The sequence below is a fragment of the Reyranella massiliensis 521 genome (assembly GCF_000312425.1).
GTDB classification, from domain to species: Bacteria; Pseudomonadota; Alphaproteobacteria; order Reyranellales; family Reyranellaceae; genus Reyranella; species Reyranella massiliensis.
In genome coordinates this window covers 967,589-1,023,419 of record NZ_HE997181.1, presented here as the reverse complement: position 1 = coordinate 1,023,419, position 55,831 = coordinate 967,589, and the positions used below count along the sequence as shown (strand labels likewise).

General features: G+C 64.7%; 53 protein-coding genes and 1 pseudogene (2 of these 54 cut by a window edge). 28 read left to right on the top strand and 26 right to left on the bottom strand.

Translation table 11 applies throughout. The features are described 5' to 3' along the window. From BN60_RS05000 to BN60_RS04980, 5 genes are all read right to left on the bottom strand, one after another. Nucleotides 1-423, bottom strand: partial view of an FAD/NAD(P)-dependent oxidoreductase gene (locus BN60_RS05000; protein ID WP_020694902.1) — the beginning only. The gene continues 987 nt to the left of window position 1, outside the view; the window shows 423 of its 1,410 coding nt (coding positions 1-423); the start codon lies at nucleotides 421-423; the stop codon falls past the left edge of the window. Beyond that, entirely contained in the window at nucleotides 420-713 is a 294-nt protein-coding gene (locus BN60_RS04995; RefSeq protein ID WP_020694901.1) for a (2Fe-2S)-binding protein, read from the bottom strand. Before BN60_RS04995 ends, BN60_RS05000 begins: the two co-directional genes overlap by 4 nt. Then, nucleotides 694-1,830 carry an NAD(P)/FAD-dependent oxidoreductase gene (locus BN60_RS04990; protein WP_020694900.1) on the bottom strand — a complete coding sequence of 379 codons (1,137 nt, stop codon included), beginning with the start codon at nucleotides 1,828-1,830 and terminating at the stop codon, nucleotides 694-696. Before BN60_RS04990 ends, BN60_RS04995 begins: the two co-directional genes overlap by 20 nt. Nucleotides 1,831-2,061: 231 nt before the next feature. Next, nucleotides 2,062-2,973, bottom strand: coding sequence for an SAM-dependent methyltransferase (locus BN60_RS31400; RefSeq protein ID WP_020694899.1), 912 nt, complete (start codon nucleotides 2,971-2,973; stop codon nucleotides 2,062-2,064). Next, nucleotides 2,970-3,149, bottom strand: a complete 180-nt coding sequence (locus tag BN60_RS04980; RefSeq protein WP_020694898.1) for a hypothetical protein — start codon at nucleotides 3,147-3,149, stop codon at nucleotides 2,970-2,972. The genes BN60_RS31400 and BN60_RS04980 overlap by 4 nt, the downstream gene beginning before the upstream one ends. A gap of 82 nt (nucleotides 3,150-3,231) precedes the next feature. On the opposite strand from BN60_RS04980, the gene BN60_RS04975 reads away from it, so the two are divergent. The 4 genes from BN60_RS04975 (at nucleotide 3,232) to BN60_RS04960 (ending at nucleotide 7,526) form a co-directional block, all read left to right on the top strand. Beyond that, complete coding sequence (locus tag BN60_RS04975) at nucleotides 3,232-3,819, top strand: hypothetical protein (RefSeq protein ID WP_148283328.1); 588 nt, start codon at nucleotides 3,232-3,234, stop codon at nucleotides 3,817-3,819. A gap of 112 nt (nucleotides 3,820-3,931) precedes the next feature. Continuing rightward, a complete protein-coding gene (locus BN60_RS04970) occupies nucleotides 3,932-6,274 on the top strand; it encodes a xanthine dehydrogenase family protein molybdopterin-binding subunit (RefSeq protein ID WP_020694896.1) in 2,343 nt (780 codons plus the stop codon). Between the two features lie 4 nt (nucleotides 6,275-6,278). After that, on the top strand, nucleotides 6,279-6,536 hold the full coding sequence (locus BN60_RS04965) for a hypothetical protein (RefSeq protein WP_020694895.1): 258 nt from the start codon (nucleotides 6,279-6,281) through the stop codon (nucleotides 6,534-6,536). Between the two features lie 12 nt (nucleotides 6,537-6,548). Continuing rightward, complete coding sequence (locus BN60_RS04960) at nucleotides 6,549-7,526, top strand: MBL fold metallo-hydrolase (RefSeq protein WP_020694894.1); 978 nt, start codon at nucleotides 6,549-6,551, stop codon at nucleotides 7,524-7,526. Here BN60_RS04960 and BN60_RS04955 read toward each other — a convergent pair. The 3 genes from BN60_RS04955 to BN60_RS04945 all read right to left on the bottom strand — a co-directional run bounded on the left by BN60_RS04955 (nucleotide 7,523) and on the right by BN60_RS04945 (nucleotide 14,152). Continuing rightward, the gene (locus tag BN60_RS04955; protein ID WP_148283327.1) at nucleotides 7,523-7,861 is read right to left on the bottom strand and encodes a hypothetical protein; all 339 of its coding nucleotides are present in this window, start codon (nucleotides 7,859-7,861) and stop codon (nucleotides 7,523-7,525) included. The two genes, BN60_RS04960 and BN60_RS04955, sit on opposite strands and share 4 nt — an antisense overlap. Before the next feature lie 190 nt (nucleotides 7,862-8,051). After that, on the bottom strand, nucleotides 8,052-12,266 hold the full coding sequence (locus BN60_RS04950; RefSeq protein ID WP_020694892.1) for a translocation/assembly module TamB domain-containing protein: 4,215 nt from the start codon (nucleotides 12,264-12,266) through the stop codon (nucleotides 8,052-8,054). Next, nucleotides 12,266-14,152 (bottom strand): autotransporter assembly complex protein TamA, encoded by a 1,887-nt coding sequence (locus tag BN60_RS04945; protein WP_083855960.1) that lies wholly within the window; start codon nucleotides 14,150-14,152, stop codon nucleotides 12,266-12,268. The genes BN60_RS04950 and BN60_RS04945 overlap by 1 nt, the downstream gene beginning before the upstream one ends. A 120-nt stretch (nucleotides 14,153-14,272) precedes the next feature. On the opposite strand from BN60_RS04945, the gene BN60_RS04940 reads away from it, so the two are divergent. Beyond that, nucleotides 14,273-15,406: a hypothetical protein gene (locus tag BN60_RS04940; RefSeq protein ID WP_020694890.1), complete on the top strand. Its 1,134-nt coding sequence runs from the start codon at nucleotides 14,273-14,275 to the stop codon at nucleotides 15,404-15,406. Here BN60_RS04940 and BN60_RS28595 read toward each other — a convergent pair. After that, nucleotides 15,403-17,682: a serine/threonine protein kinase gene (locus BN60_RS28595; RefSeq protein ID WP_020694889.1), complete on the bottom strand. Its 2,280-nt coding sequence runs from the start codon at nucleotides 17,680-17,682 to the stop codon at nucleotides 15,403-15,405. The genes BN60_RS04940 and BN60_RS28595 overlap by 4 nt on opposite strands. 129 nt (nucleotides 17,683-17,811) lie before the next feature. Between BN60_RS28595 and BN60_RS04930 the strand changes: the two are divergent. Next, nucleotides 17,812-18,281 (top strand): annotated as a pseudogene (locus BN60_RS04930) (SRPBCC family protein). Nucleotides 18,282-18,408: 127 nt separating this feature from the next. Continuing rightward, on the top strand, nucleotides 18,409-19,281 hold the full coding sequence (locus BN60_RS04925) for an FkbM family methyltransferase (protein WP_020694888.1): 873 nt from the start codon (nucleotides 18,409-18,411) through the stop codon (nucleotides 19,279-19,281). Here the strand turns inward: BN60_RS04925 and BN60_RS04920 are convergent. Both BN60_RS04920 and BN60_RS28590 read right to left on the bottom strand, forming a co-directional pair. After that, a complete protein-coding gene (locus tag BN60_RS04920) occupies nucleotides 19,278-19,781 on the bottom strand; it encodes an arsenate reductase/protein-tyrosine-phosphatase family protein (protein ID WP_083855959.1) in 504 nt (167 codons plus the stop codon). The genes BN60_RS04925 and BN60_RS04920 overlap by 4 nt on opposite strands. After that, entirely contained in the window at nucleotides 19,778-21,898 is a 2,121-nt protein-coding gene (locus tag BN60_RS28590; protein ID WP_215905882.1) for an ATP-binding protein, read from the bottom strand. The genes BN60_RS04920 and BN60_RS28590 overlap by 4 nt, the downstream gene beginning before the upstream one ends. Nucleotides 21,899-22,183: 285 nt before the next feature. Between BN60_RS28590 and BN60_RS04910 the strand changes: the two genes are divergently transcribed. The 3 genes from BN60_RS04910 to BN60_RS04900 all read left to right on the top strand — a co-directional run bounded on the left by BN60_RS04910 (nucleotide 22,184) and on the right by BN60_RS04900 (nucleotide 23,968). Beyond that, nucleotides 22,184-22,930, top strand: a complete 747-nt coding sequence (locus BN60_RS04910; RefSeq protein WP_177324761.1) for a response regulator — start codon at nucleotides 22,184-22,186, stop codon at nucleotides 22,928-22,930. Nucleotides 22,931-23,004: 74 nt separating this feature from the next. Next, a complete protein-coding gene (locus BN60_RS04905) occupies nucleotides 23,005-23,475 on the top strand; it encodes a response regulator (protein ID WP_020694884.1) in 471 nt (156 codons plus the stop codon). A gap of 103 nt (nucleotides 23,476-23,578) precedes the next feature. After that, nucleotides 23,579-23,968 carry a response regulator gene (locus BN60_RS04900; RefSeq protein ID WP_020694883.1) on the top strand — a complete coding sequence of 130 codons (390 nt, stop codon included), beginning with the start codon at nucleotides 23,579-23,581 and terminating at the stop codon, nucleotides 23,966-23,968. Nucleotides 23,969-24,096: 128 nt separating this feature from the next. Here the strand turns inward: BN60_RS04900 and BN60_RS04895 are convergent, their stop codons facing one another. Further along, a complete protein-coding gene (locus tag BN60_RS04895) occupies nucleotides 24,097-24,633 on the bottom strand; it encodes a hypothetical protein (protein ID WP_020694882.1) in 537 nt (178 codons plus the stop codon). A gap of 208 nt (nucleotides 24,634-24,841) precedes the next feature. On the opposite strand from BN60_RS04895, the gene grrA reads away from it, so the two are divergent. From grrA to BN60_RS04880, 3 genes are read left to right on the top strand one after another with little or no spacing between them, the layout of a single operon-like run. Continuing rightward, nucleotides 24,842-25,222: a GrrA/OscA1 family cyclophane-containing rSAM-modified RiPP gene (gene grrA, locus BN60_RS30730; protein WP_020694881.1), complete on the top strand. Its 381-nt coding sequence runs from the start codon at nucleotides 24,842-24,844 to the stop codon at nucleotides 25,220-25,222. Between the two features lie 9 nt (nucleotides 25,223-25,231). Further along, complete coding sequence (gene grrM, locus BN60_RS04885) at nucleotides 25,232-26,443, top strand: cyclophane-forming radical SAM/SPASM peptide maturase GrrM/OscB (protein ID WP_083855957.1); 1,212 nt, start codon at nucleotides 25,232-25,234, stop codon at nucleotides 26,441-26,443. Beyond that, nucleotides 26,440-27,174 carry a hypothetical protein gene (locus BN60_RS04880; RefSeq protein ID WP_020694879.1) on the top strand — a complete coding sequence of 245 codons (735 nt, stop codon included), beginning with the start codon at nucleotides 26,440-26,442 and terminating at the stop codon, nucleotides 27,172-27,174. Before grrM ends, BN60_RS04880 begins: the two co-directional genes overlap by 4 nt. 33 nt (nucleotides 27,175-27,207) lie before the next feature. Here BN60_RS04880 and BN60_RS04875 read toward each other — a convergent pair whose 3' ends face one another. Next, nucleotides 27,208-27,945, bottom strand: a complete 738-nt coding sequence (locus BN60_RS04875; RefSeq protein ID WP_020694878.1) for a bestrophin-like domain — start codon at nucleotides 27,943-27,945, stop codon at nucleotides 27,208-27,210. Between the two features lie 48 nt (nucleotides 27,946-27,993). Here BN60_RS04875 and BN60_RS04870 point away from each other — a divergent pair, with 48 nt between their 5' ends. Then, a complete protein-coding gene (locus BN60_RS04870; protein WP_020694877.1) occupies nucleotides 27,994-29,496 on the top strand; it encodes an amino acid permease in 1,503 nt (500 codons plus the stop codon). Here BN60_RS04870 and BN60_RS28585 read toward each other — a convergent pair. After that, nucleotides 29,482-30,969 carry a M23 family metallopeptidase gene (locus BN60_RS28585; RefSeq protein WP_020694876.1) on the bottom strand — a complete coding sequence of 496 codons (1,488 nt, stop codon included), beginning with the start codon at nucleotides 30,967-30,969 and terminating at the stop codon, nucleotides 29,482-29,484. The genes BN60_RS04870 and BN60_RS28585 overlap by 15 nt on opposite strands. Nucleotides 30,970-31,052: 83 nt before the next feature. Further along, the gene (locus BN60_RS04860; RefSeq protein WP_215905881.1) at nucleotides 31,053-31,487 is read right to left on the bottom strand and encodes a tetratricopeptide repeat protein; all 435 of its coding nucleotides are present in this window, start codon (nucleotides 31,485-31,487) and stop codon (nucleotides 31,053-31,055) included. 140 nt (nucleotides 31,488-31,627) lie between these two features. Here BN60_RS04860 and BN60_RS04855 point away from each other — a divergent pair, with 140 nt between their 5' ends. The 4 genes from BN60_RS04855 to BN60_RS04840 all read left to right on the top strand — a co-directional run bounded on the left by BN60_RS04855 (nucleotide 31,628) and on the right by BN60_RS04840 (nucleotide 33,935). Then, nucleotides 31,628-32,023: a VOC family protein gene (locus BN60_RS04855; protein ID WP_020694874.1), complete on the top strand. Its 396-nt coding sequence runs from the start codon at nucleotides 31,628-31,630 to the stop codon at nucleotides 32,021-32,023. An 80-nt stretch (nucleotides 32,024-32,103) separates the two neighbouring features. Continuing rightward, nucleotides 32,104-32,343, top strand: coding sequence for a hypothetical protein (locus BN60_RS04850; RefSeq protein ID WP_148283325.1), 240 nt, complete (start codon nucleotides 32,104-32,106; stop codon nucleotides 32,341-32,343). A 72-nt stretch (nucleotides 32,344-32,415) separates the two neighbouring features. After that, nucleotides 32,416-33,393 carry an ABC transporter substrate-binding protein gene (locus BN60_RS04845; protein WP_020694872.1) on the top strand — a complete coding sequence of 326 codons (978 nt, stop codon included), beginning with the start codon at nucleotides 32,416-32,418 and terminating at the stop codon, nucleotides 33,391-33,393. A gap of 26 nt (nucleotides 33,394-33,419) precedes the next feature. Then, nucleotides 33,420-33,935, top strand: a complete 516-nt coding sequence (locus BN60_RS04840; protein ID WP_020694871.1) for a hypothetical protein — start codon at nucleotides 33,420-33,422, stop codon at nucleotides 33,933-33,935. A 13-nt stretch (nucleotides 33,936-33,948) separates the two neighbouring features. Here the strand turns inward: BN60_RS04840 and BN60_RS04835 are convergent, their stop codons facing one another. The 4 genes from BN60_RS04835 to BN60_RS04820 are packed head-to-tail and all read right to left on the bottom strand — an operon-like array spanning nucleotide 33,949 to nucleotide 38,797. Next, nucleotides 33,949-35,625, bottom strand: coding sequence for an ABC transporter permease (locus BN60_RS04835; protein WP_020694870.1), 1,677 nt, complete (start codon nucleotides 35,623-35,625; stop codon nucleotides 33,949-33,951). Beyond that, a complete protein-coding gene (locus BN60_RS04830; protein WP_020694869.1) occupies nucleotides 35,622-36,662 on the bottom strand; it encodes an ABC transporter substrate-binding protein in 1,041 nt (346 codons plus the stop codon). The genes BN60_RS04835 and BN60_RS04830 overlap by 4 nt, the downstream gene beginning before the upstream one ends. A gap of 3 nt (nucleotides 36,663-36,665) precedes the next feature. Beyond that, nucleotides 36,666-37,727, bottom strand: a complete 1,062-nt coding sequence (locus tag BN60_RS04825) for an extracellular solute-binding protein (protein WP_020694868.1) — start codon at nucleotides 37,725-37,727, stop codon at nucleotides 36,666-36,668. Beyond that, on the bottom strand, nucleotides 37,724-38,797 hold the full coding sequence (locus BN60_RS04820) for an ABC transporter ATP-binding protein (protein WP_020694867.1): 1,074 nt from the start codon (nucleotides 38,795-38,797) through the stop codon (nucleotides 37,724-37,726). The genes BN60_RS04825 and BN60_RS04820 overlap by 4 nt, the downstream gene beginning before the upstream one ends. An 89-nt stretch (nucleotides 38,798-38,886) precedes the next feature. On the opposite strand from BN60_RS04820, the gene BN60_RS04815 reads away from it, so the two are divergent. After that, nucleotides 38,887-39,675 (top strand): enoyl-CoA hydratase, encoded by a 789-nt coding sequence (locus BN60_RS04815; RefSeq protein WP_020694866.1) that lies wholly within the window; start codon nucleotides 38,887-38,889, stop codon nucleotides 39,673-39,675. Between the two features lie 3 nt (nucleotides 39,676-39,678). Continuing rightward, nucleotides 39,679-40,860 (top strand): CaiB/BaiF CoA transferase family protein, encoded by a 1,182-nt coding sequence (locus BN60_RS04810; protein ID WP_020694865.1) that lies wholly within the window; start codon nucleotides 39,679-39,681, stop codon nucleotides 40,858-40,860. Here BN60_RS04810 and BN60_RS30725 read toward each other — a convergent pair. Then, on the bottom strand, nucleotides 40,857-41,642 hold the full coding sequence (locus tag BN60_RS30725) for an alpha/beta fold hydrolase (RefSeq protein ID WP_020694864.1): 786 nt from the start codon (nucleotides 41,640-41,642) through the stop codon (nucleotides 40,857-40,859). The genes BN60_RS04810 and BN60_RS30725 overlap by 4 nt on opposite strands. Before the next feature lie 39 nt (nucleotides 41,643-41,681). On the opposite strand from BN60_RS30725, the gene BN60_RS30720 reads away from it, so the two are divergent. Next, complete coding sequence (locus BN60_RS30720; RefSeq protein WP_043283639.1) at nucleotides 41,682-42,428, top strand: SDR family NAD(P)-dependent oxidoreductase; 747 nt, start codon at nucleotides 41,682-41,684, stop codon at nucleotides 42,426-42,428. Between the two features lie 38 nt (nucleotides 42,429-42,466). Here BN60_RS30720 and BN60_RS04795 read toward each other — a convergent pair whose 3' ends face one another. Then, nucleotides 42,467-43,450, bottom strand: a complete 984-nt coding sequence (locus BN60_RS04795) for a Bug family tripartite tricarboxylate transporter substrate binding protein (RefSeq protein WP_020694862.1) — start codon at nucleotides 43,448-43,450, stop codon at nucleotides 42,467-42,469. 146 nt (nucleotides 43,451-43,596) lie between these two features. Between BN60_RS04795 and dctP the strand changes: the two genes are divergently transcribed. Beyond that, nucleotides 43,597-44,646 carry a TRAP transporter substrate-binding protein DctP gene (gene dctP, locus BN60_RS04790; protein ID WP_020694860.1) on the top strand — a complete coding sequence of 350 codons (1,050 nt, stop codon included), beginning with the start codon at nucleotides 43,597-43,599 and terminating at the stop codon, nucleotides 44,644-44,646. Between the two features lie 4 nt (nucleotides 44,647-44,650). Here the strand turns inward: dctP and BN60_RS04785 are convergent, their stop codons facing one another. The 5 genes from BN60_RS04785 to uraD form a co-directional block, all read right to left on the bottom strand. Next, complete coding sequence (locus BN60_RS04785; protein WP_020694859.1) at nucleotides 44,651-45,955, bottom strand: TRAP transporter large permease; 1,305 nt, start codon at nucleotides 45,953-45,955, stop codon at nucleotides 44,651-44,653. Further along, nucleotides 45,952-46,575 (bottom strand): TRAP transporter small permease subunit, encoded by a 624-nt coding sequence (locus tag BN60_RS04780; protein WP_043283638.1) that lies wholly within the window; start codon nucleotides 46,573-46,575, stop codon nucleotides 45,952-45,954. Before BN60_RS04780 ends, BN60_RS04785 begins: the two co-directional genes overlap by 4 nt. A 114-nt stretch (nucleotides 46,576-46,689) precedes the next feature. Further along, nucleotides 46,690-47,664, bottom strand: a complete 975-nt coding sequence (locus BN60_RS04775) for a Bug family tripartite tricarboxylate transporter substrate binding protein (RefSeq protein WP_020694857.1) — start codon at nucleotides 47,662-47,664, stop codon at nucleotides 46,690-46,692. A 160-nt stretch (nucleotides 47,665-47,824) separates the two neighbouring features. Further along, entirely contained in the window at nucleotides 47,825-49,261 is a 1,437-nt protein-coding gene (locus tag BN60_RS04770; protein WP_020694856.1) for an NAD-dependent succinate-semialdehyde dehydrogenase, read from the bottom strand. A 17-nt stretch (nucleotides 49,262-49,278) separates the two neighbouring features. Then, on the bottom strand, nucleotides 49,279-50,160 hold the full coding sequence (gene uraD, locus BN60_RS04765; RefSeq protein ID WP_020694855.1) for a 2-oxo-4-hydroxy-4-carboxy-5-ureidoimidazoline decarboxylase: 882 nt from the start codon (nucleotides 50,158-50,160) through the stop codon (nucleotides 49,279-49,281). A gap of 71 nt (nucleotides 50,161-50,231) precedes the next feature. Between uraD and BN60_RS04760 the strand changes: the two genes are divergently transcribed. The 6 genes from BN60_RS04760 to BN60_RS04735 all read left to right on the top strand — a co-directional run. Continuing rightward, entirely contained in the window at nucleotides 50,232-51,485 is a 1,254-nt protein-coding gene (locus tag BN60_RS04760) for an ABC transporter substrate-binding protein (protein ID WP_020694854.1), read from the top strand. 4 nt (nucleotides 51,486-51,489) lie between these two features. Beyond that, a complete protein-coding gene (locus BN60_RS04755; RefSeq protein WP_020694853.1) occupies nucleotides 51,490-52,371 on the top strand; it encodes a branched-chain amino acid ABC transporter permease in 882 nt (293 codons plus the stop codon). Then, a complete protein-coding gene (locus BN60_RS04750; protein ID WP_020694852.1) occupies nucleotides 52,368-53,366 on the top strand; it encodes a branched-chain amino acid ABC transporter permease in 999 nt (332 codons plus the stop codon). Before BN60_RS04755 ends, BN60_RS04750 begins: the two co-directional genes overlap by 4 nt. Then, nucleotides 53,363-54,091: an ABC transporter ATP-binding protein gene (locus tag BN60_RS04745; protein ID WP_020694851.1), complete on the top strand. Its 729-nt coding sequence runs from the start codon at nucleotides 53,363-53,365 to the stop codon at nucleotides 54,089-54,091. Before BN60_RS04750 ends, BN60_RS04745 begins: the two co-directional genes overlap by 4 nt. 8 nt (nucleotides 54,092-54,099) lie before the next feature. Next, on the top strand, nucleotides 54,100-54,804 hold the full coding sequence (locus BN60_RS04740; RefSeq protein WP_043284815.1) for an ATP-binding cassette domain-containing protein: 705 nt from the start codon (nucleotides 54,100-54,102) through the stop codon (nucleotides 54,802-54,804). A 159-nt stretch (nucleotides 54,805-54,963) separates the two neighbouring features. Then, nucleotides 54,964-55,831 carry the 5' portion of a transglutaminase-like domain-containing protein gene (locus tag BN60_RS04735; RefSeq protein ID WP_020694849.1) on the top strand. 224 nt of this gene lie beyond the right edge of the window, so the window shows 868 of its 1,092 coding nt (coding positions 1-868); the start codon lies at nucleotides 54,964-54,966; the stop codon falls past the right edge of the window.

Genomic DNA, 55,831 nt, shown 5'->3' with positions numbered 1-55,831 from the left:
ACCCGCCGTCATGACGCCCGGCAGAGTCCAGCCGGGAATGGGAAACAGGCGTTCCTGCGAGCCCGTGGCGATGATCACGCGCTTGGCCTCGATCATGCGCGCCTTGCCGGCGATGGAGACCCCAACGATTTTCTGAGGATCGAGGCTCCAGACCGTGGCGCCATTCACAATCAAGGCGCCGCTGGCCCGGGCTTCGGCCGCCAACTCGGCGCCCGCCCAATAGTCCTCGCCCAGGATCGAGCGATCGGCGACGGGCGTCGTCGTGATGGCGCGATAGATCTGACCGCCGATGCCGGGATTCTCGTCGAACAGGACGGTGGAGACGCCCGCACGAGCAGCAAGCGAGGCCGCGGCGAGGCCTGCCGGCCCGCCGCCGATGACGACCAGATCGTAGGAGGGAGCGAGATCGGAGGCGGTTGTCATCGCCCAGCCTCCCGCTTGCCGATCTGTGTCTCGACCTTCATGCCTTCACACACCGGGATCAGGCAGCCTTGGCGACTGCCCACGCCATCGACCGTCACCAGACACTCGAAGCACACGCCCATCAGACAGTAAGGCGCGCGAGGTGCCCCGGTGACCGGCGTGGTGCGGCAATGGTCGATGCCGGCCGCCAGCAGCGCGGCCGCGACCGTATCCCCCGACCGTGCCGCGACAGGCTTGCCGTCGACCGTGATCGCGACGGCAGCACCGGCATCAGCCAGCCTCTTGAACATGGAACCTCCGGGCACTGAAGGGAGCGACGAGCGACTTGTCGAGCGCACCGCGGGCAATCATGGGCGCGACGGTGAGCGCATGGTTGGCGGCGAGCGTCACGCCGGAATGGCAGCAGACGGTGAAGGCGCCGGGGTGCGTCTCGGACTCGTCGTAGATGGGAAAGCCGTCCTGGGTCATGACGCGGATGGCGCTCCAGGTCCGCACCACGTTCACGTTGGCGAGCAGCGGAAACTGCCGGACCGCGCGCTCGGCTTCGGTCGCGCTGACGCCGATCGTAAGGCCGGCCGGATCGACGCTCTCCTCCTTGGAGTCGCCGATCATCACCGTGCCCTCGTCGGTCTGGCGCAAAGTGACGACGGGATAGTTGAGGAAAGGCCGCAGCCGCTCGGTCACGACGATCTGGCCGCGCTCCGGCCGCATCGGCGCTTCCAGCCCGACCATGGGGGCCAATCGCATGTTGGCGTTGCCGGCGGCCAGCGCCACCTTGCCCGCCCGGATCTCGCCATGCGCCGTCGTGAGACGGAACTCGCCGCCTTCCTTAGTGATCTTCTCCACCCGATGACTGGGCAGGTAGGTCACACCGCGCGCATTGATGGCCGTGTGCAGGGTGCGGAACAGGCGCAGCGAGTTCACATGGCCATCGAGCGGGCAATAGCTGCCGCCGACCACTTCGGGACCAATGTCCGGCAGCATCCTGGCCACCTGCGAATGGTCCAAGATCTCGGTCCTGTACTCGACGATTCCCGGCTGGTTGTGCAGCCGCTTCAGCGTATCGGCGCGTGCCTCCAGTTCCTTCTCCGACAAAGCGAGGTGGAAGCCGCCCGGCCGCTGGAAGCAGACGTCGAGCCCGGTCTCCTGCTTCAGGAGATCGGAGAAGCCACCCCAGGCGTTGGAAGACCGGACCGTCCAACCGGCATAGGGGGCGAGCCCCAGTCCTTTGCTCTGCACCCAGACCAACGCGAAGTTGCCACGGCTTGCGCGCACCGCACGATCGCCTTCGTCGAGCACGACGACCCGGCAGCCCTCGCGCGCCAGCCCCCAGGCGGTAGCAACGCCGACCAGACCACCGCCGACGACGGCGACATCGTAATCGGCGACTCCCAAGCTAGCAGCCATGCATGACTCCTCGCCAACCAGCGACCGGACGAGGCTGATGAAGACGCCCCGTCCAATCTGCGTAGAGAAACGCGCCGAGGCGCGTCAAACGTTGCATTTTCCCTTCCTTGCTCGTGATGCCCCGTGGGCCATTCCGGGGACCATATTTTTCACAGGGCCTTGGAGCGTCAAATCCGACTTCTCCGGACACGCCGTACCGGCTTCTTGTGTCACCAGACACCGCGTTCAAGATCATGACGCGGTGACGAGCATGAACGTCAGCTCGTGCTTGTTGTTGTGGAGATGCAGGACCTTGGCGCCCGGCAAGGCGGCAAAGGCCTCCGCCGTTTCGTGATCCGTCTCGCCCTGGAACTTGATGGTGCAGACGAAGTTCTTCACCTGGCCCGTCGCCCGCCAGCGTTCCACCAGCCGCAGCAGGCGCGCGGGATAGCAAATGACGTCGGAGAACAGCCAGTCGACCGGGCCGATGCTGGCCGGCTCCAGCGCGAAGGCGCTCTCGCCGCGCCACTCGACGCCGGACATCGCGGCAACACGCGGATCGAGAGGCGCCTTGTCGATCGCCACGACCTCGGCACCGAGCTTGGCCAGTACCCAGGTCCAGCCGCCGGGCGAAGCGCCGAGATCGAGGCAGCGTTCGCCGGGCTGCGGCCAACGGCGCAGCCGCACCAGCGCTTCCCATAGTTTCAGGTAGGCCCGGCTGGGCGGCCCCACCTTGTCCTCGACAAGCTCGACTTCGCCATTGGCAAAAGGCGAACTGCACCGGGGCGCGGCCAGCATCCGATCCGGCGCCAACAGGGTCCAGGACCCCAAGGGGGCCGTCGGAGCTGCAGCCGGAAAGATCACCGGCTTGGCAGAGACGTGCGGCAGGCGCTCCTGGATCAGCGCAGCGCGACGATGATGCAGCGGCGCATACATTGCCCAATTGCGCTGGATGTCGCGCAACGACTTGGCCGCCGTGCTGATAGAAGCCACGGGCAGTTCGATGCACTCATGCCAGACATTGGCAGCCCAAGCCGCATGTACGGCCGCCCCCTCCGCGACCACAAGCCGTCCATGCTCCGTGGCAATGGCGACGCCGCGGCGGGCAAGTTCTTCACGCAGTTGGGCTTCGAAGCCATCGGCGGCGAGATAGGCCGTCGTCACGTTGAAACCGTGGCTGCGGTTCGAGCGAACGCTTCGAGCAAGTCGCCGATACAGTGGCGCTGCAGCTCGAGCGCGTGCTCGAAGAGATCGCGGACCTCGGCGGTGGCGCCTGTCAGAGCGTAGCCTTTGCCATCATGCATCGTCATGACGCGCATACCGCCGGGAAGATTGATCAAAATCAATCTCAATGTAACAGGCGTGCAGTGGCGAATCCGCCAACACTCGTGTTAGCGTGATGCAACAACGGAGGGAGATACAATGCTTACTAAACGCTTTCTGATGACGGCCGCCGTCGCGGGCGCCCTGACCGCGCCGACGCTCGGCACAGCTTTCGCGCAGAGCCAGCCGATCGTCGGCATCTCGACCGTCACCACCTATTCCATTGACGCGACCATCACTGCCATCGACCCGGCCAAGCGCACGATAACCTTTACGGGTCCGGCCGGCCGTTCTCTCACGCATCGGGTGAGCGACGGCGTCAAGATGGACACGTCCAAGGTCGGCGACGTCGTCTCGATCGCCTTCGAGGACAAGTTGAGCTTCGTCCTGTCTGCGCCGAATGCGCGCACGCCGCGCGATCGCAATCTCAACGTTGTGGCCGGTGCCACCGGCAACAACCGCGCCGCGGGCGTCATGGCCGACCAGTCGGTAGCGACCTGGTGGGTGACGGCGGTCGATCCCAGCGCCGGCAAAATCTCCGTCGTGAATCCCGGTGGCGGCGAGGTCCGCACCTACAACGTCCTGACCGGCGAAGGCCGCGCCCAGCTCCCGCGCGTCAAGCCCGGCGACAATCTCACGGCGATCGACACGCAGGTGCTGATCATGGCGGTCACGCCGAAGAAGTAGAAGTTAATGGGGCATTTAGGGGGGCGTGCCGCTCTACGGGTACGCCCCCCGCGAAGAGGCCTAGCCACGCTTCGCCGCCGCTTGCTAACCTCCGGCCAACACGGAGGAATTCATGGCAAAGTTCGGCATCGGACAATCGGTTCGCAGGGTCGAGGACCCCCGGCTTCTGACCGGGGGCGGTCGATATACCGACGACACCAAGCTCTCCACCCCGGCCGCCCGCGCCTATGTGCTGCGGTCGCCCCATGCCCATGCCGACATCAAGAGCATCGATACGGCCGCCGCGCGCAAAGCGCCCGGCGTCCTACTGGTGTTGACTGGCGATGACGTGAAGAAGGCGGGCTACGGCGACCTGCCCTGCCTCGTGCCCGTGAACAACCGGGACGGCAGCCCGCGCGCCGACACGCCCCGCCCGATGCTGGCCCAGGGCCGTGTCCGCCACGTCGGCGATCCGGTGGCCCTGGTCGTCGCCGAGACGCTGGAGCAGGCCAAGGACGCTGCCGAGCTGATCGAGGTCGATTACGAAGCCCGCCCCCATACGGTCGGCACCTATGAGTCGGCCCAGCCCGGCGCGCCGCTGGTCCACGATCACATCAAGGGCAACCTGGTGTTCGACTGGGAGATGGGCGACCGCGCCAGGACAGAAGCAGCCTTCGCCAAGGCCGACCGGGTGGTGAAGCTGCAGATCGTCAACAACCGGCTGGTCGTGAACTCGATGGAGCCGCGCGGCGCCATCTGCGAATACGATCCCAAGGACGACCGCTCCACCCTCTGGGTTTCCTCGCAAGGCGTCAGCGTCATCCGTCCCGTCGTCGCCGACATGATCCTGAAGATCGGCCAGCCCAAGCTGCGCGTGCGCACAGGCGACGTGGGCGGCGGCTTCGGCATGAAGATCTTCGTCCACCCTGAATATCCCCTCGTCGTCTGGGCGAGCCGTGAACTCAAGCGCACGGTGAAGTGGATTCCCGATCGGCAGGAAGCCTTCCTCTCGGACGTCCAGGGTCGCGACCATGTCTCGATCGCCGAGATGGCGCTCGACAAGGATTGCAAGTTTCTCGGCTTCCGTGTCACGACCTATGCCGCACTGGGTGCCTATCTCAGCCACTTCGGCGCCTTCATCCCGACCATGGCAGGCACTGGCATGCTGGCCGGCCTCTACCAGACGCCCACGATCTACGTGAACGTGAAGGGCGTGATGACCAACACCGTGCCGACCGATGCGTATCGTGGCGCCGGCCGTCCGGAAGCAGCCTATCTGCTGGAGCGGTTCGTCGACCATATCGCACGCGAAACCGGCCTGACGCCGGACGAACTGCGCAAGCGCAACCTCGTGAAGCCGAACCAGATCCCGTGGAACACGGCGCTGGGCGACACCTATGATTCCGGCGACTTCGACAATGTCATGCTCAAGGGCATGGAGAAGGCCGACTGGAAGGGCTTCCCCGCCCGTCGTGCCGCCTCGCTTGCCAAGGGCAAGTGGCGCGGCATCGGCATGGCGACCTATGTCGAGAAGTGCTCGGGCGGTGCGCCGGAAAGCGCCATCGCCAAGTTCAACGAGGACGACACGATCACCGTCTTCGTGGGCGTGCAGACCAACGGCCAGGGCCACGAGACCGCCTTCACGCAGATCATGTCGGCCCGGCTCGGCGTCGATGCCGACCGCATCCGCATCGTGCAGGGCGATTCGGACTTCACGCCGGAAGGCATGACCGGCGGCAGTCGCTCCATCCCCGTGGCGGGCGCGGCAGTCCTGGGCGTCAGCGACAAGATCATCGAGAAAGGCAAGCTGGTTGCCGCTTCGGCGATGGAAGCGGCTGTCGGCGATATCGAATACAAGGATGCGGTCTTCCGTATCGTCGGGACCGACCGCACGATGAACCTGTTCGACGTGGCGAAGGCCGCCCGGAATCCCAAGCATGTTCCGGCCGGCGAACAGCCCGGCCTCGATGGCGACTTCACCCGCACGCCGTCGGCGGCAACCTTCCCCAACGGCTGCCATGTCTGCGAAGTCGAAGTCGATCCCGACACCGGCACGTTGCAGATCCTGAACTACTCGATCATGGACGACTTCGGCACGGCCCTGAATCCGCTGCTGCTGCAGGGGCAAGTTCATGGCGGCGTCGGTCAGGGGGTCGGCCAGGCGCTCACGGAAAAGACCGTTTACGACAACGACTCTGGCCAGCTCATGAGCGGTTCGTTCATGGACTATGCCCTGCCCCGCGCCGATGTGGTGCCGCATGTGCACTTCGACATGCACAACAGCCTGTGCACGACCAACCCGCTGGGCGTGAAGGGGGCCGGCGAGGCCGGCGCCATCGGCGCACCGCCGGCCGTGATCAACGCCATCGTCGATGCGATCCATCCGCATACCGGCCTCAAGCATGTAGACATGCCGGTGACGGCGGCATCGCTGTGGGCGACAATCGAGGCAAATCGAACTAGGAAGGCGGCATAGGCCCATGGCCGAACAGAAATCAGACTTGGTGAATGCGCTTGCGAATTCACTGAAAGCCATCGACGACGACTTCACCGAGGAGATGCGCGAGCTGCGCGCTCTCTTCGAGGAAGCCAAGCGCGAGGCCGAGAAGGACGAACCCAACGGCCAGAAACTTCGTGCCCTGCTGCACGACGCCAACGAGATGGTGCGCACCTTCACGATTCTCGATCCGGCCTGGCAGGGCGTGCAAAGGGTCGCCCGCCTTTTCGGCATGCTTTAGGGACGACGCAGGATGGATCTCGTCGAAGTCGACCGCGCCGAGATCCACATCCTGGTCGACAATGCGACCGACGGACTCTCCTCGACGCCCCTCAATGTCGAGGGAGAGTTCGCCTTTGCCAGCCGCCGCGGCCTGCGCGCTTCATCCGATCGCTGCCTGTGCTGTGCGGTCCACGGCCTCTCTTGTCTCGTCACCGTCGAGCGCGGTTCGACACGGCATACGGTGCTGTTCGACAGCGGGCCGGAGGAATATGCCTTCGAGCGCAACACGACGCGGCTCGGCGTCGATCTCGGCCGCATCGAGGGCATCGTGCTCTCGCACGGTCATTGGGATCATGCCGGCGCGATGAAGCTCGCACTGCAGGGCATACGCGGACGCAACGGCGGCCGCCCCGTTCCCTTCCATGTGCATCCCGGCATGTTCCGGCAGCGCGGCATGAAACTTCCCGACGGCGGCGTGCGGCTGATGGACGATGTACCGAGCGTCGCCGAACTCGCCGGCCTGGGTGCCGAGATCGTTTCGACAGCGAAACCGCAGCCCCTGCTCGACGGCATGTTCCATGTCAGCGGCGAGATTCCGCGCGTGACGCCGTTCGAGCGCGGCTTGCCCGGCCAGGTAAGGCGCACGGAGGATGGCGCCGGATGGGAGCCGGACGAACTCCTGATGGACGAACGCTGGCTTGCCGTAAACGTGAAGGGCAAGGGGCTGGTCGTGCTGAGCGCCTGCTCGCACGCCGGCATCGTGAATGTCCTCACGCATGCGCGGGCGAGTTTTCCGGATCTGAAGCTGCATGCCGTGCTGGGCGGCCTGCATCTCTCGGGGACCAACGAGAAGATCATTCCGGAAACGGTCGCCGCCATGAAGCAATTCGGACTGGCGCAAATCGGGGCCGGGCACTGCACCGGCTGGCGCGCCATGTCGGCGCTGGCCCAGGCCTTCGGCGACGATGTGCTCGCGCCGTCCGCCGTCGGTAAACGCTACTGGTTCTAGCGCTGCTGCTTCAGCAACGCCTTCCGCAGCCGCGTCATAGTCTCGTCGTTGAGGAAAAAGGCCCGTTCGCTGCGATAGCCTTCGTAGCGCGCGATCTGAATGGCACCGACCGTCACCGCTAGCCGGTCTGCATCCATCTTGCGCTCGAAGGCACAATGAACGGCAGGGCCGCATTCGTCTTCCACGGTACGTACCGAGTAGTAACCCTGTGGCGGAAAAGTGAGAATGAGATCGTGCAGGGTACGCGCCATTTCTATGATCGGGCGGCCGCCATCATCGGCTTGGCAAAGCACCAGATACGGGCTGATCGCCTCCAGGGTTGTACCTTCTCTCATAGTGATTTTAACGGCTAAGCCGTTGGCAAAGTTGCATGATCATTCGGAGGCAGCCCAGCCTGCAACCCTTAGCCGCGACGAGCGTTGATAGGACGATGCGATCTTTCGGCCGCGGATGTACCGGCAGAGATCGTCCAAGGCCCGCCCGGAATCTCCGGCGCGGGCCTTTCTCGTTGGATTTGCCGGCCTGCTAATAGTCCCACTCCATCTTGGCGCCGACGCGCCCCGTAGAATCCGCACCGATATCGCCTTCCAGCTTAACATTATCGAAGATGTCGATCTGCACGACGCCGCGGCTGGAATTGCCTGAAGCGCCTTGCTTGGCACCGACATAGATTCCGGGCGCCACATAGCGGCCGGCCTCGATGGAGACGGGCGAGCCGCCTGAGCCCCCGGCGCCGCCCGACGAGCCCACGCTCAGCCGGTCGAGACCCAGACCCCGACGCAGGCGGCTCATGAAGCTGCTGCCGGGCGACTGGCCGGTCAGCTCGGCGACGGCGGCAGCGACTTGCACCAGTTCGAAGGCGCTGAGGCTCGACGCTGGCTTGCCGAAGATCAGCAGCGCCATGGCCTCGTCGGCAGGTAGCGACGGCGAGGAACTGATGGCAATGGCAGGTGCACGCGACGTGCCGGAGACAGTTACGGTGATCGTCGTCTGCTGCACGCTGGTCGAGGCAACGAAATCCAGCGCCGGATCAATCGTATCGAGGTTGTCCAGAGTGACGACGCCTCGCGTGAAATTGAGTCGCCGGCCGCCCAGGGTAAATTCGCCGCGCCGCATCGTCAGCCCGCCGATGGCCTCCGGCGCCGAAGGCGTACCGCTGACCTGGAACTGACCCGACATCTCGGCATCGAGGCCACGGCCGCGTACGAAAATCGCCTGTGGGGCGCTGATCGTCAGTGCGAGACGGATCGGCGCCGCCCCCGGCGGAGGTGCTGCCTTCTTCGGCTTGTTAAGATCGACCGGCGGAGGCGGTGCGGCGCCAGGCCGGTTGATCTCCCGCACCTGCAGCGTTGGAAAATCGATCGATTGCGCAGCACCGACGGCGATCTCCGCGCGGTCGATGGTGATCGGACCGGAGACGTCGATACCGCTCGTCGTCGAGCCGGCGATCTTGAGGTTGCTCGAAATCGTCGCCACGAGATCGGGCCGGCTCACCAGCAACGCGCGCTGGCTGCCGACCGAGAGGTCAAGGACAGGTCCCTGATCCGGATCGAGCCGGACCGTGCCACTCGCCGTAACGCTGCCGTTGCGGCCGGTCTGGAAGGTAAACCGCTGGATCTGCAGGACGTCGCCCTGCAGGGCGAGCCGCGCCTCACCGCCGCTGAGGCGCAAACCAGCCTCGGGCAAGGCCAGCGCGCCGTTGGAAAGGTCGACCGTGCCGCTGCCCGTAACACGCGAGCCCGCAATGTCGAACGACAGGTTCGGACGCACCGTGCCGGTGACGCCGCGTATATTGTTACCCAGCAGCGGCGCAAAGGGTGCGATGTCGACGGACCCGCCCACGGTCGCGGTGGCCGCAAGCGGTGCGCGGCCCTGAGGGAGCGTCGCCTGGCCCTTCAGCGTCAGGTTCGTTGAACCACCTGCGGTGATCCTCGCGTCGAGCGCGGCCTGCTGGCCGACCAGCGAAGCCGTCCCCCGCAGCGCCAAAGGCGGCACCAAGGCCGTATCCGGCATGCGCAGCCGAACACCTGCTGCATTGTAAGTGGCTTCGACGCGCGGCGCCGCCATCGGGCCTTGCACACGCAGCCGCGTATTGAGCGTGCCTTCGAGATTGGTCCCTGGCGCAAAAGCCTCGATCAGCGAGAGCGGCAGTGCGGCCACTTCGAGCTGGAGATCGCTGGCGACCGGATCAAGCGTGCCGCTGGTGGAGAGACGGCCGCCGCCCAGCCGCATACTGGTCGGATCGATCCTGATCCGCTCCCCTGCGATATGAATCCTGGTCGGCGCCGCCAGTGCCAGGGGAACGCGATCGTAGCGCCCGTCGAAGCGCTGCAGAGCGACGAGAATCTCGTCGGCAGCCATTTCCAGCCGAGCCGCGAGATTGGCAGCGGTGCTGCCTGTCGCCTGCATCGTTACATCGAGTCCTTGCCGATCGCCCTTGGCAGTTGCCGTCACGCCGTTGACGCCCGATGCGCCAACCAGACGGCTCGCTGTCACCGTGAGATCGGTACGGGCATTTCCTGTCGGGTCGTCGATCGTGCCCGCCAGATCGACAGTACCGACGGCAATGCCGCCGCTTCTGATATCCGCGCCCTGCACGCGAACGTCGAGCCGGCCCGCCGGCGACGCGGGATCGGCCGTCACTTCGGCATTGAGCGATCCCGCGATCTCGGTGCCGATTAGAGGAGACAGATCCTGCAGACGCGCCATGCTGAGCTTCGCATGGCCTGTCGTGCGCGCCTGAGTGACGGCCAGATCGGCTACATCGAGGATGGCGCTCGCCCAACGTCCCTGGAACGACGGCACGATGATGCCGCCCGTTGCGTTTCGCTCGAAGCGACCGTTGAGGGTGAGCGCCTGGCTGGCCACGTCACCGCTGGCTTCGACCGCCCCCCGCACCGCCCCAGAACTGTCAAGCGATGCGGTCGCCGAGAGATCGAGCTTCTGTGCCTTGAGCTGCTGATAGGCGAGTTCGCGAAGCGCCGCGTCCAGCTTGATGTCGGTGCCATCGCCCCGCAGGGTGATCGTGGCCTTGGCCGAGGCACCGCCCGCGACATCGGCCCGAAGAGCCGCGAGCTTCGGCAGGTCGAGCGACAGGTCGAGCGTTCCCGTCGATCCGCGGCCATTGCCGTCGACGGTGAATGCGCCGCCTTCAGTCGCGATCCGCACCGCGCGCAGGGACCAAGTCTCGTCATGCTTCAGGCTGGCCGTCCCGTCGAGCGACACCGGCGAAGCAACGAGGTCGTGCGGGAGGCCGGGTGCCCCCAAATCGCGCAACGCCCCTTGCCATGCAAGAGTGAGATCGCCCTTGTCGCTGGTCGCCGTCAGATCGAGATCGGCCCGGCCGGTGAGATCGCGGCCGGCCAGTGCCGAGAAGGGCGTCAAGCTCGGTACCGTCAGCGTAACCTTGCCCTCGCCCCGCTCCGTGGTGGTGACGTAGGTGCCTGTGCCCTTCACCGCTGCGGGCGACGAGACGACGTCCAGCAGTTCGACGGTCAGCGTCTTGTCGCGCACGCCCACTCGCGCATCGAGCACCACCTTTCCCAGCGCCGGAAAGCGCGCATCGATCGCAGTTACTGAAATGTCCTCCGCGCCGCCGGTCAGCAGAAGCATTCCCTGTGGCCGCGTCGCGAGGGCGCCAAGATCGGCTTTGGCTTCGAGCTTCAGGCCGCGCCAAGTGGCGCCCGCCAGCAACGGGCCGAAGGGTCCGGGTTCCGAGGCCTCGACGGAGATCGAGCCCTGCAAGCGATCGGCGGCGCGTTCGTAGCGGCCCGACGCAGTCACGCCGACCGGTCCCAAGTCCAATCGCGCTTCGCGAAGCGTCACCAGCTTGTCGTCGAGCGCGGCGGTCGCCGTCAGCGTCATCGGTCCACGGATCGCATCCGTCACCGGCCCCTTCGGCAAGCCGGGTCCGGCGGTATCCAGGCGCAGAGTGATCTCCGTCGCCGCATCGCGTGGCTGCCAGCTCGCCTTGCCTGTTGCAGTCGCGGCATCGGCCGCCGACAAAGTCAGATCGGCGCTGCCGGTATGGGCATCGCCGCGAACGGCAAGGCGGGTCGTAAAGCCCTCGATGTCGGGTCGCTCAAGTAAAGCCGCGACGACACCGCCCTTCCCTTCATCGAAGGTCACCTCTCCGCTGACAGCCTGCGTGTTGGCGTCGAAGCGGATATCGGCCCCCAGACGCCCCATCGGGCCATCGAGGCGGTTTCCCTCGAGCTTCAACCGACCGTCGGCGAGACTCGCCGGCAGCACCGCATCGCCCGCGATCTTCCAACGCGAATCGACTTGGGCGAGCGCAGTACCGATATGAAGCTCGTCAATCGAGAGCGCCTGCAGATCGATACCGACAGGCAATTGCAGTGATCCGCCGGCCTTCGTGCTGCCGGCCTCGGTCTTTGCCGGTTCCGGCGCTCGGGCAACATCGATGCGCCGCGCGGCAACGACGTCGACATGTACCCGCCCACTCAGCAGCGACAGGAACGACCAGCGGACCTCGGCATCTTCGATCGTGAGCCAAGGACCTTGCCGGTCGGCGAGTTCCACGCGCTCGATCTTCAGATCCGTCGGGATGAAGCCGCTCAATCCCTGAAGGCTGAGCCTGCTGTCCGGCGTCGACGCCAGGTCGGACACGATCGACGCCAGGGAGCGCTGTACGGGCCCCGTCTGCAGCGCAGCAAACAAGACCACCAGCACGGCAAAGAGGCCGCCGAATGTCCAGGAAAGGAGCCGTACGATCCTCATCAGAAAGCCTGCCCCAGGCTGACATAGATACCAAACGGCGGATCGCCTTCGCGCCGATTAAGCGGAATGCCGACGTCGAACCGGATCGGGCCGAAGTCAGTATAGTAGCGGATGCCCGCACCCGCACCGACGCGCGGCGCGAACAACGAGAAGTTCGGCAGATAGTCGGGATAGGCGCTGCCGGCATCGACGAAAGCCACCGCGCCGAACGACCGACCGATGCGCTGGCGCAATTCGACGCTCGCCTCGATGACGCTGGCGCCGCCCAGCGGGTTGTTGAAGGCGTCGCGCGGGCCTGCGCTCTGGTAGACGAAGCCGCGGACCGAGCCGCCGCCGCCAGCATAGAAAAGCTTGTCCGGCGGGATGCTGTTGATGTTGGTGGCGGGTTCAGTGCCAAAGGACGCGCGGGTTGCCAGAACGGTGCGTCCGGGCTCGGCGAGATCGAAGTAGCTGCGGCCTGTCAGGCGCATGATCGTGAAGAAATTGCTTGCCGCGCCGGCATCGACCCAAGGCGTTACGTCGAGCTGCAGGCGATAACCCTTGGTCGGGTCGACGTCGCTATTCGCCTTGTTGTAGAGCACCGTCATCGGGACACCGATGAGGTTGTAATCCTGGGTAATGCCGTTGCGGGTGATCTGCGCAAACTCCGCGGCGAGCCCGAAACGCACCTGCAGATGCGGCGAGACGGTACGATCGAAACCAGCCTGAAACGTGATGGCGTTGCGGGTGTAGGCGTCCAGCACCTCGCGCAACGCTGCCGCTTCGAGCCGCGCGTCCTGGCCGGGCAGCCACCAGTCAGGTTTGCGGAAGGCCGCCCGAAAGGCGAAGCCCGTATCGAGGAGCGCGTTTTGCCCGATACGGTTGATCTCTGCTGAAAGACGCAGGCTTTCGGCCTGGCCGAACAGGTTGCGATGAACCCAGAAACCGTCGACGGCGAAACCCAGCTGCGTCTCGTAGCTCACGCCAAAGCCGATGGACCGCTGCGGCCGATCGGTGAGTTCGACATCGATCGGTAATTCACCATTGGTATCGAGGCCGGTGGCCGGCCGAATGCGCACCGCATTGAACACCCCCAGCGACGTAAGCTTGCCGCGCAGGGCATCGACCTTGGCGGGCTCGTAGGGTTCGCCTTCCTTGAAGGGCACACGACGCTGCAGCCAGACTGTGTCGACTTTCTCGGTGCCGGAAAAACGTACCGGACCCATGCGCGCCGTCGGTCCGCTTTCGACGATGAAGGTGACGTCGGCTTCGCGTGTAGCGTGATCGACGATGACTTCGCGATCCTTGATCGCCGCCAGGGCGTAACCGTGCTCTCGTAGTTGAGAGAGAAGCCGGTCCTGCGCGCCGATGATCGCGCCGGCATCAGCCGGATCGCCGGGAGCCAGCTCGAGCTTGCTGCGGTCGATGTCGGGCATCGAAACCATGGCACCGGGAGGGCGAATGACCAGTTGCCCGATGCGATAGCGCGGGCCGGTCTTGATATTGAAGGAAAAGGAGATGGCGTCGGCTTCGGGTCGGGCCTCGATCGCATCGAGGGCCGCCGCATCGGCAATCGGTCGACCATCAAACGTGCCATTCACCTCGGCGTCGTAGAAGCCGCGGGAGCGCAATGCAGCGTTCACCCTCGCCAAGGCGGCTTGCGCGCCCTGCAAAAGGGAAAGGCCATCGCCAGAGAGCGGCTGATTCTTCTCGATGCCCTCGACGAGGCTCTTGATATCCGCCTCCATGCCCTCGTCGCCGGACATGGTGAGCTCGATCTTGGCGGTTCGCGCCTGCGCGATTCCGCACAACGATGCCCAAAGCATCATCACGAACAGTGTCGTGCCCAACAAGCGCGCAAACGCGCTTTTGCCCAGCACGGTGCGGTGTGGGGGGCAAACCGTCATCACCGTTACACAACGCCCCAGCGGTTATTTGGATGCAAGACCTTGGTGTGTGAAAACTTCATCTCGGCACAGAGTGAACGATCTCGCGGTCTGGCGATAATGGAAATGGGAGAATTCTCAATGGCAAGAGTGACGCGCACACTCCTGGCCGGCTCGGCTGCCATCGCTGCGACAGCCGCTCTGGCGACCGGAGGTTACAGCCAGACAGAACGACCAGACCAAGACCGCTGGCGGCAATACGAGGGCCTTACGGCTCTCGAGATCCCATTCGCCAACGGACCGATCTCGATGGAACACGTGCCGCAGGTCTGGTTGAAACTCAATGGTGCGCGGCCACGCTGGTTCGGCATGGATACCGGCTCGACGGGTATCGTCACGTCGGCTGAGCATTTCGCGCCGGGGCCGGGCGATGTGGCTCAGGGACCCGGGCGGCTGGTCTACAACAGCAGCGGTCGCATCCTGAACGGCGAGCACTATCTCACCGACATCGTGATCCAGCGCGATGCGCATACGCCCGTTGCCACGGCGCGCGTGCAGGTCCTGCGTGTTACCCACATCACCTGCCTGGAGCACGCCCGCGATTGCCGACCGGAGCAGAACCCGCGCAATGTCGGCTTCATGGGCGTCGGTTTCGATCGCGATTCCGCGCAGGGCACCACTGTCTCGGCGCCCAAGAACCCCTTCGTCAGCCTCACGTCACTGGCGTCGGGCCAGCCGGTCGGCCACGTACGTCAAGGTTATGTGATCACCCGCAACGGCGTCCATCTCGGCATGACCCCCGAGCTCACCCGCCATATGGCGTTCGTCAAACTGACGCCGAAGGCTCATACGCCCGGCGTGCCGGACTGGAATGGTGCGCCGCTGACCATATCCGTCGATGGTCGGGAGGGACGCGGCACCATGCTCATGGATACCGGCATCAACTACATGTTCCTCTCGCCGCCGGCAGGAACGCGGCTGGAGCGCGGTCACGCTGCGCCGGAGGGCACACGGATCGACCTCTACATGCCGGACAGGCAGCGGCCGCAACCCGCGCACTACCATCTGACCGTCGGCCGTCGCGGCAATCCGCTCCATCCCGAAAAGGTCGAGGTGGTGAGAGACGCAGGCGTCTTCGTGAACACGGGCCGCATGTTCCTGCAGGGCTTCGACTATCTCTACGATGCAGCCGGCGGCTATGTCGGATACGGCTGGAATGGCCGCGTCAGTCACGAATATGGCGGCGTCACACCGGGTGTTTCGGCGGCCCGCTAACGCACCTTGGATAGGTCGAGCGTGCACTGATCGTCTGGCGGCCCTGGCATGCTCTTGAAGTCGGAGCGTGCAATTGTCGTTGCCGAAATCCGGTCGCCCGCAATCGTGCCGAAGAAAGTCCCGCTGAAGCTTCGTATCGGATCGGGGACTGTCCATTTGACGCTGGCAGAGTAGCGTGTGCCGCTGATGGTCATCGAGAAGGCCACGCTGTCTCGCGGACCGCTCGTCACCTGGCCGCCGGTCGCCGAAAGATCGAGAGGCAGGCCATTGCCCGGCCATGTCGCGCATTTGATGCGGCCCACCCAGCGCGCGGTGTCGACAGGTGGGGCCGGCGGTGCGGCAACGATCGACGGTGCCGGCTTTGCCGCAACCCGACCCACCGAGGACGATCCGACGAGCGCCAGACTCGCCCCACCTCCAACACCGACTCCGGCCAGTTGAATCAGCAGGCGGCCTCCGTCGAGCTTACCTTTCACCGTGAGCGGCAATTTTTGGCAAGTCGCGTCGAAGGTCGTCGCCTCGCCGGAAACATCACCAGCCGGCGTGACCCGGATCGAGATCGGGCTGTTGCCGCAGATCGTGTTCTGCAGGCTGCCGCTGCCGACTCCGCTTGAAATTTGAAGCGATACCTGACGGGGCCCATGATCCCCCGGGCGCGCGCCCATCTGATCGTAGGTGCCACCATAGGCGCCATCGAAAGCAGCAATCGCTGCGGCGACGGCGCCGTGCGCCCTTGCCTCTTCAGCTTTGCGCAGCGCCTCGGCTTCTGCGCGCTGCCGCTCGGCCTGCGCCCGAGCCAACGCCTCGTCGGCCCGGTGCTTCGCCTCGGCTTCCGCGGCAGCCTTCTGGCGTGCCACCAGCTCCGCATTCTTCAAGGCGGCGATCTCGGCCTCCGCGCGGCGCTGTGCTGCTTCCGCTTCGACACGCTGGGCTGCAGACTCCGCCCCGCTTTGCATCTGCTGCCGACTGGCTTCGATCTCGCCACGCAAGCGGCCCAGCTCCTGCTCGGCCGACTGAAGTTGTTGCTGTGCTTTCGCGAGGTCGGCATCGGCCTGTCGCTTGGCCGCGCTATCGACGTCGGCCTTACGCCGGGCCTCCTCTTCGAGCCGCCGCTTCTCTGTCGCCGCCGCATCGGCAGCGCGCCGCTCCGCCAGAAGACGTTCGAGATCCTCGGTCCTCATATCCTGAAGGGAGAGGGCCTGAGGCGACGGAGGCCGCGACGTCAGCGTAAGGTAGGTCCCGCCGGCAACAAGGAGCAATGCTGCCACGGCCCCTCCGGCATAGAGGCCGATACGGCGTGGCGCTGGCGAGGGCGACAGCGCCGAAGGTGCAAGGGCCGACACCCGAGGTCGCATCACGATGGTTGCCTCGGGATCGAACGCCGAGATGAGCGTGCGCCAGGAGCCGATCGACTGTGGACGATCGGACGCGCGTACGGCCAGCGCGGCATCGAGACCTGCCAGAAGGCCGCGCGAGAATTCCGGATCGGCGAGACGGGTAAGCGGCTCGTATTGATCGTCGAGCATGCGATCGATCGCGCTGGGCGGCGCCTTGCCGGCGATTGCGTGGTAGAGCGTCGCCGCGAGGCCATAGATGTCCGTCCAGGGCCCCTGCTCGGCAGAGCTCATCTGCTCGGCAGCCGCGTAGCCGGGAGTGAACACGGCCGTCATGGTCGCCATCCGCCCGGTCATCGCAGCCCGCGCGGCGCCAAAGTCGATCAGTGTCGGATTGCCCTGTTCATCCAGCATGATGTTGGATGGCTTGATGTCACGATGCAGGAAACCTGCAGCGTGAACCTGCTCGAGGCCGTCGAGCAGCGTCCACAGAATCCGGTCGACGGCGGGCGGGTCGAGCCTTCCGACCGACTTCAACCGCTTGTCGAGCGTATCGCCCCGGATCAGTTCCATGACGATATAGGCGGTATCGTTGAGTTCGAGGAAATCGAAGACCCGCACGATTCCCGGCGCACGGTGGAGCGTGGCCAGTGTGCGCCCCTCGGCGACAAAACGGTCGCGCCCACGGGTGAAATCGTCGACAACCCTGGTCGAGCGCGGCGACACGGTCGATCCGCGCTGCCGTATGGCAAGCGACGTCGGCAGGTACTCCTTGACGGCGACTTCACGGCCAAGCTGGGCGTCGCGGGCATGATAGGTAATGCCAAAGCCACCCTGCCCCAACACGGCAAGCACTTCGTATCGTCCGATCTTCGTGCCCGCTGGCAGGGCGGCGAAATCGACGTCCGGTGCGCCGCTCCTGTCGGATCCGACCTCGACCATGTGCCGAATGTCCCCCTGTCTGGAAGGCTAAGTTGCAGGCTGCAGGCACGCAAAGAAAAAAGCTGTTCCAGATGTCGGATGTCCGCCCCGCCATTCGTCCTCGGGACTAGAACCTCGACTGGAGCCCCAATGACCGCCTCTTCCACCGCCGACCGAGAACTGGTGCTGACCCGCCTGATCGATGCGCCTCGCGAGAAGCTCTACCGGGCCTGGACCGATCCTGCCCTGCTGAAGCAATGGTTTGCCCCCCTGCCCTACACGACGCCGGTGGCCGAACTCGACGTAAGGCCGGGCGGCGCCAATTTCATCGTGATGCGCGGGCCCGATGGCCAGAACATGCCCAACCGGGGCGTCTATCTGGAAGTGGTACCGAACGAACGAATCGTCGTCACGGACGCCTTCACGACGGCATGGGAGCCGTCCGAGAAGCCATTCATGACGTTGATCCTCACCTTCGAGGACGAAGGCGGCAAGACCCGCTACACCGCAACGGTACGCCACTGGACGGTCGAGGACCGCGAGGCGCACGAGAAGATGGGCTCCATCAAGGCTGGGGCATCTGCGCCGACCAGCTCACGGCGCTTGTTGCAAAGCTGTAGAACCTGAGACGCTGCCGCCCGCAGCCGAACGGGCGGCGGCAACAACGTCGCCGGGGCCGGTAAGAGTTCGCCCAAAGCGCCCGGAAGCGGGCTCGGTTATCAAGGCATGCCACTGTAAGGTGGCGTCATGATCAGGCTGCTCCATAAGGCTATCATTGGCACCATCAGGCGCCTGCCGCTGCGGGCGGCCTGTTTCGTCTTCCGCGGATACAACAAGGCGCTCCGCCTGCTGGGGCCAGAACACGTCGCAACGACCTTCTTCGGCGCGAAGCTTCACTGCAGCACCGAAGATCTCATCCAGCGCATGATCCTGCATTTCGGCGTCTGGGAGCCGGACGTATCGCGGGTGATCGAGCAAAACCTCAAAAGCGGCGACGTCTTCGTCGATATCGGCGCCAATATTGGCTACGACACGCTGCTGGCCTCCGCCCGCGTCGGTCGCGCCGGTCAGGTCGTGGCGATCGAAGCGTCGCCCCGGACATTCGCGTTATTGCAGAAAAACCTCGCGCTCAACCCCGCCTCGATAAATGTGCGCGCAATCAACGCCGCCGTTTCCGACAAGCCTGGCACCCTCGAGCTTTACGAGATCAGCAGCGCCAATATCGGCGCCGCGACGACTCTCGCCTCGCGCGGCGGCACATTGATAGCCTCGGTCGAAGCACGACCGCTGGACCAGATCCTGACTGCCGACGAAATCCAGCGTCTTCGGCTCATCAAGATGGACGTCGAAGGAGCGGAGCCGCCGATTCTTCGGTACATCCTCGGTCAGCTTCATCTCTATCCGCAGACCATGGACATCGTTGTCGAGGCAAGTCCGCAGGATGATCTCGCGGCATGGCGAAATGTCTTTGACGGCTTGCGGACGGCTGGCTTTTCCGCCTGGGTGATCGACAACAGCTACGAACTCGAATGGTACCTGCGCTGGCGCCACCCTACGGCGCCGCGGCGGATCGAAACCATGCCGCCGCACCAGCAGGATCTCCTGTTCACCCGCCGCTAGCCTGCGGGCCCCTGCCCCGATGATTTCTGCAAGGCCTGGACGATATTCATCATCAGGCCAGCACAGCCCTTCTCGATCAGGTCGAGCGCCCGCTCGTAGTCAGCGACGCTGCCGCCGTAGGGATCGACGATGTCCGTTGCGCCAGCCTCATGGACGTGCCGCAGGAGGAGTTGCGGCCGGTCGGTGCAACCAGCCGGCGCCATCCAGCGCATCGCAGCGAGGTTGGTCCGATCCATGGCAATCGGATGATCGTAGCGCGCCAGATCGTCCGGCTGCAGCGACCGTATCTTTACCGCACCGAGCATGTAGCCACGTCGTTCGGTGACCTCGTGCGCCAACAGCGACGGCGCTTCGCCGACATGGCCATCGAACGTTCCAGCACTGGCGACGTCGAACAGGTGTTCGATCCGGCCTCGCCGCGCGAAGGTACGGAACACACTTGCCGCCATTGGCGCGCGGCAGATACCGCCGGTAGATACAAACAGAACGCCGATCGTCATACCTGAGAGCCGCAGGACATGTTGTCGGGCAGGTCAATCTGGAAAATGGCGCCTGCGCCGCTCGGCTCCAAGGTCAAGCTTCCGCCTGCATCGCGCAGAATGCCATAGGCAACGGCGAGGCCTAGGCCCGTAGCCTGGCCTTCGGGCTTCGTCGTGAAGAATGGTTCGAAGATGCGCTCGCGAATCTCTTCGGGGACACCCGGCCCATTGTCGGCAATGCGCACCCGCAGGTGGCCATCGGCACTCCGCCCGGCCGAAACGTCGACGACCTTGTCACTTTGCGCGGTATCGCCGAGTGCATCGCGGGCATTACCGAGCACGGCAACCAACGCCTGCTCGATCAACGGCTGGTGCCCTACCACTACAAGCGGTTCCTCGCCCAGCTCGTGCCTGAGGACAATACCGGCAGTGCGATAGGGCTGTCCCATGAGGGCGATTGCGCCGAGGCAGGCGTCGCGCAGATCGAAGGGTCGCGGGCCTTCGCGGGTCGAGCGGCTGAATATGCGCATGCGCGAGATAACGGCAGCGGCCCGATCGACCTGGGCCATGATCCGGGTGAGTTTCGCAGCCGCGAAGTCGCGGAACTCAGCATCCGACATCGCCGGGATCGGCTCCTCGGCATCTTCGTCACCGGCAGCCGCCGCGGGTAACTCGGATTCCGCCTCGGCCAGAGCATTCTGCGCAGCCATGCGGATCACGTTCAATGGCTGGCTAAGCTCGTGCGCAATGCCTGTCGTGATCTCCCCCAGTGTCACGAGCTTTCCCGACAGCGCAATCGCACGCTCTGCTTGGTGACGGAGCGTTTCGTCATGACCGACCAGGATTACGCTCTCACCGCTGTCGGGCAGCGATTGCCGCGACAGAGAAAAGCGCAGCCGCCGCGTCCGATCACCCGGCTGCAACAGGCCGAGATTGATCTCCGCGGTAGGCACCTTGCCGTTGATGAACGTGAGAAGCGGCTCGACGCCTTCGAGAGCAGGATTAAAGAGCGCGTCCGCCACGGCGCGATCCGGCCCGGTCCCGAGCAGGCGGCGAAAGAGCGAATTGGCATGAACGACCTTGCCATGCCGGTCTACGACGGCGGTCATTGCCGACGGCGTATCGACGATGGCCGCTAGCACTTGCCGTTCCGAAGCCTCACGTGCAGCCGCACTGGTCCGCTCGATCAGCCTCGCCATGAGCACGCCCGCCAAGACGGTGAGGACGGTCAGCAGAATGCCGATGCCCACGATCAGCAGGTTGCGATCATGCCATGGCGTCAGGAAGGCGCTTTCCCCTACCGCGACAGTGACATAGGCCGGAAAGCCTTCGAGCTTGGTGGCAACGACGATGCTCGACGGATGCCCCCCTGCATAAGACGGAAACGATCCACGAGCCAGAACGGCGTTCCCGGATTCGCCTGTTTCGATCAGCCGTTGAGGCAGCGTCTGATCGAAGCGCGATCCGAGCTTCTGATCGGGGAGATTTGTGGCCAGCAAGGTGCCGTCATTGCGAAACAGCGCCAGCGAACCGTCGGGACCGAGAGCGACGCGATTATAGAAGGCGGCAAAGAAGTTGGCTTCGAGGCCTACACCTACAACGCCGAGCAACTCGCCCTTGTCGGATACGATCTTACGCGCGATGTAGAAGCGCGGGTGGCCGGTTATCACACCAGTCGACGTCCCGCTCAGTGCCATGGCTCCAGGTTCGATGGCGATCCTGAACGAATCCCGTTGCGCAACATTGACTGCGGCCGGCGGCCACGCTCGCGTCGCGTTCACGACATCGCCGTTGGCGGCAACGATCAGGGCGATCCCGATTTGCGGCTGCCCCAGGATGCGATCGCGCATCGCGTCGTAGAAGCGCTTCTCGCCCATGACCTGACGAAATTGGTGCTCGGTCTCGATGCGCTCCTCGGCGATCCAGTCGACCATGCTTTTTACAACCAGATCCGCCGCACCCTGCGTCTGAGCTGCATGCGCCGCCACCGCGAGAGCGATGTTCTCCGCCGATGTCTTCCAGCTTTCGACGGCACGTCCGTAGTTGTCCTCGATGATCAGGAACACCATGGTCCAGACCAGCAGAATGTGCAGCACACCGGCAAGCAGGGTACGCCGAGTGCTCGCCGACCCGCTCACGAGACTCAATGCACGTCTGTGTGCCGGCCGCTCTTCGCCCTGTTCGGCTTCCCCCAAAGACACCGCCATCCCCCCACATATGCCATTATCGGGCCGCCGCCACCCACAAAAACCCAAACAAATCGCTCAACCCTTGCGGAATGTACCTCGAACCGGGCAATTTCAGCGGTACACCCCGATTCCAATCGCCTCCAATTTGGAGGTTAAGCCACTGTCTGCAAGAGAGCCCTGCCGTACATGACAAGTTCCGGCCGTCCGGCCCGCCCTTTTCGCAACGTCGATGCCATGGTGGTCGACGACGATTCGGCCGCAGTCGAGGAGCTGGTTGAATGCCTCGCCAAGGCTGGCCTTTCCTGCCTCTCGGCAGGCAACGGAGGGCTGGCGCTGCAGCTTTTGGCAGAGGGAAATCGCGCAAAGGTTGTAGTTTCCGATCTGCGTATGCCCGAACTGACCGGACTGGAGTTTGCCGAACGCCTCGGCCGGCTGGACGACGACGACCGGCCGGAGGTGATTTTCGTAAGTGGCCATGCAGGGTTCGACGATGCCGTCGAGGCAATCCGCCTCGGCGCCCGCGACCTGCTCACGAAGCCCGTCGACGGGCCGAAGCTGGTGCGCGCCGTGAAGGCGGCGCTGCTCGCACGGCAGGCCCGCCAACGGGCAAATCCGTCGACCGAAGCGTTCGCTGACGAACCTTGTGGCCGCAAGCGGGCCGCGTTGAAAGACATGCGGTCAATGCGCAAGATGCGCAGTCAGTATTTTCCCACCGAACTCTTCTCCGATCCGTGCTGGGAAATGTTGCTCGACCTCTACGACGCCCGATTGGCGGGAGCCGAAGTCACCGTCACCAGTCTGGGTGCTGCGTCCGGCGTGCCCCTGACGACAGCCCTCCGCCGCATGGAGCAGCTGATGGCCCATGGCCTCATCGAGCGCTCCGGCGACACCGGAGACAAGCGACGTACCATCGTCCGCCTGAGCCAAGAGGGGCTCAATGCCGTCGAGCAGTTCTTCGATACTTACCTGCGCCGTAAGTGAGCATCAGCCAATCCCTCCGATCCGGAGGCGATCTGTCGTGAAAAGTACATCGAGATCGTCCTATATCGTGCACCATGTCTCTCGACGATCAGGGCGTAGCATCCTTCCTGACAGACGTCCTCATTGTGGAAGACGATCCCACGCAGGCTGAAGAATTGGCCTGCTACCTTCGCCGGGCACGTCTCAGGGTCGAATCCACGGTCAGCGGCTCGCTTGCCATCCACACGATTGCACAACTGCGGCCCAAGGTGGCGCTGATCGACTACAATCTGCCCGATCTCGATGGCGTGACCGTCGCCGAGCGCATCAAGCGGCTCAGTCCCGGCACGGCCATGATCGTGATGTCGGGCCGCATCGACAGGCTATCGGACCACACTCTTGCCAACACCGGCATTTTCACCTTCATGAACAAGCCTGTGGCGCTGGGTCCGTTGCGCAGTGCCGTCCTGACTTTGATCCGTACGACGACACGGACTGGCTTGCCGCCGCCCTTGCCCAAGAAACGGTTGCTAACGCTGCCCTTCGGCTCCTTCAGCCTCACCTGAAGCAGCGCCAAGGTATTCACGTTTGAGAGGGTGCAATTCTTGACTCGCGCTGGCGCGCGAGGCTTCACTCAGTGCACGTTCTATTTGAAGTGGTGTCGCTCTGATGACCCGCGGGGTGGCTGTGCGGATACTTCTTGTCGAGGATGACGAGGATCTCCGGACGGAAATTCGCGAGTACCTTCAGCGCCGTGGGCATGACGTCACGGCGTGCGGGTCGCTCGACGATGCCCGCTCGGCTGTTCGTCGCCTTGCCGCATGCGGCATGGCCGCCGAGGCAATCGTTTGCGACGTCAACCTGCCTGACGGCAATGGCATCGACTTTTATGCGGCCTCAGCTGCAGAACTCCCCGCTTGTCGCTGGGTTTTGATGTCCGGCGCGCACGATGCCGCGAGGATCGACGGGCTGAGCGCCGGGAAGGGCCTGCCGCGCTGCACCATCGTCGAGAAGCCGATGTCGCTCCGGATCCTGAACGGCGCCCTCAATCGGATATGATCAACCGGGAAGCGGGCTCTTCTGAAGCGCATGGATGTCCGCAATCTGCGCTTCGAGGGCTTGGATACGCCCCTGCCGTTCGCGGGCGACGCTTCTTCAAAAGACGCGGCACGGCCCCGAGCCCTCGTTCATCTAGCTCTCCATAGGTCGATCACCGGCCCACGAGGCCCCAACACAGGATCCTTCTCCGGCAAGGGCACCGCGGCGACAGAGCGCCGAGCCACCTCGCTGTCGACCTCTCCAGGTCGCTTCTGGTCGAATTGGCCGTTGCGCGGGTAAGCGCCCACCACCAGGAGATCGGCGCTGGCGTCGAGCCGCTTGTGGCCGGTGCCGGCCGGCAAGACGACGACATCGCCCGCGGCGACGGTAAGAGGCCGGCCCTTGGCTCCGCCGAACTCGACAGTGGTGCGGCCGCGCGCAATCCCGAGCACTTCGTGCGTCCCTGTATGGAAGTGCAGGAAAGGGTAGATCCCGTTCCGCCAACCATCGGACCAGCCATTGCGGGCAAATGTCCGTTCGAGCCACCCCGCCGCATCGTCGACAGCCTGGTCCGGGACCACACCGCGATAGACAACCAACGGCAGCCGCGGATTGTTGGGCGTCTCGTCATCGCCTTCGAAGCGAAATGTCTCGAAAGTGTATTTTCCGGTCGGGTCCGCGTTCATGACGGGAATTGCATACCGCTTCGCCTCGATTGGCAAACACCTCCGCGAGGTCGGCCAAGATCGCTACTCCATTCATTTCCGGTCACTCCCTCGGACCTTCGGGGAGATCGATCGGTTGGAGCGAGGCGTACATCTTCAAGGCGACGTTTTCATTTGCGAATGGATTGCGGGTCCGTCTAACGTTATCTGCCTTCACGGGGGAGTTCATATGGCCCAGGATCGTCGTTCACTGCGCGCACTGGCACAGCTTCTGCCTTCCGGGGCGCTCGGTCTGTCGGTCACCCTGGCGGCCGCCGATGCCGCCGCCACGGCCACCCCGGCACCGGACGACAACAAGAAGAGCGGTTCCGTCGCCGAGCGACTTCAGACCATCCGCAACGACGTCTCCGGCGCCATCGAGCAATATCGCAAGGACGGCGAGCCGTTTGTCGCCGTCGACCCGGAGCAGCTTGTCGCTTGGTGGGGCAACGGCGGCTGGCGCAACGGCGGTTGGCACAACTGGGGCAATGGCTGGCACAATGGCGGCTGGGGCAACGGCGGCTGGCACAACTGGGGCAACGGCTGGCACAACGGCTGGCATAACTGGTAATAGCCGCCGATGCCTGCCACGCCTGAGATCGGCATGGTGGTCGTGCAGCCGACGGCGTTCTGCAACATCGCCTGCACCTATTGCTACCTGCCGGACCGCTCCAACACACACGTGATCGCCCAGTCGACGGTGACGCGGCTGTTCGAGGAGATTTTTGCGTCTGGCTGGTCCTGCCCAGAACTCATCGTCGTCTGGCATGCCGGCGAACCGCTGGTGGTGCCTGTCTCTTTCTACGAGGAAGCCTTCTCCACGATCGACCGGCTGCGGCCGGCGAATGTTATCGTGAAGCACTCGTTCCAGACCAATGGCATGCTGATCGATGCCGATTGGTGCAGGCTCTTCAAGCAGTGGAACGTCGGCGTCGGCGTCAGCCTCGATGGTCCGCGCGACTTGCACGACCTGCATCGCAAGACACGCAGCGGCAAGGGGACATTCGACAAGACGATCGCGGGCGTCCGCACCTTGCGTGAAAACGAGGTGCCCTTTCACGTCATCTCGGTTCTGTCGAAGGCGAGCCTCGACATGCCGCACGAGCTGCTCGACTTCTACCTTACCGAAGGCATCGACCAGGTCTGTTTCAACGTCGAGGAGTCCGAAGGCGACCATGTGTCGAGCCTGTTCCACGGCCCGGCGCTGCGTCAGCGATATGCGGCTTTCCTGAGGACTTTCTGGCATGAAGCACGCCGCAGCGGCCGCGTCCGTTTCGTGCGCGAGATCGATCTCACCCTGCCGCGGGTGTTCCGCCCGGAAGGCGCGCCGACGCGCAATATCCAGGTCGAACCGCTCGCCATGCTGAACGTCGACAGCCATGGCAATGTCTCGAGCTTCTCGCCCGAGCTGTTGGGGCTGAAGAACGAGGCCTACGGCGACTATCTCCTGGGCAATATCCGTTTTCAGTCGATGGCCGAGATTCGCGACGCCTGCCTCGCCTCGCCGCTCTATCGCGATATCAGCGAAGGCGTACGGGCCTGCCGCGCCGCCTGCGACTACTTCTCCGTTTGCGGTGGTGGCGCGCCGGTCAACAAGCTGTTCGAGAATGGCAGCTTCACCGGCACCGAGACGTCCTACTGCACACTGACCCAGATGGTACCGACCGACCTGATCCTCGAGGCCTATGACCGCCTCGAAAAGGGTTGGGTCGCCGCTGAACCCGCCACAGTCACTCCGCCTCCGCCCCTTCCGAGCGGCCAGACCGCCGCGCAGCCCCCGAGGATGCCATGACACGAACCAAGCTCTTTGCCCTCGCCTCGCTGGTGGCCGCTGGCTCAATGCTGGGGGCCGCGCAGCTCAGTGCCCAGCAGGGGCCGCCGCAAGGCGCGCCGCGTGGCGGGCCGGCCACGCCGCAGGAAAGCGGTCCGCCCCAGAGCCAGCCGCCCGGACAGCCCGAAGGCCGTCCCTATCCGGTCATGTTCGTGACCAGCGTCGAGCTGCTGCGTTCCGAGCGCACCGGCGGCATCGACATCGTGCGTGCCCGCGCCCTGGTAAGCTCCAACTCCTGGACCTCGCCGCACCTCCTGCCCATTACCGTAGGCAAGGGCATCGACGGCATGCTGGACCTGATCTTCCAGGCGAGCGCTCCGCCCAGCATGTCGCCGCTCGGCCCCTTCATGATGGTGGAAGCCTTGCTGCCGCTGGGTGGTGGCCATCCCTACAAGGGCATCCGTGTCCGCTCGGGCTACAACTCCGTCACGCTAAAAACCTTGCCGGGCTTCGCAGAAGCGACACCGCCCAAGGAAGATTGCGAGAAGTGCCTCGGCAAATACTTCCAGGCCAAGGGAGCGGCGGCGCCGGCCGGCCAGGCGGCAGGCAATATCGTGCGCGAGGAAGACCTCCCCTATCCGCTGCGCATCATCCGCCCGAACGACGGTATCCCGAGCTACGAGTACGATCCCAACCGGCTGACACTGCTTCTGTCCGAGTCCGGTCAGATCGTCGACGCGGCCTGGGACTGACCCGAGCCGCACCGACCTTCCGAACTGCGTGCATTAGAGTGGTGGTAGCGCGTTGCGTAGCGGCGCGCTGGGCACCTGCATCAGTCCGTCGAACGGCTGGCCCAGCTCCAGGATCAGATAGATCGCGCTGGCTGCCGACAGGGCGCAGAAGAACAGCACGCAGAGAAGCGTCGCGTTGGGCGCCGACGACATGGCAAAAGTCGCAAAGATGAAGCAGAGCCAAAGGATCAGCAGGAAGACGAACGGCTTGGACATCGAATCCGAAGGGTGAGATTGGAGCGATAGCTGGATCTGGGCGAGCGCGGTGCTCGCCGCCAGAGCGCGGGCCTGCCAAACGCCCTGCGGATCCTGTGTCACGAGCTGGCGCAGCTTGCCGACCACACCGATCTCCTCGGCAACGGCCTTTGTGGAATTGCCCGCCTCGGACTGCCAGATCGAGTCGGCAAGGGTCTTCACATCCTCACGAAGCAGATGCCGCAACGCCGCTCCTTCCTCGCCGACCCCCTTCAGGATGCGGTCGAGCTCGATCACGTTTGCCGTGAGCTGGGAAATCTGGCTGCCGGTCGCCTCGTAGGAAGCCCGGGTCGAGGCAAACAGGAGCGCAATGACCAAGGCCGACATCGTCCCCACAAGCGCCGTTGCAAGCTTGATGACCTCCTTCGAATCGCCGCTTAGATGCCGCTCTGGCAGCCGATAGCGGAGGAGCAATCCCAATCCGGTGCTGAGGAGAATCAAGGCGAAGGCGATCAGCACAATGGCAACGGCACTCACGTCTTCGACCTCGTTCCCTATCTCGATCTCCGCTTAGTATAACCGCGCATGAGTTCAACCGGCACGCCCTACCAGACCGTCCCTGTCGACTACTTCTCGCGCCGCGGCCTGCGCCGCTACGCCGGCGTCTTCTCGCTCTGGGCTCTGGGGGTAGGTGCCGTCATTTCCGGTCACTATTCGGGCTGGAACCTGGGCCTCCTGGCCGGCGGCTGGGGTGGCTATGCGCTGGCAGCCCTGGCGATTGCCGCCATGTATCTCGGCTTGGTCTTCTGCATTGCCGAAATGGCAGCCGCCCTGCCCCATACAGGCGGCGCCTACTCCTTCGCCCGGGCCTCGATGGGTCCCTGGGGCGGTTTCATCACCGGCCTTTGCGAGAACGTCGAATATGTTCTCACACCGGCCGTCGTCGTCTCCTTCCTTGCCACCTACCTGGCCGCCGTCTTCGACACCCCGACCGCGTGGCTGCCACTCTACTGGATTGCGGGATATGCGCTCTTCGTGGCCCTGAACATCCTGGGCGTCGAGCTGTCCTTCCGAGTCACGGTGGTTGTCACCCTGGCCGCCCTCGCCTGCCTCGCCGTTTTCTGGGTTTCGGCGTTGTCCGTCGCCGACTTCAGCCGCTATGCACTCAATATCGGCGCAGGCCCCGACGGCAGACCTGTCGAGCTGCCCCAGGGGAATGGCCCGCTGCTGCCCTTCGGCCTGCAGGGTGCCCTGGCGGCCCTCCCTTTCGCGGTCTGGCTGTTCCTTGCCATCGAGCAGCTCCCGCTCGCCGCCGAAGAAGCGATGCAGCCGAGCCGCGATATCCCGCGCGGCATCGTGGCCGGGCTACTCACGCTGTTCGTCTCCGCGGGCCTCGTCGTCTGGCTCAACGCCTCCGTAGCCCCGGGTGCCTTCCAGCTCGCGAGTTCGGGAGAACCGCTGCTCGACGGGTTTCGCGCCACCTTCGGCGGCAGCCTCGCGAAGCTCCTGGCGCTGGTCGCGTGCATCGGCCTGATCTCGAGCTTTCACACCATCCTGTTCGCCAAGGGCCGGCAGATCTATTCGCTGTCGCGCGCGGGATATTTCCCGCGGTTTCTGTCGATCACCCATCCGCGCCACAAGACTCCATACGTCGCCCTGATTGCCGGCTCGGTCGTAGCACTTGCCCTGATGCTCGGGCTCTGGTTTGGCATGGGGGCCGACAGGGGCGCGGCGGTCATCCAGGGAATGCTGCTCAACATGGCGGTCGCCGGCGCGATGCTCTCCTATTTGCTGCAAGCCGTGAGCTTCCTGGTCCTGCGTGCGCGACTGCCCGGCCTCCACCGCCCCTACCGATCGCCGATGGGCGTCGGCGGTGCGATCGTCACCATCGTCATCGCAGCCGTGACCCTGGTCTACCAGCTCCTCGATCCGGTTTTCGTCTCGGGCGTGCTGGGCGTCTGCACATGGTTTGCGCTAGGGATCCTGTGGTTCTCCCTGGTCGGCCGGAACCGGCTGGTGCTGTCGCCGGAAGAAGCCTTCGCTCTGAAGGTACGGCAGCCGTCGAAACAAGCCTCAGTCGCCGACTGAAACGACCGCCTTCGCTTCGCGATCGCGTTCGGCGATGCTCCCGGCGACCTGCTTGCGGAATTTCTCAAGATCGGGACCACGCAGCTGAGCCCGTTTCAGGTCGGGATGCGTGATGGGATTCACCGGCTTGCCCTCGGCCAACAGCTCGAAATGGAGATGCGCACCTGTCGACCGGCCGGTGCTACCGACGAAGCCGACAACATCGCCTTTCGATACCATCATTCCCGGCTGCAGCCCTTCCGCAAAGCCTGCGAGATGACCATAAACGCTGGTCACCTTGCCGGCATGATCGATACGGATCCAGTTGCCGTAGCGGCCGTTGGGAGCGGCGCCAACGACGATACCGTCGGCCGCAGCATGAACAGGCGTGCCTGCGGGCGCAACGAGATCGACGCCCTCATGCATGAACAGCGAGCGGCCACGCGCTGGCGGTGACAGGATCGGCGCCATGGGCTTCGCCCCGCCATAGGCAGAGAGCCCGAGCGACGCGCCGAGCGGCGTGGCGACGTTGACCCGCGGCATGTCGTGTGCGCCGCCGGTCGGCAGTCCAGGCGGCGGTCCAGACGGCTTGGCCGACCGGCCTTGTGTCGGGCCACCGGCGCCTTGCGGCTTGCCGGCATACATCGGCGGCGGCTGATCGAACGGATCGGCCCGCAGGCCGAAGCCGGAGGAAATCGAAACCGTGTCGAGTGGAAGCCGGACCGACGGCGGCGTCGCGGCATGGCCGTTCGTCATCCAGAAGCGCTCGGTCTTGTCGCGCGAACGGAAGCGATGGATTGCCACCATGCCTTTGGCGGTGCGCAACTCCATCCACAAGACACGGCCGACATCGAGCGGCGCTCCTGCGGCTGTGAAGCTCTGCTCGAAGCGCACGTAGAACTTGTCGCCGTCCCGCGAGTTGCCATCGAGGTCCACCGCGGTGGCCAGCGCTTCGAGTGCCTCGAGCATCGCAGGCGCCGGCACACCGGCCGCCGCCGCCGACGCCGCGAGCGAACCGCCCACGACAACCCCTGTCACGCCGCGCTCACGCTGGAACGGCAGATAGGCCTGCAGCCGTTCCTCGTCCTTGCCGTCTCCCAGCAGGCGCTCTTCCTCTTCGCGGCCATAGGCCAGCACGCTTTCCGAAACGGGTTCTGTCGAAACGGGTGGCGGAACAGGATCGGCAAGAACGATCTGCGGCTGCACATCCTCCGGTTCGACGTCGAACGTTACGGCCCGTGCCAGTTGGTCGTCGACCGAAACCAGACGGATGAACTGGAGGTGGTCGGTAAGCCCGGCTGTTGCGGGCGGTTGATCGACCGGCTCGTGGGCCAGCAGAGCCGTCTCGATTCCCGGTACATCCCGCTGCGCGCCATGATCAGCATGATCGGAAGACGCCGGCTCATGCCGCGGCTCCGCGGATGCGATGCCGGCGGGCATCGATCCGACGAGCAGCGTAGCAATAGAAGCCGCAACGACCGAGGACCGTTTCATGCGTTCCAGTCTAGCGCCAATTGGATCAAGTGCCGGTAACATCGCCGTGGCAGACGACCCGCCCGGCGACCCTAGCCGCGCCGTCAGCGCTTGGAAACCACTGGTTTCCAGGCTTTTGCGCGCCTTTCGGCCTCCGAGATTTGCGCAGGCGTCATGCGCGCTTTAAGGGTTGCGAGGTCCTTGCGCGCCTGATCCAGGCGCTCCTGATTCTTGACCGTGTAGCGATCGATGGCGAGCGAGAGCCACTTGTAGGCCTCGACATCGTCTTGCGGCGGAATACCCTCCCCGAAGCCCAGCATGAAACCGATGTCGTTCTGGGCCCTGGCATAGCCCTGCTGGGCTGCCTGCAGGAAAAGCTTTGCGGCTTCCTTGTGATCGCGCGGCACGCCTTCGCCGCTCCAATACATGGCCCCCAGCAAGGTTTGCGCCTCGGCATTGCCCTTCGCGGCCCAGACCTTCCAGATGCGGACAGCCGTGGCCATATCCTTGCGCTCGTAAGCGCCTGCAGCCTGCTTCATCTGCGCTTCAAGGGACTGCGCCATCGCGGGAAGAGCAGGGGCCGCAAGAAGGAACGCGAGCAGGACCGTCGGGATTATCTTCATGAGCGTCATGGTATGACGGCGCCGTAAGGATTCGACAAGACAGGAAGGAGATATGAATGACGGCAAGGATCACGACCTTCTTGATGTTCGACGGTCGCGCCGAAGAGGCGATGAACTTCTACGTCACGCTCTTTCCCGATTCGAAGATTGTCGGCATTACACGCTATGGCGCGGAAGGCCCGGGTGCCGAGGGTTCGGTGATGCACGCCGTTGTGAATCTTGCCGGCCAGCATCTCATGTTCATCGACAGCGCCGTGAAGCATCCCTTTACCTTCACCCCGGCGATCTCCCTTTACGTCACCTGCTCCTCCGGAACGGAAATTGCGATCCTGGCCGAAAAGCTGGCCGATGGTGGCGAGGTCATGATGCCGCTCGATGCCTATCCATTCAGCCGGAAGTTCGCCTGGATCGCCGACCGATTCGGCGTCAGCTGGCAGCTCAATCTTCCCTGACGGCCAGCTCTTTCGAGGCTCGCAACCACGCCGCCCGGCGGGACGTTAGCGGGTCAGGCATGATCTCGAAGGGGGCTACCATGGCTGACAAGTTTGCGGCCGGCACCACTGACATTTCCGGCCTGACCGCGCGGGAAATGCGAGAACACGAAGAAGCCTTCCGCGGCTTCAGCAAGTTCGTTCTGTTCGCCGTCCTCCATGTAGGACTGGTTCTGGGCTGCATTGCCCTGGCCTTCCTGGCCAATATTCCCGTATTGGCCCTCCTGGTCGGCCTCGGCGGTACCCTGGCGCTGGTCATGGGCTTCCTCGTCTCCACCTGACCATCGCTGGCCCTCGGAGACATTTTCGTTTGCAACCCGCGACGATTAGATGCTTCTTGCGGGAAGATCGCCATGTCTTCCCTCCGCCCCCTGCCCCGCCGGCTCCTCCTCCTGGTGGCTGCAACCGCAGCCCTCGCAGCCCCTGCCACCGCACAGCCTGTCGAGACCTTGCAACAGGTCAAGCTGGTGCTCGACTGGAAGGCATTGCCGACCTTCGCGGGCTTCTTCCTGGCCCGTGAGATGGGGGCTTTCGAACGCCGGGGCCTAGACGTCAGGTTCTCGGAGACGCAAGGCGCCCTGTCTTCGGCCAGCATGGTCGGCGAAGGCAAGGAATTCTGGATTGGCTCGTCGAGCGGCATTGCGACGGCCATCGGCCGCTCCAAGGGGCTGCCGATCAAGAGCCTCGCGGTCTACTATCAGAAGCCGCCAACCGTCATCTACACGCGTACCGAGGATCGTATCGCCCATCCGCGCGACCTCTATGGCAAGACGCTGGGCCTGGTTCCCGGCAGCATCACCAACGAGGAGTTCCGCGCTCTGCTGGCGGCCAACAAGCTCGACCGCAGCAAGATCAACGAAACGACGGTCGACTGGAACGCCTACGACCTGGTCGAAAAGAAGGTCGACGCGCTGATCGACTATGACGAAATGGCACCGTCCGAACTGATCGCTGAAGGCCGCCGGATCATGATGATCCGGCTCAGCGATTTCGGCGTCCGTGCCTACAGCCTGAACCTGATCGTAAACGATGCCGCCTGGGCCGACCCCGAGAAGCGCGAGATCGCGCAGAAGATCGAGGAGGCCGTGCAGGAAGGTTATAATATGGTGAAGGAGCGGCCGGCCGATGCCGCCCAGCACTTCTCCCGTCTCTTTCCGCGTCTGGCGCCGCGCTATGTCGACCGCAGCATGGCGACGGTGTCGCAGCAGCTTTCCGGCCCGCCGACCGGCCAGCAGACGCGCGCCGGGTGGGAAGCCACCATCAAGACGCTTGACCAGCTCGGCTTGCTCGACAAGCCAATCACACCCGACGATGTCGCGATCCTGAACTAGTACAGCGTCTGGTTGGGGAGATTCCGGTGCTTCGCCGCCTTGTACTGCCTTTGCTGCTTGTGCTCGTCGTGCCGTGGACGGCACACGCACAGCAGTGGTCGACTTACCAGCCTGTAGGCGCCGGCTTTAGCATCGATCTGCCGGGCGAACCGGCCATCGAGTCCGAGACGTCGGAGTCCGCAGCCGGCCCCGTGGAAACCCATAGTGCATCGGTCGAGGTCGGGCAGGCTGGCTATGTCAGCATGTACACGATCTACCCCGAGAGTACCGGCATGGAAGCCGATGAAGCGCTCGATGCAGCGCGCGACGGAATGCTGGAAGACGGCAAGGGCGAGTTGCGCGAAGAAAAGCGGCTGACGATCGGAGATCTGCCGGCGCGACGCGTGTCCCTCTACGACACCGAGTCGAAGCTGGTGATCGTCAATCTCATGGTCTACCGCCGCAACACGCTTTACCAGTCGATCTACGCAGCGCCGCCCGACCAGGAAAACACCGAGAACAGCCGGCGCTTCTTCGCCTCGTTCAAGCTGATCGGCCGCTAAAGGCTACGCTCCTTCAGGTCGCCGGGCGCATCTGTGGCCGGGCATGCAGCCGATTGGCCGCGGCAATCACGATCGTGGTGATCGCCACCATGGACAGGCTGAGCACGGCGATGGCCCCGACATCCCCGCTCTCCTTCAGGTCGAAGATCAGCACCGAGAGCACCTTGGTTTCCGAGGTGAACAGGATGACGGCCGCCGAGAGCTCGCGGATGGTCGCGACGAAGATGAAGCACCAGGTCGCGATCACCGCCGACCGAAGCAGCGGCGCGGTGATGTCGGCCAGGGTCCGCAGCCGCGTGGCGCCCAGCATGCGCCCCGCCTCCTCCAGCTCGGGATGGACCGCATGGAACGCCGATCCGAGCTGCTGATAGGCGGCCGGCAGCTCGATGGTCACGAAGGCGATCAGCAGAATCCATAGCGTGCCGTAGAGCGCGAGCGGCGGCCGGGTGTAGGCGAGGAAAAGCCCGACTCCCAGCACGATGCCCGGAATGGCCAGCGGCGCCGTCGCGAGGAAAGCGAGCACGCGATGCCCCCTCACCGCCTTGCGCGCCACGATATAGGCAATGAGCAGCGCCAGGAGCGCCCCCAGCGTCGCGGAGGCCGTCGCCAGCAGAAAGGTGTTCTTGAGCGCCGGCATCGTCGAACTGAGTTCGAGGAAAGTGAAGCGCACATTGTGCAGGGTGATGGTTTCCGGTGTCACGATGCGCGAGGCCACGCGCGAGAAGGCCGAGTTGAACAGCGCCGCATAGGGCAGGAAGAGCGGCATGGCGAGGACGAACAGCGCCAGCGCGACGGCCGGCCCTCTCAGCCAGCCGAGACGAATTGCGCGCGGCGCCCCGTATTTGCCGCCCAGCACCGCATAGCCTCGGCGACCCAATGCCATCGCCTGCGCGCGCAGCAGCAGGATCGTGAGCACCAGCAGCGGGACGGAGGCGGCTGCCGCGAGTTCTGGCTTGGGCGGAAACTGGAACAGGCTCCAGATCCGGGTCGTGAGCGTGTGAAACCCGGCCGGGATCGCCAGAATGGCTGGCGAACCGAACAGGTTCAGCGCCTGCAGGAAGGCGACCAGAGCGCCGGCGAGCAGGGTCGGCAGCGCCAGCGGCACGGTGATGCGGCGCGCCGTCTGCCATGTCTTCGCCCCCAGCATCGAGGAGGCATCCTCGAGTTCGCCCGGCATGCGGTCGAGCGCGTTGGCAACAAGGATGAACACATAGGGGAACGTGTAGCAGGAGATGACGAAGATCAGGCCGGTCAGGCTGTAGATGTCGAACAGCGCCTCGTCGGAAGGCATACCGCTGACCAGGCGCCAGAGCTGGTTCAGCAGGCCGGAATTGGGCGCAGCCAGCATCTCCCAGGCGATGGCTCCCACGAAGGGCGGCGTCACCAGCGAGGCCATGACGAGCGTGCGGACTGTGCGGGCCAGCGGCATGTCGGTGCGCGCCACCAGCCAGCCGAGGGGTGCTGCCACCAGACAACAGATCACACTGACCGAACAGGCGATGATCAGTGTCGTGATGAGCGGATCGACGAAAGTGGGGTCGGTGAAGAGCGCGACGAAGTTGGCAAGCGTCGCGCCGCCTTCCTTGTCGGTCAGGCTCACCACCAGCAGCCAACCCACCGGCAGCACGATCATCGCCGCGAGCAGCGCGCTGACGGCGATCAGTACCGGGCGCGAGAGGTCGCGCGTCATACCTTGAAGAGGCGCTGATACCGCGTCTTGATCTCGTCCGCGCTCTTTTCAACCTCGGCCGGATCCTCGGGCAGCGTCTTGATCGAGGCGAGCGCCGGCCGGCCCGCCTTGGCCTTGACCAGCTTGTGTGCCGGATACTGGCCGCTGAGGTTCACGATGAACTGCTGGCCTTCAGCGGACATGATCCACGCCACAAGGAGGCGCGCCGCGTTGGGATTTGGGGCGGCCTTGAAGACCGCCATGGGATTCGAGATCTGCGGCGTGCCTTCGACGGCATGCACGACCTCGATCGGCGCGCCGCGCTCCTTGGCCATCCAGAAGAGATAGTCGCTGCCATCGACGGCGATGGCGCGTTCGCCGGCTTCGATACGCTTGGGCGGCTCCGTCGCCGACTGGACCTGCAGCACCTTCTGCTTAGCCAGCTTCTCGAACCAGGCCCAGCCCAGCGCCTTCGCGAGCTGGTGCGTCGCCGTCATGATGGTGCCGGAGTAGCCCGGATGGCCCTTCACCAGCTTGCCCACATACTTGGGATCGAGAAGGTCGTTAAAACCCTTGGGTGCATCCTCGGGCTTCACCAGGCTGGTATTGTAGGCGATGGCCGAGAGATGGGTGCGCTGGTTGACGAAGGCCCCATCGGGATCACGCTGATCCGCCGGCAGGTTCTCCGCCATGTCGGGAGTGAGGAACGGTTGCAGCCAGCCTTGCCGTTTCCAGACGATGAAGTGCGCGGCATCGGAGCTGTTGGCTACGTCGACACGCTTGATGTTGCTGCCGACCTCCTGGCCGATGCGGTTGAACAGCCGCTCCGCTCCGGTGCGCTCGACGGCGACCTTGATGCCGGGATATTTCGCCTCGAAGGCCTTGGCCACGGGCTCGGCGACGGAAAGGTCCATCGCCGTGTAGTAGGTAACCTTGCCTTCCTTCTTCGCGGCCTCGACCAGCTCTGGCGTGATCGCCTGAGGCGGCGGGGCGGCCGAAAGCACGCGGGCTCCGAACGGCAGGAGGAGACCGGCAGCAACGAGCGAGCGACGGCGCATTGGCTACACCTTGAAGATCTTGAGGTACCGAGCCTTGAGCGCGTCCGCCTGGTCGGCAACGACGCCGGGCTCCTCGCGCAAGGTCTTGATATCGGCAAACTTCTTCATGTCCGGGCGGTCCTTGGCCTGTGCATGGGCAGAACGGAGCGCACCGACATCGATGTTGAGCTGCTGGGCTTCCCGCGTCATCGACCAGGCGTGAAACAGCCGCGATGCGTTGGGATTGGGCGCCCGCGCCATGATCCCCGACGGTCCGGCGATCAACGGCGTACCTTCGGCCGGATAGACGATCTCGACCGGCTCGCCGCGCGTCTTCAGTTCCTCGACGACGTACTCGCCCCCGTCGGCCATCAGCGCACGTTCACCCTGCGCCAGCTTCTTGGGTGGCTCCGTCGCCGATTGGACCTGCATAACCTTCAGCTTGGCGAGTTTCTCGAACCAGGCCCAGCCGAGATCGCGGCTGAGCTGCTGGGTTGCCGTCATGATCGTGCCGCTGTAACCCGGATGCGCCTTGACGATCTTGCCCATCCACTTCGGATCGACCAGATCGGCATAGGATTTCGGCGCCTCCTCGGCTTTCACCAGCTTCGTGTTGTAGGCGATCGGACAGAGCGTGATGCGCCAGGAGGCGAACATCCCGTCGGGATCCCGATGCGCCGCCGGGAAGAACTGCGCGACCTCCTCCGGAACGAACGGCGCCAGCATGTTCGCGCGCTTCCAGACGATGAAGTGGGCGGCGTCCGAGCTGTTCACGACATCGCAATTGTAGATCTTGTTCTGATACTCCTGGCCGATGCGCTGATAGTTGCGTTCCGCCCCCGAGCGCTCGACCTTGACCTTCACGCCCGGATATTTCGCCTCGAAGGCGTTGGCGACCTTCTCGGCCAGCGCAAGGTCGACCGAAGTGTACCAGGAAAGCTTGCCTTCCTTCTTGGCTGCCTCGATCAGGGCAGGCGTGATCTTCTGCGTTTCCGGCGGCGCACCCTGCGCCGGCGTGATGAAGACACCTGCGCTGGCCGCCGCCGAAGCAGCGAGCACATGGCGTCGCGTCAGCTTCCTCGTCATGGGACATCCTCCGCCAAGGCCCGGCATTGCTCCGCCGGCAAATGGAGCCACACTTGCTGGCCCGGTGCGATGTTGCAGCCGGGCGGTGCGGTCACACGCAACTCCGTCTTGTCGCCGAGGGCGACCGTATAGTCGCGCGTCGAACCGAGAAAGACCTGTCGCGTCACGACACCGGAGAGGTGGTTGCCGCCGCCCTGGGGAGGGGCCGCGGATCCGATGCCGATCTCGTGCTGGCGGATCGACAAGGACGCGGCGCGGCCGGCCTGGAGCTTGCGGCCGATCGTGCGCAGCGCCACGCCCGCCACCGAGACGTGGGCATCGTCCAATGCCGGCCCACGCAGGATATTGGAGCCACCGATGAAGCGCGCCACGAACTCCGACCGCGGCCTGGCGTAGATTTCTTCCGGCGGTCCGAGCTGTTCGACCTTGCCCCTGTTCATGACGGCAATGAGATCGGCCGTGGTCATGGCTTCGGCCTGGTCGTGCGTCACGTAGACCGTGGTGTAGCGGTATTGGTCGTGCAGGCGGCGAATCTCGAACCGCATCTCCTCGCGCAGGTTGGCGTCGAGGTTGCTAAGGGGCTCGTCCAGCAGCAGTGTTTCGGGCTCGACGACGAGTGCGCGCGCCAGAGAGACGCGCTGTTGCTGGCCACCCGACAGTTCGCCGGGATAGCGGTCCGCCAGCGCTTCCAGACGGGCCGTCCCCAGGATGGCCTTGAGCTTCGCGTCGATGGTCGAACGGTCGAGCTTCCGGATCTTGAGGCCGTAAGCGACATTTTCCGCCACCGTCATGTGCGGCCAGAGCGCATAGCTCTGGAAGATCATCGACATGTTGCGACCTTCCGGCGGCACGGTCCGCGTCGGCGAGGACAGGACCTTGCCACCAACCTCGATTTCGCCTGCCGATGGTTCGATGAAGCCCGCAATCAGCCGCAGAGTCGTGGTCTTGCCGCAGCCCGAGGGTCCCAGCAGACAGACGAGCTGGCCATGCTCGACGCGCAACGACACCCCGTCGACCGCGACAGCATTGCCGTAGTACCTGGAAAGGCCCTTCAGTTCGACTGAGGCCACGTTTCCTCCCTGGCGGCGAAGGATGCTTGGCTTCACGCTCCGTGACAATCGTGTTGTATATTCCCGCCCCTCACCGAAGGGATGCCGACATGCAGGAACAGAAGATCATCGGACGCCGCGAGGGCCAGGTCGGCCATCTGGTTTTCAACAACCCCGCCAAGCTCAATGCCGTGTCGCTGGACATGTGGGACGGCTTCGTCAGCATCCTGAAGGACTTCGCCCAGGATCCGGAGATCCGCTGCGTCGTGGTGAGCGGCGCGGGCGGCAAGGCCTTCGTCTCGGGCGCCGACATCTCCAAGTTCGAGAGCGAACGCGCCAACGCCGAAGCGCAGGTACGCTACGACGCCATCTCCAAGGAAGGCTACGAAGCGCTCTACGATTTTCCCAAGCCGACCATCGCCAAGGTCACCGGCTACTGCATCGGCGGCGGCATGAACCTCGCGGCCTGCTGCGACCTACGTTACTGCAACGAGGGTGCCCGCTTCGGCGTTCCCGCCGCCAAGCTGGGCCTGGGCTACGGCTTCCTCAGGATCGAGCGCCTGTCGCGCATCGTCGGCCTTCCGCGCGCGATGGAGTTCCTGTTCACGGCCAAACAGTATTCCTCGCAGGAGGCCTACAACATGGGCCTCGTCCACGGCGTTGCTTCGGATGCCGAACTCGACGCCCTGGTCGACGGCATCACCGGCGCCATCGCCCAGAACGCGCCGCTCACCATCGCGCTCGCCAAGGCTTCGGCGCGTGAGATCGCCAAGCCCGAGTCCAAGCAGGATCACAAGAAGCTCGACAAGATGGTCGAGGCCTGTTTCGACAGCGAGGACTTCAAGGAAGGGCGCCGCGCGTTCATGGAGAAGCGCAAGCCGGTCTTCAAGGGGAAGTAGGCCGTGACCGCCCTGCCGCTCTCCCATCTCTCGGTCCTCGACCTGACCGCGCATCGCGCGGGCCCCACGGCGGTGCGCCAGCTCGCCGACTGGGGCGCCCATGTGATCAAGATCGAGCCGCCCTCCGATGGGAAGAACGACTCCATGGGCGGCGCGCGGCATGGCTTCGATTTCCAGAACCTGCACCGCAACAAGAAGTCGATAACGCTCAATCTCAAGAGCGCCGAGGGCCACGCGATCTTCATGAAGCTCGCGGCCAAGGCCGATGTCATCGTCGAGAATTACCGTTCCGACGTGAAGCATCGGCTCAAGGTCGACTACGACACGGTGGCGAAGGTCAATCCGCGCATCGTCTATGGCTCGATCGCGGGCTTTGGCCAGAGCGGCCCCGATGCGGCACGTCCCGGCGTCGACCAGATCGCCCAAGGCATGGGCGGGCTGATGTCGATCACCGGCGAGCCGGGCCGCGGACCGATGCGGGTCGGCATTCCCATCGCCGATCTCACCTCCGGCCTGTTGTTGGCCCAGGCCATCATGCTGGCGCTCTACAATCGTGAACGCACCGGCAAGGGCCAGTGGGTCCATACCTCGCTGATCGAAGCGCAGATCTTCATGCTCGACTTCCAGGCGTCGCGCTGGCTGATAAAGGGCGAAGTCGCCAAGCAGGCCGGCAATGATCATCCGACGTCGATTCCGACCGGCGTATTCCCCACCCAGGACGGCTACATCAACATCGCCGCGGCCGGCGACAAGATGTGGAAGCGCGCCGCCGAAGCCCTGGGCGCGGCCGCGCTGATCGACCATCCAGAACATGCGACGCCCACACTGCGATCGCAGAACCGCAAGGCCCTGAACGAACGCATCGGCGAAGTGACCCGGACCAACACCTCGGCTCACTGGATCGAGGCGCTGAACAAGGCAGGCGTGCCGTGCGGGCCGATCAACACGATCGACAAGACCTTCGCCGAACCGCAGGTCCAGCATCTCGGCATCGCCCGGCCGGTGCACCATCCGAAGCTCGGCGACATCAAGGTCGTCGGCCAGCCAATCAACCTGTCGGACTTCCCGCAGCCTGCCGCCCTCAAGCCCACTCCCGAGCTTGGTCAGCATACCGACGAGGTATTGACGAGCCTGGGCTACGACCCGGCGAAGATTGCCGCCCTCAAGTCCGGCGGTGTGATCTAGGCTTTCAGGAAATCGAGCAGCGCCTGGCGAAACTCCGCCGGGCGCTCGACCTGCGGCAGATGTCCCGCGTCGGGAATCGTCACCAGCTTCGACTCATCGAGCGATTGCCGCATCTTCCGGGCGCCCTGCTTGTCGAACACGGGCGAACGGTCGGCCTCGCCCCAGATCAGGAGGGTCCTTGCCTTGGGCGGCGAGCTTGGCGCTTCGCCGGACAGCATGATGTCGAGCACGCGATCGATGTCGGCCCGCGAGAAGCGCTCCAGCGACTGTGCGATGGCGGCCGGCGCCTTGGCGCGATCGTGGAAGGCGAGGTCCAGCATCTCACGGCTGTAGAACTGCGCCACATTCCCTCGCGCCAGGGCGCGCACGGGTGTCTTGGCGGCCAGCCAGCGCACGCCGGACGGATAGGAAGGTGGCGGATAGCCATTCACCATCACCAGCGACTGGCAGCGTTCTGGGTACTGGCCCGCGAAGCGCCAGGCGACGGTCGCACCTAAGGAGTTGCCGACGATGACGGCGCGTTCGATGCCGAGCGCATCGAGCAGCGCGGCCAGCCAGCCCGCATAGGCACCGAAGGTCGGCAACGGTGGTTCGTCGACGGTGCCGATACCCGGCAATTCCGGCGCGACGACGAGATGCGAGCGTTCGAGATTGTCGGTGATGGTCGACCAGTAGGCTTCGGCGCCCGCCCAGCCGCCATGCAGCAGCACGATTGCGTCGCCCTTACCGCCAGTCCACAGTCGCGCCGGGCGTTCGCCGAGCGGGATCGTTCTTTGCTCCACGTAACGCCCTCGAAGATCAACGGAGCGAGAGCATAGAAGATGACCGCGGTGCGGAGAACTGCCTTGGTAACCGGCGCCGGCCGCAATATCGGCCGCGCCTGTGTGTTGGAACTGGCTTCTGCGGGCTTCAACGTGGTGATCAACGGCTCGAAAGACCGCGCCGCCTGCGAGAGTGTCGCCAAGGAGGCGGCCGCAAGCGGCGTCGATGCCATGGTTGCAATGGCCGATATCGGCGATCCAAAGGAGTGCCGGCGCATCGCTGGCGAAGCCATCGCGCGCTTCGGCTCGGTCGACGTGCTGGTGAACAACGCGGCCCTGCGGCCGGCCAAGCCCTTCCTTGAAATGCAGGAGGCCGACTGGCGGCGCGTCCTGTCGGTCGATCTCGATGCCGCCGTGTGGCTGGCGCAAGCCTGCCTGCCCGGCATGATCGCAAAGAAATGGGGCCGCATCGTCAATTTCACCGGAATGAACGCCATCCACGGCTATGCCGGCCGCGCGCCTGTTTCCGTGGCCAAGCACGGCGCCTGGGGGCTCACCAAGGCGCTGGCCAAGGAATTCGGCCCCAAGGGCATCACCACCAATGCCATCTCGCCGGGCCCCATTGCCGCCGATGTCGAGAACGACGCGGCATCCATGCACCATCGCCAGGAAACGATGGCCAAGGTGCCGCTCGGCCGCATGGGCATGCCGGCGGAGATAGCCTCCGTGGTCGGGCTGCTGGTTGCCGATGGCGGCGCCTACATCAACGGCCAGATGATCCAGGTGAACGGCGGCGGCGAGACTTAGGGCCTGCTCCTCCGGCAGGCCGATGACACGTTCATCGCCTACTCCATCTCGATGTTGGCGGCCTTGGCGATGCGGTTCCACCGCACGCTCTCGCGCCGAATGAAATCGGCGAACGCGGCCCGGCTTTCCAGTTCGACACGCGCGCCCTGTGCCAGCCACAGGCGTCGGACGTTGTCGCTGACGAGTGCGGCCTGTACCGCACCATGCAATCGGTCGAGGATCTCGTCCGGCGTCCGCCGCGGCGCGAACAGACCGAACCAGGTCGTCATCCGGAACTCGGCAAGGCCTGCCTCGTGCATGGTGGGCACGCCCGGCAGCAAGGCGTCGCGGCGGCGATTGGCGATCGCAAGCGCGCGCAGCCTGCCCGAGGTCACGTACTCCGCCGCCGGACTGAGCAGCACGAAGGCAGCCGCGATCTGGCCGGTCAGCAGGTCCTGCAGCATCGGCGCGCCGCCGCGATACGGCACGTGGTTCAGCTCGATTCCGGCGCGATCCTCGAACAGCCCGATGGCGAGGTGGGTGATGGTACCGAGGCCCGTCGAACCGACGTCGATCGATCCCGGCTTCGCCTTGGCGGCCGAGATGAGGCCCACGAGATCCCGGACATCGAGGCGCGCGGGATTGATCACCAGGACGTAGGGCACACGCGCGAAGGCAGCGACCGGCGCAAAATCGCGCATGAAATCGAAGCCGGCCTTCGGATAGACGGACGGCGCGTAGATGAGGCCGGTATCGCCCACCAACAGCGTGTAGCCGTCGGGTGCGGCTCGCGCCGCGATGGCCGCGCCGATCGTGCCACCGGCGCCGGGCCGGCTGTCGATCACCATCGGCTGGCCGAGACGATCGCCGACATGCGCGGCGACAGGACGGGCGAACATGTCCGAACCGCCGCCGGGCGGAAACGGCACAATCCACGAAACAGGCCGCGTCGGCCAACCCGCACCGCGCGCGCTCCCTGCTGCCGCGCCAATGCCCGCCGCCGCCAGGGAGGTCAGCGTGGCGCGCCGCGAAATCCAGTTCATGCTTTCCCACCCATGCCGCCGGCAGATTAGCGACACGGCCGAGCCGTCGCTACCGCCCCGACTGCCGATGGAGTAGGCTTTTCGCGTCGGTCGCGGAGGCGATCAGACACAAGAAGAAGATCTGGAGGAAACATCGGGAGGCACCCATGCATCGTCTCAAGGGCATGACCATCGCTGCCGTCGTGGCAGCCAGCGTAGTTGCGTTGTCGGGTAATGCGTTCGCCCAGGCGAAGATCGTCGATGGGCCGGAAGTGAGATGGAAGCTGGGGGCATGGGGCAAGCCGCGCGCCGCCACACAGAATGTCGAGACGTTGCGCAGGTTCCTCGACGAGCGCACCGGCGGAAAGTTCAAGATCCAGATCGGCTACGAAAGCTTCGGCAACCCGAAGGAACTGCTGGATCTCCTGAAGGTCGGCAGTCTGGAGGCCACCAACATCTGCGCCTCGTATCATCCGGAAAAGCTGCCGGTCTACTCGGCGCTGGATCTTCCCTTCCTGCCGATTCCCGACACGACGGTGCAGGAAAAGGTTCACAATGCCTTCCACAAGCACCCGCTGGTGCTGAAGGAGTTCGCGGGCTGGAACGCTATCCCCTACATGTCGGCCCTGCTGCCCAACAACGAGTTCGTGGGCCGCGGAAAGGCCCCCAAGAGCGTCGAGGACTTCAAGGGCATGCGCGTACGCGCGCTGGCCGGCATAGGCGAAGCCATGCGCAAGCTCGGCGCGGTCCCGACATCGGTCGATGCGACGGAAGTCTACACGTCGCTCGAACGTGGCACGGTCGATGCCGCTGCCTTCCCGTCGACCTACGCGCACCAGTCGTACCGGACCTACGAGGTCGGCAAGTGGTTCACCGAGAACATGATGCTGGGCTCGGTCGGTTGCCCGACCCTGATTCATGTCGACCGCTATGCCGAGTTGCCGCCGCAATACAAGGCACTGCTGGAGGAGGCACGTGAGCTGGGCCATGCGGCGGTCAAGAAGGCCTACGCCGAGTCCGACGCGAAGAACATCCCGCTGTTCAAGAAGAAGCTCGCCTTCCTCAAGTTCTCGCCGGACGAGTTGACTGCGTTCCGCAAGGCCGGCGCGGAGCCGGTCTGGGAGGAATGGGTCGTGAAACGCGAAGCCCAGGGCATCCCCGGCCGAGAGCTGCTCAATTTCCTGCTGAAGCAGGCCGGGGTCAAACCGAAGTCGTAGCCGGTCAGCCTGCCGCTTCCAGAATGAAGGTGACGATCTCGGGAAAGGCCGTCAGACAGCCGATGGTAATGACGTCGGCAATGATGAAGGGCCAGATCCCGCGGAAGATGTCGGCGACCGAAATGTCCGGCCGCACGCCGTTCACGACGAAGACGACGAGGCCGACCGGCGGCGATAGCGTTGCGATTCCATTCAGCTTCACCAGGATGATGCCGAACCAGATCGGATCGTAGCCCAGTGCCTCGACGACGGGGAACACGACCGGGAGCGTCAGCAGGAACATGCCGACGCCCTCCAGGATGGTACCGAGGATCAGATAGATCGCGTAGATCGCGAGCAGGATCACCAGTGGGGGCACGTCGAGGCTGGTGACCCAGCTCGCGAGCTGCTCCGGCAGTCCCGCGAAGCCCAGGAAGCGCACGAAGATCAGGACACCCCAGACGACGGTGAAGATCACCGCGGTGAGCCGCGCCGTCTCGAGCAGCGCGCCCTTCAGCTCCGGCCATTTCATGCCGTTCATCAGCGCGATGACGAAGACGCAAAGGGCGCCCAATGCGCCCGCTTCGGTGGGCGTCGCCCAGCCAAACAGCATCGAATAGAAGATGATGGCGATCACCAGCACGATGGGAAGCGTGCCGGGCAGAGACTTGAAGCGTTGCGGCCAGGTGTAGCCGCGAATCGGCTGGCCATAGCTCGGATTGCGCCAGCACATGACGAGAATGATCGCGGTGTAGACGAAGGCCGAGAAGATCCCGGGCGCGAAGCCCGCGACGAGTAGCTTGCCGACCGACTGTTCGGTGATGATGCCGTAGACGACCAGGAGCGCACTGGGCGGGATCAGCGAGTCGAGCGTGGCCCCTGCCGCGACGACACCGGCGGCCAGCCGCTTGTTGTAGCCCGCCTTCAGCATCTCGGGGATGGCGACCTTGGCGAACACCGCGGCTGCAGCGGTGTTGGCGCCCGAGACGGCGGAGAAGCCTGCGACGGCATAGACCGTGGCAATGGCCAGGCCGCCGGGCAGCCAGCCCAGCCAGCGGCGCGCCGCCTCGAAGGCCGCCTGCGTGATGCCGGCATAGTAGGCGAGGTAACCGATCAGGATGAACATCGGCAGGACGCTCAGCGTGTAGTTCACGACCGAGGCATGCGGCACGACGCCGGCGGTACGCAGGCCGGGGCCGAAGCCCGTCAGGACGGCGAGCCCAAAGGCACCGACGGCGGCTGCGGCGAAGGCAATGCGCACGCCCACCACGCAGAGAGCGATCAGCAAAGCACAGCCAATAATCCCGAGGGTCAGCGGTTCGATGGTCATGGCCGCTTCTCCCCTGTCGTTTTCTCTTCCCGGCCCAGCGCTTCCTGGATCTCGTTCTGCGCCTGCACCTCGATGGTCTCGATAACCGGCACGGCGATCGGCTGGGCATTAGGATGGCGGATCAGGCGGGCGTAGTCGGCGGCCTGCAGGGCAAGCCGTACCCAGAGGACCGCCAGTACGAGGGGTACCAGCAGCTTGGTCGGCCAGACCGGCAGCTTGATGTCGATCGTGGAGTCGCCGAGCTGGTAGGCGCGCAGGAAGTTCTGCCAGGTCGAGTCGACCAGGGTGGTGATGGCCAGCATCGCCACGAGGACCGCGAACAGCTCCATCGACCAGAGGAAGCGCAGCGAGAAGCCGCGCAGCAGCAGGTCCATGCGGATATGGGCGCCGACGCGCTGGGCATAGGAGATGCCCAGGAAGGCGAACAACGCGCTCGCCTGCTCCATGTAGTCGATATAGCCGTAGATGGCGGTGTTGAAGGCGGTGCGTCCGACGATCTGGAAGACACCGACAAACATCAGGAAAAAGATCGCCGCAGCGGCGATCAGGTTCATCCCGTCTTCGAGCCGCGACCAATAACGGTGCGCTACCGCCAAGGCGGTCGTCCCGTCTCCCGGCATGCTCTCCTCCCCTGCCTGCAGCCGCCCGTATTCGGGTCGTCGGTGCTGCAGGCCTGGATGAAGGCTAGTCCGCCTGGCGGATCTCTTCAATCCGCGCGATATACGCGAGAAAGTTTACTGCGGTTCGATCTTTGCGAGCTTGATGTACTTGGTCCAATCCTCGCGCTCTTTGGCTACGAAGGCATCGCACTGTTCGATGGTCCAGTCCTTAGGCGGCGGGGTGAAGCCGAGTTTCTTCACACGTTCCAGAATCGCCGGCTCGTAGATCGCATCCATGATCAGGCGGTTCAGTTTCTTCTTGATGTCGTCGGGCGTCTCCTTGCGCACGGAGAAGCACGAGTAGGCAATGATCACGTAGCTCGGAAAGGTTTCGGCGATCGCAGGAACGTCGGGGAAGAGCGGCGAACGATCCTTCGAAGTGACGGCCAGCGCGCGCACATAACCAGAGCGGACATAGCTCTCGCCCACCACCTGATCGGGGAACACGCAGTCGACACGGCCCGCGTTGAGATCCTGGATCGATGCGACAGCGTCACGATAGGCGACTTCCTCGAATTTCACGCCTGTCGTGACCTCGAAGAGCGCCGCAGGGACGCGCGACGAGGCATTGCCGTAGCCGGAGAAAAGCGGCTTGGGCTGCTTCTTGGCGTACTCGACGAACTCTTTCACCGTCTTGTACGGCGCATCGGGCTTCACCAGCATGAAGTTGCCGGTGGTCCCGTTGACGGCGACCGTCGTGAAGTCCGACGGATCGTAGGTCATTGTCTTGTAGAGGCTGGGATTGGCGCCCAGCGTGCTGGTCGAGCCGAGCAGGATCGTATAGCCGTCGGCCGGCGCGTTCTTGACCTGCGTGGTACCGATCATGCCGGTCGCGCCGGGCTTGTTCTCGATGACGAACGGCTTGCCCGTCATGGCCTCGAGCTGCTTGCCGATCAGACGCGAGATGATGTCGGTCGAGCCGCCCGGCCCGAACGGCACCAGAATCTTCACCAGCCGGTTGGGATAGGCGTCCTGCCCTGCCGCCGTTGCGCCGAGGCCGGCCACAAATGGAACGCCGGCGAGGCCGGCCAAGAGATCTCTGCGCTTCATCAATCTACACCCCCAGGAAGACGGCTCCGGTATAGGTCGCAACGCGAGAAAGGCGAGCGGCCGATTGTCCATCGTTCCGAAGGGCGAGGAGTTTCGCAAAAAAGAAAGCCCTCCTCCGATCGCTCGGAAGAGGGCTTCGTTTCGTCGAAGTCGGTCGGGCTTACATGCCGAGCTGGCTGATGAACTTGGTATTGAGGTAGGCCTCGAGCGCCTCGATGCCGCCCTCGGAGCCATAGCCCGAGTCCTTCATGCCGCCAAACGGCACTTCCGGCAGGGCAAGACCATGATGATTGATCGAAACCATGCCGCTTTCGAAAGCGGCGCCGACCTTGGTCATGGTCTTGCTGTTCGTGGTGTAGGCGTAGGCGGCAAGACCCCACGGCAGGCGGTTGGCTTCCTTCATCACGCCGTCGAAATCCTTGAACGGCGAGATCGGCGCCAGCGGGCCGAACGGTTCGTCGTTCATGATCTTGGCGTCGAGCGGCACGTCGGTCAGGACGGTCGGCTCGTAGAAGTAGCCTTTGTTGCCCTTGCGCTGGCCGCCGGTCTGGATCTTGGCGCCCTTGGCGATGGCGTCGCTCACGAAGCCGTCGATCGCATGCAGCCGACGCTCGGCGACGAGCGGGCCCATCTTCGTGTCGGCATCGAGTCCGTTGCCGACTTTCAGGTTTTTGGCGTAGGCGGTGAACTTCTCGACGAACTCCGGATAGACCTTCTCGTGCACCAGGAAGCGGGTCGGCGCGACGCAGACCTGTCCGGCATTGCGGAACTTGTTGGCGCCCAGGATGTTTACTGCCTGGTCGACGTCGGCGTCCTCGAACACGATGGCCGGCGAATGGCCGCCCAGCTCCATGGTCACGCGCTTCATGTGCGCGCCCGCGAGCGCGGCGAGCTGCTTGCCGACCGGCGTCGAGCCGGTGAAGGTCACCTTCTTGATGATCGGATGCGGGATCAGATACTCGCTGATCTCCGATGGCACGCCGTAGACGAGCTGGATGACGCCCGCCGGCACGCCGGCATCGACGAAGGCCTTGATGAGCTGGGCGCACGAGCCGGGCGTGTCTTCCGGACCCTTGACGATGATCGAGCAGCCGGTAGCCAGCGCGGCCGAGGCCTTGCGCACCACCTGGTTGATCGGGAAGTTCCACGGCGTGAAGGCGGCGACCGGGCCGACCGGCTCCTTCGTCACGAGCTGGTATACGTTCTCGAAGCGCGCCGGAACGATGCGACCATAGGTGCGGCGACCTTCCTCGGCCATCCACTCGATGATGTCGGCGGCGAGCAGAGTCTCGCCCTTTGCCTCGATCACCGGCTTGCCCTGCTCCATGGTCATGATCGGCGCGATCTCGTCGGCGCGCTGGCGCATCAGCTCGGCGGCCTTGCGCATGATCTTGTAGCGATCGAACGGCGAGACCTTGCGCCACTGCTGGAAGCCCTTCTCGGCGGCGGCGAGCGCGCGGTCGAGATCGCTCTTCTCGGCATGCGCCACCTGGCCGATCACTTCTTCCGTCGCCGGGTTGATGACCGGAATCGTCCGGCCCTTGGCACCCTTCGTCCAGGCACCATCGATCATCAGGGAGACATCGCTATAGGTCATACTTTCCTCCGTTCATCTCAGCTTCCGCGATAGGTCGAATAACTCCAGGGCGTGCAAAGCAGCGGCACGTGATAATGCCCCTCCGGCTCGGCAATGGAAAAGCGCAAAGGGACGATATCGAGAAACGGCGGATCGCCTTGCGCAATGCCCCTGCTGCGAAAGTGGTCACCGACCGCAAACTGCAGTTCGTATCGACCAATGGGCAGTGGCCGACCACCGATCAAGGGCGCGTCGGTTCGGCCATCCGCATTGGTCACCGTGGTTGCAATCAGATGTGCTTGCCTGCCGGCAAATTCGTAGAGCTCGATGGCAATGCCGACCGCCGGCCGCCCTGCGTGAGTGTCGAGCACATGCGTGCTGAGGCGGCCGTTGACCCTGGGCATGCCCTCGCCCGTCACTTTGGCCGCCATGCGCAGCCGCGTGATGAAGAAGATCTCCTGCAGGGCCGTGGCGAATTCGCCGGCCGCATCGTGACGCAGCCGGCGCTCGAACTGGTCGAGGATCGAATCGCGGGTGTGCCGGCGCACGCAGACGATGAACGGAAAGCCGAACTTCGCCTTGTAGGCATCGTTCAGGCGATGGAACCGCTGGAAATCGGCCTCTGACAGGGAATCGAGGCCGACGCTTGCCTGCTCGTGCCGCGAATCATCCGTCAAAGCACCGGCGCGGGCTGCCTTGCCGGCCAGATCGGGATGGCCACGCAGAAATTCGAGCTGGCGCTCGCGCGGTGCGGCGCGCACGACGCCCATCATGGCTTCATGCAGGGCCGTCACAGTGGCGAACGGCCGCTTCGAGGCCACTGTCTCCGCCACCCAGGGCGCCAGCTCGAACGTCTCGCCAACGGCCGCGCAGAAATCCGCGGAAGCTGCATGGTTGAGACCGGCGAGCGTAAGCATCATGCCGGCCGACCTAGCACGGCGGCCGGTCCGTCTCTATAGTCCGGCCAGCAAATTCAAAGGGAGGAGCCGCAATGACCGGCCGCAATACATTCACCCGCCGTCGTTTCGGACAGGCAACCTTGGCCGGTACCGCGCTCCTCGGCGCGCCGCTGCCGATCCGTCAGGCGTTCGCGCAGGGCGGACCGGCCAACCTCAAGGTCGGCCTGCTTTTGCCGACGTCCGGCCTCCAGGCGCAGATCGGCCAGGCCTGCCGTCGTGGTGCCGATGTCGCCAACGAGGTGTTCGCCGACATGAAGATGCCGGTGAAGATCGACATCGTGAACTACGACACCGAGACCAAGCCCGATGTGGCGCGGACCCAGGCGGAGAAGGCGATCGACGCCGGCTGCCACATGCTGGTCGGTGCCTTCGACTCCGGCCAGACCATCGCCATCGCCCAGGTCTGCGAGCAGCGCGGCGTGCCGCTGATCGTGAACATCGCGGCGGCGCCGCAGATCACCGAGCAGGGCTACAAGTTCGTCGTGCGCAACTTCCCGACGGCGCCCATGCTGATCACCGGCGCGCTGGCGCTGCACAAGGAGATCTTCAAGGTCTCGGGCAAGACGCCGAAGACGGCCGTGCTGATGAGCGTGAACGACACGTTCGGCACCTCGATGATCAACGGCATCAAGGCGCTCTTCCCCAAGCTCGACATGCCGTACGAGCTGGTCGACACGATCAGCTACGATCCGGCGGCGAAGGACCTTGCCGTCGAAGTCGGCAAGGCCAAGGCCACCAAGGCCGAGCTGCTGTTGCCGGTCAGCCGCCTCAACGACGCCAAGCTTCTCGTTCAGGAGATGGTGAAGCAGCGCTGGGAGCCGATGGGCGTGCTCAACCCCGGCGCACCCGGCCTCTACGAGCAGGACTTCCTGAAGACCATGGGCAAGTACGGCGAGTTCATGATCTCGAACGTGCCGTGGCTCGATCCGAAGTCGGCCATGACCCAGTCGCTCGAAAAGCGCCACGCCGCCAAATACCCCAACGACCAGCTCGACCTCAACGGCGGCTTCACTTTCGAGGGCATTCTGATCGCGGCACACGCCTGGCTCACCGCCAAGTCGACCAAGCCGGGCGACCTGATGGAAGCGCTGCGCAAGAGCAAGATCGACCAGCACGTCATGATCGGCGGGCCGATTCAGTTCGACGCCAAGGGCCAGAACGTCAATATCAAGGCGTCGGCGGTCGAGAACCTGAAGCGCAAGCCCACCGTCGTCCTGCCGCTCGAGTCCGCGGCCGCTCCGCTGGTCTTCCCGATGCCCAGCTGGAACGACAAGCGGCGCACCTGACATCTTGACGGCCGACTTTCTTCTCTCGCTCGCCCAGGCGATCACCAAGGGCCTGTTGACCGGCATGGTCTACGGGCTGATGGCGCTCGGCCTGTCGGTGATCTTCGGCGTCATGCGCGTGGTCAACTTCGCGCATGGCGAGCTGATGGTCGTCGGCATGTATCTCGCCTGGATGGGCTTCGAGTATCTGCAGGTCTCGCCGATGCTGAGCCTGCCTCTGATTGCCGTTCTCTTCTTCGGCGCAGGCTATGCATTGCAGCGCGCCGTCATCTCCCCCTTCATCGGGCGACCCGAGCACCAGCAGTTCCTGCTGCTGCTGGCGATCGCCATCCTCCTGGTCAACGCCTCCCTTGCCATTGCCGGCCCCGACGCGCGGGGTGTGCAGATGGAGGCGCAGTTCGATTCCTACGAGCTCGGCCCCCTGGTGTTCGACGCCGTGCGCCTGCATGCAGCGCTGGTTGCGGTCGCGATTGCCGGCCTCCTCTGGCTCTTCTTCACCCGCACGCGCATCGGCAAATCGATTCGCGCGGCCGCCGACAATCATATGGGCGCCCTTGTCGTCGGTCTGGACGTGAAGCGTCTCTACGCCTTCACCTTCGGCGTCGGCGCCGCCTGCGTGGGCGCTGCGGGCGCGCTGATGATCACCATCATCCCGGTGACGCCCTTCCTTGCCGCCGAATATACCCTGCTCGCCTTCGTGATCGTGATCGTGGGCGGGCTTGGCAGCATGACCGGCGCGCTGCTGGGCGGCCTGCTGATCGGCGTCAGCGAGGCCGTGGCCGGCCTTCTGCTGCAGCCGTCGCTCAAGAGCATGGTGAGCTTCGGCATCCTGATCCTGGTGCTGCTGCTGCGGCCGCAGGGTCTGCTCGGCAAGAATAGCCAATGAACCTGCTGCATCGCCTGACCGACGGCGTGCCGTCCCGCGCGCTCTGGTCGCTCGGTCTGCTGCTCGTGGGCCTGCTGGTCGCTCCCGCCGTCCTGGGCAAATACGGCCTCTCCGTCCTGATCCTGATCCTCTACTTCGCCTATGTCGGTCAGGCCTGGAACATCATGATGGGCTTCGCCGGCCAGCTCTCGCTGGGCCACGCCCTCTACGCCGGGCTCGGCGGCTATATCGCAGCCGGTCTCTTCTTCCATTACGGCATCGGTCCCTGGGCCGGGTTGTTCGTCGCGGTCGCGGCGGCCGCCGCCGCCGGCGCTGTCGTCGGCTATCTCGGCTTCCGTTTCTCGCTCGCCGGCGTCTACTTCGCGCTGCTCACCATCGCCTTCAGCGAATTTACCCGCATCGCCTTCGATCACTGGGGCTGGGTCGGCGGCTCGGGCGGCCTGTTCCTCAAGGTCGATGCCACCGCCGACTGGCTGAACCTGCGCGGCGGCCCGATCCTTTTCTACTACGTGATCCTGGCGCTTGCGGTCGGTGCCTTCATCCTGTGTCGTCTCCTGCTGGAAAGTCGGCTCGGTCGTTACTGGCTCGCCATCCGCGAAGATGCCGAGGCAGCCCAGGCCGTCGGCGTCCCAGTGCTTCGCTGCAAGATGATCGCCGTCGTGATCTCGGCCGCGCTGACGGCGCTGGCCGGCGTCTGGAACGCCTTCTACTACAACAACCTCTTCCCCGAGACGGCCTTCGCCATGGGCCGTTCCATCGAGTTCACGCTGGCGCCGATCATCGGCGGACTGGGCACGCTGTTCGGCCCGATCGTCGGCGCCGTCGTGCTGACCGGCCTCGGTGAAATCTTCACCGACCTCAGCGAGTTCTTCCACATCTCGGGCATCAAGCAGATCTTCTACGGCCTCGCCCTGCTGATCATCGTCATGTACCGGCCCGCCGGGGTCTGGCCATGGCTCGCCGACAAATTCGGCTTCGGCGAGAAGCGGCAATGAGCGGCGCACACCTCGAACTCGCCGGCATCGGTAAGAATTTCCGCGGGCTGCGCGCCGTCCACGATGTCTCCTTCGCCGTGCCGGCCGGCGCGATCCACGCCCTGATCGGTCCGAACGGCGCCGGCAAGACCACGATCTTCAACATGATTGCCGGCGTCTACCGGCCCGATGCCGGGCAGGTGAACCTGGACGGCAAGAAGATCTCCGGCCAGCGTCCCGACCTCGTCTGCGATGCAGGCGTTGGCCGCACCTTCCAGATCGTGAAGCCGTTCAAGGGACTGAGCGTTCTGGAGAACGTCACGGTCGGCGCCCTGCATCGCCGGCCGAACCTCACCGACGCTCGTGCCGCTGCTGCTGATATTCTGCAGGGACTGGGCCTCCATGACCGGCGCAATCAGGCCGCGGAAAGCCTCACCCTACCCGACCGCAAGCGGCTCGAAGTGGCGCGGGCGCTGGCCACAGAGCCGAAGTTGTTGCTGCTCGACGAAGTCATGGCAGGCCTCCGCCCGACCGAGGTCGATGTGATGGTGGCCTTCCTGCGTGACCTCAATGCGCGCACCGGTCTCACCATCCTGCTGATCGAGCACGTGATGCGTGCAGTGATGGCGCTGGCAGCAGAAGTCGTTGTCGTGAGCTACGGCGAGAAGATCGCCCAAGGCACGCCGGCGGAGATCGCCCGAAATCAGGCCGTCCTCGACGTCTATCTCGGCGAGGAAGAAACGTGAGCGCGACCCTGCTGCAGGTCGACGGCCTCGACCTCTACTATGGCGATGCCCAGGCCCTGGCCGGCGTCTCGCTGACCATTGCGACCGGCGAGATCGTGGCGATCGTCGGCGCCAACGGCGCGGGCAAGAGTTCCCTCATTCGCGCGATCCATGGCATCGAGAGGCCGGCGCAGGGCCAGATCCGTTTCGATGGCCAGGACATCACGGGCTGGCCGTCCTACCGGGTCTGCGAGGTGGGCATCGGCCATGTCGCCGAAGGACGTCAGGTCTTTCCCAATCTGACGGTGCTGGAAAACCTCGAAATGGGCGCGACGCCCCGGCACGCGCGCGCGGCTGAGAAGCAGACACTGGAGAAAGTGTTCACCCTCTTTCCGAGGCTCGCCGAGCGGCGCAAGCAAGCTGCTGGCACTCTCTCCGGCGGCGAGCAGCAGATGCTGGCGATCGGCCGCTGCCTGATGGGCCAACCCCGGCTCATCATGTTCGACGAACCTTCGCTCGGCCTCGCCCCCACGATCGTGCAGGAAGTGTTCCGCATCGTGCGTCGCCTCAACGAGGAGGGCCTCACCATTCTGCTGGTCGAGCAGAATGTCATGGCGTCGCTCAAGATCGCCCATCGCGGTTATGTGCTGGAGAATGGCCGCATCGAGCTCGAAGGGCCGGGCGCAGAGCTGTTGACCAACGACCGCGTGCGTCAGGCCTATCTCGGCCTCTAGGAACGGCGTTGACGGCACCGTCATGGCGCGGCAATCCTTGCCTTTCCGGTACTTGCCGCTGTCGCGTGCGACGCGGGCTTGATCCGGGACGGCCCTGATCTTCCCGACGACGGGAAAGACCATCCTCCCCGGCAACGATTGCCATTGGGAGGAGAGAAGATGAATCGTCGCGACCTTTTGAAGGCCGGCGTCGCCGCTGGCGCGCTGGGCTTGGCGCCGCGCCTGGCCTCGGCACAGGTCGTCACCTATGCGCCTGTTCCCAAGGGCTGGCGCAACTACGTCCTCACCACCAGGGTCGAACCGACAGCGGGTGCCACCAGGGCCTGGATACCGCTGCCCACCTTCGAGGCGGCTGACTGGCAGCGACCGGGCAATGTCACCTGGACCGGCAATGCGCGCATTGCCGAACGCGTGCGCGATCCTAAATATGGCGCGGAGATGCTCCGGGTCGAATGGGCCGCCGATCAGTCGGCGCCCGTGATCGAAGTCACCGCGCAGGTCCAGGCCCAGAATCGCTCGGTCGCGCCGGGCAAAGGTAACGCGCCTGCACTGAACGATGCCGAGCGCAAGCTGAACCTGATGGCGACCACGTTCCTGCCGACCGACGGCATCGTGAAGGAGACGGCCGACGAGATCGTGCGCGGCAAGCAGGGCGACGTCGCCAAGGCGCGCGCGATCTACGACTGGGTGGTCGAAAACACCTTCCGCAATGCCAAGACCCTGGGCTGCGGCGTCGGCGATATCACGACCATGATCAAGACCGGCAACCTGAACGGCAAGTGCGCGGACCTGAATGCGCTCTATGTCGGCCTCGCCCGGTCCGTCGGTTTGCCGGCGCGGGATGTCTATGGCATCCGCGTGATGCCGTCGGAGTTCGGCTTCAAGGCGCTGGGCGCAGGCTCCGAGGTCGTCTCCAAGGCGCAGCACTGCCGCGCCGAGGTTTGGCTCGCGGGCTCCGGCTGGACCCCGGTCGATCCTGCCGACGTGCGCAAGGTGGTCCTTGAGGAGCCCCCGACCAATCTCGCCA

Bases quoted from the DNA above. Each gene is read 5' to 3' on its own strand.
- BN60_RS04995 (WP_020694901.1), bottom strand. From the start codon at position 713: ATGTTCAAGAGGCTGGCTGATGCCGGTGCTGCCGTCGCGATCACGGTC.
- BN60_RS04990 (WP_020694900.1), bottom strand. From the start codon at position 1,830: ATGGCTGCTAGCTTGGGAGTCGCCGATTACGATGTCGCCGTCGTCGGC.
- BN60_RS04975 (WP_148283328.1), top strand. From the start codon at position 3,232: ATGCTTACTAAACGCTTTCTGATGACGGCCGCCGTCGCGGGCGCCCTG.
- BN60_RS04970 (WP_020694896.1), top strand. From the start codon at position 3,932: ATGGCAAAGTTCGGCATCGGACAATCGGTTCGCAGGGTCGAGGACCCC.
- BN60_RS04965 (WP_020694895.1), top strand. From the start codon at position 6,279: ATGGCCGAACAGAAATCAGACTTGGTGAATGCGCTTGCGAATTCACTG.
- BN60_RS04960 (WP_020694894.1), top strand. From the start codon at position 6,549: ATGGATCTCGTCGAAGTCGACCGCGCCGAGATCCACATCCTGGTCGAC.
- BN60_RS04955 (WP_148283327.1), bottom strand. From the start codon at position 7,861: ATGAGAGAAGGTACAACCCTGGAGGCGATCAGCCCGTATCTGGTGCTT.
- BN60_RS04950 (WP_020694892.1), bottom strand. From the start codon at position 12,266: ATGAGGATCGTACGGCTCCTTTCCTGGACATTCGGCGGCCTCTTTGCC.
- BN60_RS04945 (WP_083855960.1), bottom strand. From the start codon at position 14,152: ATGACGGTTTGCCCCCCACACCGCACCGTGCTGGGCAAAAGCGCGTTT.
- BN60_RS04940 (WP_020694890.1), top strand. From the start codon at position 14,273: ATGGCAAGAGTGACGCGCACACTCCTGGCCGGCTCGGCTGCCATCGCT.
- BN60_RS28595 (WP_020694889.1), bottom strand. From the start codon at position 17,682: ATGGTCGAGGTCGGATCCGACAGGAGCGGCGCACCGGACGTCGATTTC.
- BN60_RS04925 (WP_020694888.1), top strand. From the start codon at position 18,409: ATGATCAGGCTGCTCCATAAGGCTATCATTGGCACCATCAGGCGCCTG.
- BN60_RS04920 (WP_083855959.1), bottom strand. From the start codon at position 19,781: ATGACGATCGGCGTTCTGTTTGTATCTACCGGCGGTATCTGCCGCGCG.
- BN60_RS04910 (WP_177324761.1), top strand. From the start codon at position 22,184: ATGGTGGTCGACGACGATTCGGCCGCAGTCGAGGAGCTGGTTGAATGC.
- BN60_RS04905 (WP_020694884.1), top strand. From the start codon at position 23,005: ATGTCTCTCGACGATCAGGGCGTAGCATCCTTCCTGACAGACGTCCTC.
- BN60_RS04900 (WP_020694883.1), top strand. From the start codon at position 23,579: ATGACCCGCGGGGTGGCTGTGCGGATACTTCTTGTCGAGGATGACGAG.
- BN60_RS04895 (WP_020694882.1), bottom strand. From the start codon at position 24,633: ATGAACGCGGACCCGACCGGAAAATACACTTTCGAGACATTTCGCTTC.
- grrA (WP_020694881.1), top strand. From the start codon at position 24,842: ATGGCCCAGGATCGTCGTTCACTGCGCGCACTGGCACAGCTTCTGCCT.
- grrM (WP_083855957.1), top strand. From the start codon at position 25,232: ATGCCTGCCACGCCTGAGATCGGCATGGTGGTCGTGCAGCCGACGGCG.
- BN60_RS04880 (WP_020694879.1), top strand. From the start codon at position 26,440: ATGACACGAACCAAGCTCTTTGCCCTCGCCTCGCTGGTGGCCGCTGGC.
- BN60_RS04870 (WP_020694877.1), top strand. From the start codon at position 27,994: ATGAGTTCAACCGGCACGCCCTACCAGACCGTCCCTGTCGACTACTTC.
- BN60_RS28585 (WP_020694876.1), bottom strand. From the start codon at position 30,969: ATGAAACGGTCCTCGGTCGTTGCGGCTTCTATTGCTACGCTGCTCGTC.
- BN60_RS04860 (WP_215905881.1), bottom strand. From the start codon at position 31,487: ATGAAGCAGGCTGCAGGCGCTTACGAGCGCAAGGATATGGCCACGGCT.
- BN60_RS04855 (WP_020694874.1), top strand. From the start codon at position 31,628: ATGACGGCAAGGATCACGACCTTCTTGATGTTCGACGGTCGCGCCGAA.
- BN60_RS04850 (WP_148283325.1), top strand. From the start codon at position 32,104: ATGGCTGACAAGTTTGCGGCCGGCACCACTGACATTTCCGGCCTGACC.
- BN60_RS04845 (WP_020694872.1), top strand. From the start codon at position 32,416: ATGTCTTCCCTCCGCCCCCTGCCCCGCCGGCTCCTCCTCCTGGTGGCT.
- BN60_RS04835 (WP_020694870.1), bottom strand. From the start codon at position 35,625: ATGACGCGCGACCTCTCGCGCCCGGTACTGATCGCCGTCAGCGCGCTG.
- BN60_RS04830 (WP_020694869.1), bottom strand. From the start codon at position 36,662: ATGCGCCGTCGCTCGCTCGTTGCTGCCGGTCTCCTCCTGCCGTTCGGA.
- BN60_RS04825 (WP_020694868.1), bottom strand. From the start codon at position 37,727: ATGACGAGGAAGCTGACGCGACGCCATGTGCTCGCTGCTTCGGCGGCG.
- BN60_RS04815 (WP_020694866.1), top strand. From the start codon at position 38,887: ATGCAGGAACAGAAGATCATCGGACGCCGCGAGGGCCAGGTCGGCCAT.
- BN60_RS30720 (WP_043283639.1), top strand. From the start codon at position 41,682: ATGACCGCGGTGCGGAGAACTGCCTTGGTAACCGGCGCCGGCCGCAAT.
- BN60_RS04795 (WP_020694862.1), bottom strand. From the start codon at position 43,450: ATGAACTGGATTTCGCGGCGCGCCACGCTGACCTCCCTGGCGGCGGCG.
- dctP (WP_020694860.1), top strand. From the start codon at position 43,597: ATGCATCGTCTCAAGGGCATGACCATCGCTGCCGTCGTGGCAGCCAGC.
- BN60_RS04785 (WP_020694859.1), bottom strand. From the start codon at position 45,955: ATGACCATCGAACCGCTGACCCTCGGGATTATTGGCTGTGCTTTGCTG.
- BN60_RS04780 (WP_043283638.1), bottom strand. From the start codon at position 46,575: ATGCCGGGAGACGGGACGACCGCCTTGGCGGTAGCGCACCGTTATTGG.
- BN60_RS04775 (WP_020694857.1), bottom strand. From the start codon at position 47,664: ATGAAGCGCAGAGATCTCTTGGCCGGCCTCGCCGGCGTTCCATTTGTG.
- BN60_RS04770 (WP_020694856.1), bottom strand. From the start codon at position 49,261: ATGACCTATAGCGATGTCTCCCTGATGATCGATGGTGCCTGGACGAAG.
- uraD (WP_020694855.1), bottom strand. From the start codon at position 50,160: ATGATGCTTACGCTCGCCGGTCTCAACCATGCAGCTTCCGCGGATTTC.
- BN60_RS04760 (WP_020694854.1), top strand. From the start codon at position 50,232: ATGACCGGCCGCAATACATTCACCCGCCGTCGTTTCGGACAGGCAACC.
- BN60_RS04750 (WP_020694852.1), top strand. From the start codon at position 52,368: ATGAACCTGCTGCATCGCCTGACCGACGGCGTGCCGTCCCGCGCGCTC.
- BN60_RS04745 (WP_020694851.1), top strand. From the start codon at position 53,363: ATGAGCGGCGCACACCTCGAACTCGCCGGCATCGGTAAGAATTTCCGC.